55 protein-coding genes and 1 pseudogene (1 of these 56 cut by a window edge) are annotated in these 56,200 nt (G+C 64.5%); 33 read left to right on the top strand and 23 right to left on the bottom strand.

Annotated features, from left to right (window positions below):
* Positions 1-127 precede the first annotated feature (127 nt).
* Positions 128-1,477 carry an IS701 family transposase gene (locus XI09_RS06285; protein ID WP_271566098.1) on the top strand — a complete coding sequence of 450 codons (1,350 nt, stop codon included), beginning with the start codon at positions 128-130 and terminating at the stop codon, positions 1,475-1,477.
* A 36-nt stretch (positions 1,478-1,513) separates the two neighbouring features.
* On the opposite strand, the pseudogene XI09_RS06290 reads toward XI09_RS06285, so the two are convergent.
* A pseudogene (locus tag XI09_RS06290) lies at positions 1,514-2,136 on the bottom strand (IS5 family transposase); the annotation flags it as partial.
* Between the two features lie 242 nt (positions 2,137-2,378).
* Between XI09_RS06290 and XI09_RS06295 the strand changes: the two are divergent.
* From XI09_RS06295 to XI09_RS06315, 5 genes are all read left to right on the top strand, one after another.
* Positions 2,379-4,307 carry a DUF3604 domain-containing protein gene (locus XI09_RS06295; RefSeq protein ID WP_271566213.1) on the top strand — a complete coding sequence of 643 codons (1,929 nt, stop codon included), beginning with the start codon at positions 2,379-2,381 and terminating at the stop codon, positions 4,305-4,307.
* Between the two features lie 11 nt (positions 4,308-4,318).
* A complete protein-coding gene (locus XI09_RS06300; RefSeq protein WP_271566099.1) occupies positions 4,319-5,197 on the top strand; it encodes a peptidyl-prolyl cis-trans isomerase in 879 nt (292 codons plus the stop codon).
* A 20-nt stretch (positions 5,198-5,217) separates the two neighbouring features.
* The gene (locus tag XI09_RS06305; protein WP_442869541.1) at positions 5,218-6,213 is read left to right on the top strand and encodes a HupE/UreJ family protein; all 996 of its coding nucleotides are present in this window, start codon (positions 5,218-5,220) and stop codon (positions 6,211-6,213) included.
* A 152-nt stretch (positions 6,214-6,365) separates the two neighbouring features.
* Positions 6,366-7,172 (top strand): transglutaminase-like domain-containing protein, encoded by an 807-nt coding sequence (locus XI09_RS06310; RefSeq protein ID WP_271566101.1) that lies wholly within the window; start codon positions 6,366-6,368, stop codon positions 7,170-7,172.
* The gene (locus XI09_RS06315) at positions 7,169-7,360 is read left to right on the top strand and encodes a hypothetical protein (RefSeq protein WP_271566102.1); all 192 of its coding nucleotides are present in this window, start codon (positions 7,169-7,171) and stop codon (positions 7,358-7,360) included. Before XI09_RS06310 ends, XI09_RS06315 begins: the two co-directional genes overlap by 4 nt.
* Positions 7,361-7,396: 36 nt before the next feature.
* Here XI09_RS06315 and XI09_RS06320 read toward each other — a convergent pair whose 3' ends face one another.
* Positions 7,397-7,825 carry a cupin domain-containing protein gene (locus XI09_RS06320; RefSeq protein ID WP_271566103.1) on the bottom strand — a complete coding sequence of 143 codons (429 nt, stop codon included), beginning with the start codon at positions 7,823-7,825 and terminating at the stop codon, positions 7,397-7,399.
* A 509-nt stretch (positions 7,826-8,334) separates the two neighbouring features.
* Here XI09_RS06320 and XI09_RS06325 point away from each other — a divergent pair.
* Entirely contained in the window at positions 8,335-8,820 is a 486-nt protein-coding gene (locus XI09_RS06325) for a phasin (RefSeq protein WP_271566104.1), read from the top strand.
* Between the two features lie 274 nt (positions 8,821-9,094).
* On the opposite strand, the gene XI09_RS06335 is transcribed toward XI09_RS06325, so the two are convergent.
* Both XI09_RS06335 and XI09_RS06340 read right to left on the bottom strand, forming a co-directional pair.
* Positions 9,095-9,886 carry a Crp/Fnr family transcriptional regulator gene (locus tag XI09_RS06335; RefSeq protein ID WP_442869540.1) on the bottom strand — a complete coding sequence of 264 codons (792 nt, stop codon included), beginning with the start codon at positions 9,884-9,886 and terminating at the stop codon, positions 9,095-9,097.
* A gap of 233 nt (positions 9,887-10,119) precedes the next feature.
* Positions 10,120-10,674, bottom strand: coding sequence for a PAS domain-containing protein (locus XI09_RS06340; RefSeq protein WP_271566106.1), 555 nt, complete (start codon positions 10,672-10,674; stop codon positions 10,120-10,122).
* Positions 10,675-11,243: 569 nt separating this feature from the next.
* Here XI09_RS06340 and XI09_RS06345 point away from each other — a divergent pair.
* Both XI09_RS06345 and XI09_RS06350 read left to right on the top strand, forming a co-directional pair.
* Positions 11,244-12,065, top strand: coding sequence for a rhomboid family intramembrane serine protease (locus tag XI09_RS06345; protein WP_092191458.1), 822 nt, complete (start codon positions 11,244-11,246; stop codon positions 12,063-12,065).
* A gap of 191 nt (positions 12,066-12,256) precedes the next feature.
* On the top strand, positions 12,257-12,685 hold the full coding sequence (locus XI09_RS06350) for a CBS domain-containing protein (protein WP_271566107.1): 429 nt from the start codon (positions 12,257-12,259) through the stop codon (positions 12,683-12,685).
* Positions 12,686-12,691: 6 nt separating this feature from the next.
* Here XI09_RS06350 and XI09_RS06355 read toward each other — a convergent pair whose 3' ends face one another.
* Positions 12,692-13,720 carry a patatin-like phospholipase family protein gene (locus XI09_RS06355; RefSeq protein WP_271566108.1) on the bottom strand — a complete coding sequence of 343 codons (1,029 nt, stop codon included), beginning with the start codon at positions 13,718-13,720 and terminating at the stop codon, positions 12,692-12,694.
* Between the two features lie 246 nt (positions 13,721-13,966).
* Here XI09_RS06355 and XI09_RS06360 point away from each other — a divergent pair, with 246 nt between their 5' ends.
* Positions 13,967-15,040 (top strand): hypothetical protein, encoded by a 1,074-nt coding sequence (locus XI09_RS06360; protein WP_271566109.1) that lies wholly within the window; start codon positions 13,967-13,969, stop codon positions 15,038-15,040.
* A 170-nt stretch (positions 15,041-15,210) separates the two neighbouring features.
* On the opposite strand, the gene XI09_RS06365 is transcribed toward XI09_RS06360, so the two are convergent.
* The gene (locus XI09_RS06365; protein ID WP_271566110.1) at positions 15,211-16,104 is read right to left on the bottom strand and encodes a LysR family transcriptional regulator; all 894 of its coding nucleotides are present in this window, start codon (positions 16,102-16,104) and stop codon (positions 15,211-15,213) included.
* Positions 16,105-16,205: 101 nt separating this feature from the next.
* On the opposite strand from XI09_RS06365, the gene XI09_RS06370 reads away from it, so the two are divergent.
* The 3 genes from XI09_RS06370 to XI09_RS06380 all read left to right on the top strand — a co-directional run bounded on the left by XI09_RS06370 (position 16,206) and on the right by XI09_RS06380 (position 21,205).
* Positions 16,206-17,189, top strand: a complete 984-nt coding sequence (locus tag XI09_RS06370; RefSeq protein ID WP_271566111.1) for an aldo/keto reductase — start codon at positions 16,206-16,208, stop codon at positions 17,187-17,189.
* A 248-nt stretch (positions 17,190-17,437) separates the two neighbouring features.
* Positions 17,438-17,677, top strand: a complete 240-nt coding sequence (locus XI09_RS06375) for a hypothetical protein (RefSeq protein WP_271566112.1) — start codon at positions 17,438-17,440, stop codon at positions 17,675-17,677.
* 1,065 nt (positions 17,678-18,742) lie between these two features.
* Complete coding sequence (locus tag XI09_RS06380) at positions 18,743-21,205, top strand: putative bifunctional diguanylate cyclase/phosphodiesterase (protein WP_271566113.1); 2,463 nt, start codon at positions 18,743-18,745, stop codon at positions 21,203-21,205.
* On the opposite strand, the gene XI09_RS06385 is transcribed toward XI09_RS06380, so the two are convergent.
* From XI09_RS06385 to thrS, 3 genes are all read right to left on the bottom strand, one after another.
* Positions 21,191-22,459, bottom strand: a complete 1,269-nt coding sequence (locus XI09_RS06385; RefSeq protein WP_271566114.1) for a serine hydrolase domain-containing protein — start codon at positions 22,457-22,459, stop codon at positions 21,191-21,193. The genes XI09_RS06380 and XI09_RS06385 overlap by 15 nt on opposite strands.
* Positions 22,460-22,522: 63 nt before the next feature.
* On the bottom strand, positions 22,523-23,086 hold the full coding sequence (locus XI09_RS06390) for a nitroreductase family protein (protein WP_271566115.1): 564 nt from the start codon (positions 23,084-23,086) through the stop codon (positions 22,523-22,525).
* 93 nt (positions 23,087-23,179) lie between these two features.
* Complete coding sequence (gene thrS, locus XI09_RS06395) at positions 23,180-25,222, bottom strand: threonine--tRNA ligase (RefSeq protein WP_271566116.1); 2,043 nt, start codon at positions 25,220-25,222, stop codon at positions 23,180-23,182.
* Between the two features lie 185 nt (positions 25,223-25,407).
* Between thrS and XI09_RS06400 the strand changes: the two genes are divergently transcribed.
* On the top strand, positions 25,408-26,577 hold the full coding sequence (locus XI09_RS06400) for an MFS transporter (RefSeq protein ID WP_271566117.1): 1,170 nt from the start codon (positions 25,408-25,410) through the stop codon (positions 26,575-26,577).
* A 90-nt stretch (positions 26,578-26,667) separates the two neighbouring features.
* Entirely contained in the window at positions 26,668-27,057 is a 390-nt protein-coding gene (locus XI09_RS06405; RefSeq protein WP_027549053.1) for a hypothetical protein, read from the top strand.
* Positions 27,058-27,096: 39 nt separating this feature from the next.
* Here XI09_RS06405 and XI09_RS06410 read toward each other — a convergent pair whose 3' ends face one another.
* Together XI09_RS06410 and XI09_RS06415 are read right to left on the bottom strand one after the other, a co-directional pair.
* Entirely contained in the window at positions 27,097-27,525 is a 429-nt protein-coding gene (locus XI09_RS06410; protein ID WP_271566118.1) for a GrlR family regulatory protein, read from the bottom strand.
* A 69-nt stretch (positions 27,526-27,594) separates the two neighbouring features.
* Positions 27,595-28,923, bottom strand: a complete 1,329-nt coding sequence (locus tag XI09_RS06415) for an alpha/beta hydrolase (RefSeq protein ID WP_271566119.1) — start codon at positions 28,921-28,923, stop codon at positions 27,595-27,597.
* Positions 28,924-29,242: 319 nt separating this feature from the next.
* Here XI09_RS06415 and XI09_RS06420 point away from each other — a divergent pair, with 319 nt between their 5' ends.
* Entirely contained in the window at positions 29,243-30,610 is a 1,368-nt protein-coding gene (locus XI09_RS06420) for an APC family permease (RefSeq protein WP_271566120.1), read from the top strand.
* 2 nt (positions 30,611-30,612) lie between these two features.
* Positions 30,613-31,821, top strand: a complete 1,209-nt coding sequence (locus XI09_RS06425; protein ID WP_271566121.1) for a hypothetical protein — start codon at positions 30,613-30,615, stop codon at positions 31,819-31,821.
* A gap of 21 nt (positions 31,822-31,842) precedes the next feature.
* Here XI09_RS06425 and XI09_RS06430 read toward each other — a convergent pair whose 3' ends face one another.
* Positions 31,843-32,406, bottom strand: a complete 564-nt coding sequence (locus tag XI09_RS06430) for a helix-turn-helix domain-containing protein (RefSeq protein ID WP_027549058.1) — start codon at positions 32,404-32,406, stop codon at positions 31,843-31,845.
* A gap of 355 nt (positions 32,407-32,761) precedes the next feature.
* Between XI09_RS06430 and XI09_RS06435 the strand changes: the two genes are divergently transcribed.
* Genes XI09_RS06435 through XI09_RS06445 form a run of 3 tightly spaced genes read left to right on the top strand, consistent with a single transcriptional unit; the run spans position 32,762 to position 35,605 of the window.
* Positions 32,762-34,075, top strand: a complete 1,314-nt coding sequence (locus tag XI09_RS06435; protein ID WP_271566122.1) for an MFS transporter — start codon at positions 32,762-32,764, stop codon at positions 34,073-34,075.
* A gap of 55 nt (positions 34,076-34,130) precedes the next feature.
* Positions 34,131-34,652, top strand: coding sequence for an MOSC domain-containing protein (locus XI09_RS06440; protein WP_271566123.1), 522 nt, complete (start codon positions 34,131-34,133; stop codon positions 34,650-34,652).
* Positions 34,649-35,605: a PDR/VanB family oxidoreductase gene (locus XI09_RS06445; protein ID WP_271566124.1), complete on the top strand. Its 957-nt coding sequence runs from the start codon at positions 34,649-34,651 to the stop codon at positions 35,603-35,605. Before XI09_RS06440 ends, XI09_RS06445 begins: the two co-directional genes overlap by 4 nt.
* Position 35,606: 1 nt before the next feature.
* Here XI09_RS06445 and XI09_RS06450 read toward each other — a convergent pair whose 3' ends face one another.
* Complete coding sequence (locus tag XI09_RS06450) at positions 35,607-35,822, bottom strand: hypothetical protein (RefSeq protein ID WP_271566125.1); 216 nt, start codon at positions 35,820-35,822, stop codon at positions 35,607-35,609.
* Between the two features lie 91 nt (positions 35,823-35,913).
* Positions 35,914-36,252, bottom strand: a complete 339-nt coding sequence (yidD, locus tag XI09_RS06455; RefSeq protein ID WP_271566126.1) for a membrane protein insertion efficiency factor YidD — start codon at positions 36,250-36,252, stop codon at positions 35,914-35,916.
* A gap of 248 nt (positions 36,253-36,500) precedes the next feature.
* On the opposite strand from yidD, the gene XI09_RS06460 reads away from it, so the two are divergent.
* Complete coding sequence (locus XI09_RS06460; protein WP_271566127.1) at positions 36,501-37,394, top strand: hypothetical protein; 894 nt, start codon at positions 36,501-36,503, stop codon at positions 37,392-37,394.
* 105 nt (positions 37,395-37,499) lie between these two features.
* Here the strand turns inward: XI09_RS06460 and XI09_RS06465 are convergent, their stop codons facing one another.
* Entirely contained in the window at positions 37,500-37,955 is a 456-nt protein-coding gene (locus XI09_RS06465; RefSeq protein WP_027549065.1) for an iron-sulfur cluster assembly scaffold protein, read from the bottom strand.
* Positions 37,956-38,197: 242 nt separating this feature from the next.
* Here XI09_RS06465 and folE point away from each other — a divergent pair, with 242 nt between their 5' ends.
* The 4 genes from folE to XI09_RS06485 all read left to right on the top strand — a co-directional run bounded on the left by folE (position 38,198) and on the right by XI09_RS06485 (position 41,949).
* Entirely contained in the window at positions 38,198-38,890 is a 693-nt protein-coding gene (folE, locus tag XI09_RS06470) for a GTP cyclohydrolase I FolE (RefSeq protein WP_135174305.1), read from the top strand.
* A 29-nt stretch (positions 38,891-38,919) separates the two neighbouring features.
* Complete coding sequence (gene hisI / locus XI09_RS06475; RefSeq protein WP_092191410.1) at positions 38,920-39,342, top strand: phosphoribosyl-AMP cyclohydrolase; 423 nt, start codon at positions 38,920-38,922, stop codon at positions 39,340-39,342.
* A 217-nt stretch (positions 39,343-39,559) separates the two neighbouring features.
* Positions 39,560-40,570, top strand: a complete 1,011-nt coding sequence (locus XI09_RS06480) for a lytic transglycosylase domain-containing protein (RefSeq protein WP_271566128.1) — start codon at positions 39,560-39,562, stop codon at positions 40,568-40,570.
* A gap of 203 nt (positions 40,571-40,773) precedes the next feature.
* Positions 40,774-41,949, top strand: a complete 1,176-nt coding sequence (locus tag XI09_RS06485; protein ID WP_271566129.1) for a DUF2336 domain-containing protein — start codon at positions 40,774-40,776, stop codon at positions 41,947-41,949.
* Positions 41,950-42,065: 116 nt separating this feature from the next.
* Here XI09_RS06485 and XI09_RS06490 read toward each other — a convergent pair whose 3' ends face one another.
* The 3 genes from XI09_RS06490 to XI09_RS06500 all read right to left on the bottom strand — a co-directional run bounded on the left by XI09_RS06490 (position 42,066) and on the right by XI09_RS06500 (position 44,112).
* Positions 42,066-42,650: an Hpt domain-containing protein gene (locus tag XI09_RS06490; RefSeq protein ID WP_271566130.1), complete on the bottom strand. Its 585-nt coding sequence runs from the start codon at positions 42,648-42,650 to the stop codon at positions 42,066-42,068.
* Between the two features lie 27 nt (positions 42,651-42,677).
* A complete protein-coding gene (locus XI09_RS06495; RefSeq protein ID WP_008549760.1) occupies positions 42,678-43,223 on the bottom strand; it encodes a response regulator in 546 nt (181 codons plus the stop codon).
* Between the two features lie 109 nt (positions 43,224-43,332).
* The gene (locus XI09_RS06500; RefSeq protein WP_271566131.1) at positions 43,333-44,112 is read right to left on the bottom strand and encodes an NAD kinase; all 780 of its coding nucleotides are present in this window, start codon (positions 44,110-44,112) and stop codon (positions 43,333-43,335) included.
* A 248-nt stretch (positions 44,113-44,360) separates the two neighbouring features.
* Between XI09_RS06500 and XI09_RS06505 the strand changes: the two genes are divergently transcribed.
* A complete protein-coding gene (locus XI09_RS06505) occupies positions 44,361-45,929 on the top strand; it encodes a S10 family peptidase (RefSeq protein WP_271566132.1) in 1,569 nt (522 codons plus the stop codon).
* Here XI09_RS06505 and XI09_RS06510 read toward each other — a convergent pair.
* The gene (locus tag XI09_RS06510) at positions 45,919-47,304 is read right to left on the bottom strand and encodes a serine hydrolase domain-containing protein (RefSeq protein ID WP_271566133.1); all 1,386 of its coding nucleotides are present in this window, start codon (positions 47,302-47,304) and stop codon (positions 45,919-45,921) included. The two genes, XI09_RS06505 and XI09_RS06510, sit on opposite strands and share 11 nt — an antisense overlap.
* Before the next feature lie 107 nt (positions 47,305-47,411).
* Positions 47,412-47,954 carry a tetratricopeptide repeat protein gene (locus XI09_RS06515; RefSeq protein WP_135174312.1) on the bottom strand — a complete coding sequence of 181 codons (543 nt, stop codon included), beginning with the start codon at positions 47,952-47,954 and terminating at the stop codon, positions 47,412-47,414.
* Between the two features lie 252 nt (positions 47,955-48,206).
* On the opposite strand from XI09_RS06515, the gene XI09_RS06520 reads away from it, so the two are divergent.
* The 4 genes from XI09_RS06520 (at position 48,207) to XI09_RS45715 (ending at position 50,651) form a co-directional block, all read left to right on the top strand.
* The gene (locus tag XI09_RS06520; RefSeq protein ID WP_271566134.1) at positions 48,207-48,575 is read left to right on the top strand and encodes a His-rich protein BRANT; all 369 of its coding nucleotides are present in this window, start codon (positions 48,207-48,209) and stop codon (positions 48,573-48,575) included.
* Positions 48,576-48,772: 197 nt separating this feature from the next.
* Positions 48,773-49,207 (top strand): hypothetical protein, encoded by a 435-nt coding sequence (locus tag XI09_RS06525; RefSeq protein ID WP_271566135.1) that lies wholly within the window; start codon positions 48,773-48,775, stop codon positions 49,205-49,207.
* A gap of 270 nt (positions 49,208-49,477) precedes the next feature.
* Positions 49,478-50,185, top strand: coding sequence for an outer membrane protein (locus XI09_RS06530; RefSeq protein ID WP_271566136.1), 708 nt, complete (start codon positions 49,478-49,480; stop codon positions 50,183-50,185).
* 223 nt (positions 50,186-50,408) lie between these two features.
* Positions 50,409-50,651, top strand: coding sequence for a DUF6719 family protein (locus XI09_RS45715; protein WP_092191392.1), 243 nt, complete (start codon positions 50,409-50,411; stop codon positions 50,649-50,651).
* Positions 50,652-50,677: 26 nt separating this feature from the next.
* Here the strand turns inward: XI09_RS45715 and XI09_RS06540 are convergent, their stop codons facing one another.
* From XI09_RS06540 to XI09_RS06555, 3 genes are all read right to left on the bottom strand, one after another.
* Positions 50,678-50,932: a hypothetical protein gene (locus XI09_RS06540; protein ID WP_271566137.1), complete on the bottom strand. Its 255-nt coding sequence runs from the start codon at positions 50,930-50,932 to the stop codon at positions 50,678-50,680.
* A 305-nt stretch (positions 50,933-51,237) separates the two neighbouring features.
* Entirely contained in the window at positions 51,238-51,627 is a 390-nt protein-coding gene (locus XI09_RS06545; RefSeq protein ID WP_271566138.1) for a hypothetical protein, read from the bottom strand.
* 286 nt (positions 51,628-51,913) lie between these two features.
* Positions 51,914-52,099 carry a hypothetical protein gene (locus XI09_RS06555; protein ID WP_333939039.1) on the bottom strand — a complete coding sequence of 62 codons (186 nt, stop codon included), beginning with the start codon at positions 52,097-52,099 and terminating at the stop codon, positions 51,914-51,916.
* A gap of 255 nt (positions 52,100-52,354) precedes the next feature.
* Here XI09_RS06555 and XI09_RS06560 point away from each other — a divergent pair, with 255 nt between their 5' ends.
* The 3 genes from XI09_RS06560 to XI09_RS06570 form a co-directional block, all read left to right on the top strand.
* Entirely contained in the window at positions 52,355-54,052 is a 1,698-nt protein-coding gene (locus XI09_RS06560; RefSeq protein WP_271566140.1) for a methyl-accepting chemotaxis protein, read from the top strand.
* Positions 54,053-54,316: 264 nt separating this feature from the next.
* Complete coding sequence (locus XI09_RS06565) at positions 54,317-55,030, top strand: class I SAM-dependent methyltransferase (protein WP_271566141.1); 714 nt, start codon at positions 54,317-54,319, stop codon at positions 55,028-55,030.
* Positions 55,031-55,132: 102 nt separating this feature from the next.
* On the top strand, positions 55,133-56,200 hold the 5' portion of the coding sequence (locus XI09_RS06570; protein ID WP_271566142.1) for an outer membrane protein assembly factor BamB family protein. The gene runs 771 nt beyond the window's last position; 1,068 of the gene's 1,839 nt are visible here — the first part of the coding sequence; its start codon is at positions 55,133-55,135; its stop codon lies off the right edge, out of view.

The following is a 56,200-nucleotide window of genomic DNA, read 5'->3' on the forward strand; positions in this document are numbered from 1 at the left end:
GTAGGAGCCCGGTGCCTTAATTGGGCTCGCCGGGATCTGCGCGGGGGGCGCCCAGTGATGGGTGTCCCTACCGCGAACAGATTGTTGATTTTGCCGCGTTTTATAGGATTCCCGAATCAATTTTTCAATGATTCATGGGTGGTCGGCTCTTGGAGGGCTGACCATGCCGGGATGGGAAGACGAACTCGAACGCTGGCTGATGCCGTTCTTGGACCGGCTGGGTCATAAGACCCGGCAGCGGATGTGTCCTCTGTATGTTGCGGGATTGATCGGTCCTGGCGATCGCAAGAGCGTTCAGCCGATGGCGGAACGCCTTGCCACGAGCAACTACGACCAGTTGCACCATTTCATTGCGGACGGTGTCTGGAACGCGACGCCGCTGGAGACAGAGCTGCTCAACCAGGCGGACCGACTTGTTGGCGGCAGGGATGCGGTGCTGGTTATTGATGACACCTCACTGCCGAAGAAGGGTGAGCGATCGGTCGGTGTTGCGGCTCAATACGCGTCGGCTCTCGGTAAAACTGCAAATTGCCAAACGCTGGTGTCTTTAACGCTTGCGCGCGGCGAAGTGCCAGTGATGGTCGCGTTACGTCTCTTTCTGCCTGACAGCTGGACAAGCGACATGCCTCGTTTGAAGCGCGCTCGCGTGCCAGTCGAACACCGAACGCCACGGTCCAAGCCGGAGATCGCTTTGGCCGAGATTGACCGCGCGATGGCAGCCAACATGCGCTTTGGATGTGTGCTGGCGGATGCGGGATACGGCCTCAGCGCGCCGTTTCGACAAGGGCTAACAGAGCGCGGGCTGGCCTGGGCTGTCGGTATCCCTCGGCACCAGAAAGTGTATCCGGTCGATGTGAAGCTCATTTGGCCGATCACCAAAGTCCGTGGCAAACCACGAAAGCACCACGTGCCCGATGTCTTATCGATTGCGGCAGAACAAATGTTGGCTAGCGCCAAATGGAAAACCGTGAGTTGGCGTAGCGGGACGAAAGGTCGGCTCAAAGCCCGATTTGCTGCTCTCCGCATCCGCACCGCCGACGGCCCTCCGCAGCGGATATGGGATAAAGGTCAGCAGCATCTCCCAGGCGACGAAGCCTGGCTCATTGGCGAGCAACGTGCCTCCGGGGAGAAGAAATACTATCTCGCCAATCTTCCGGCGACGACGGATCTGCGCACGCTGGCCGCAACCATCAAGGCACGGTGGATTTGTGAGCAGGCGCATCAACAGTTGAAGGAGGAGCTTGGACTTGATCACTTCGAAGGGCGATCATGGCAAGGTCTTCATCGCCACGCCCTTATGACAATGATTGCCTACGCCTTCCTGCAACATCGTCGCCTCGCGTACGCGGGGCGGAAAAAAAAGAATCAACGGGCCTCCGCCTCAACCAACCATGCCCGCCGTACGCCACGCCATCGTCGATCTCATCCTTCGGCCGCCGCCTCAGCAATGCCCATATTGCCGAAAGCAAATCCTTGAAAAACAGCGGCCAAAACACATTCTGCCAAAGTAGTGTTAGGGCGCGGACTCATTAGCGCGTAGCCAAATTCGGATTGATGCGAGCTTGATGAACGCCAGATAGTTGACCGCGAGTTTGTCGTAGCGTGTCGCGACACGCCGACAATGCTTGATCTTGTTGAAAACCGTTCGATCAAGTTCCGCGCGCGGTACAGATACGGGCTGAAGCAGATGGGGTCTTTGCGATTGCGCTTCGGCGGGATATTGGCCCAGGCGCCTTGTTGGCGGGCAAGTTCCCTGATCCAGTTCGCGTCGTATCCGCGATCCGCGAGCAACATTGTTTGTGGGAGCAATGCGCGGAGGAGAACCGAGCACAGCCGATTGTCGTGCGCCTCACCTGGTGTGAGGGCGAGATGAACCGGCAGGCCATTGGTGTCCACCACAGCGTGAATCTTGCTTGTCAGCCCTCCTCGCGAACGACCTATATCCTGGTGGCCATTGTTCGCGATGCAGGCTCCGTGCTGGTGTACACGCACGACGGAGGTATCGATCATCTGCACCGCCGCGTCGTGACCGGCGGCCAGCGCATCCATGATCCGGTCCCAGACGCCCGCCCGCCGCCAACGAACGAAGCGATTGTAGCAGGTTGTGCGGGGACCGTAGGTCTCCGGCAGATCGCGAAGGAGCGCCTCGCGCACCCGTTGATGAGCCAATGAAGTCCGCGTCTGGGGGTACAAAGCGAACTTAGATCGACACAACTCGGAGGTGCTCGTTGCCACTGTCCAACCCAATCTTGCATTTGCGGTTCCAATCAATCGAGAGAAGGTCTACTGTTCTTTAAAACGCCTTGAGGCCAAGGGAGGGACTGATCATGATCCGTCTATTCCGCGCTGCGGCGTCTGCGTTCGCCGTCCCCGAGGCGATGTTGGTCAGTGTTTTTGCCGTGGCTCTGCTTGCCTCAGGAGCCGCCGCCCAAAATGCAACCACCGACATTGGCACGCTTAACAAGCAATCAGCCGAGAAGGTGTTTCCTTCCAAGCCGCTGTACTCGCCATACGCAGGGCGCAATTTCCCAACGCGCCCGTTGTTTGGCGACACTCACCTGCATACCGCTGCATCGTTTGACGCGGGCGCCTTCGGCGCGCGACTTGGGCCTCGCGATGCCCTTCGTTTCGCGCGTGGCGAGGAGGTAATGGCGTCGAGCGGACAGCCGGCCAAGCTGTCTCGGCCTCTGGATTTCCTTGTTGTAACGGACCACTCGGACAACATGGGCTTCTTTCCCGACCTTTTTGCCGGCAAGCCGGAGCTGTTGGCCGACTCCACGGGCAAGAAGTGGTACGATCAAATTAAGTCCGGGAAGGGAGCGGAAGCGGCGATCGAAATTATCACGGCATTTTCGGATGGGACTTTCCCCAAGGACCTCATATACGCTCCAGACACGCGATCTTACAAGGCAGCCTGGCAGGACAACATCGCGGCGGCGGAGCAATACAACGAGCCGCGCCGCTTCACCGCGTTTATCGGTTACGAGTGGACCTCGAACACTGGCGGAAACAATCTGCACCGCAACGTCATCTTCCGCGACAACGGCGACAGGGCGAGCCAGATCGTACCGTTTACGACAATGGCGCCGCTCGGCAGCGATAATCCGCGTGAGCTGTGGAAATGGATGGCTACCTACGAGCAGAAGACCGGCGGCAGCGTGCTGGCGATCGCGCACAATGGCAATCTCAGCAACGGCCGGATGTTTCCCATCATTGAATCGTTCACAGGCAGGCCGGTAGACAAGGAGTACGTGGAGCAGCGCGCGAAGTGGGAACGACTCGTCGAGGCTACCCAGACCAAAGGCGATGGGGAAACGCATCCTTTGCTTTCGCCGAACGACGAGTTTGCCAACTTCGAGCGTTGGGACTTTGGCAATCTCGATGGAAGCGTCAAGAAGACCAATGACATGCTGGAATTTGAGTATGCCCGGTCGGCGTTGAAGAATGGACTTAAACTGGAAAAGCAGCTCGGCACGAACCCGTACAAGTTCGGCATGGTGGGGAGCTCTGACGCTCACACAGGTCTATCTGCGATGGAGGAGGATAACTTCTTCGGCAAGACCACTCCCCAGGAACCCAGCCCGGAGCGGATGACCGCCACCTTCATCGACAATGCCAAGACCGGCGTGAAAGTCATGGACTGGCAAGTCAGCTCGTCGGGCTACGCCGCCGTCTGGGCAACCGAGAACACGCGCGAAGCCCTCTGGGATGCCATGCAGCGCAAGGAAACCTATGCCACCACTGGCCCGCGCATGGTGGTGCGGTTCTTCGGCGGCTGGAACTTCGACCAAGCTGATGCCCAGACCCGCAGCCCCGCCATGGTTGGTTACACCAAGGGTGTGCCGATGGGCGGCAACCTGAGCCGGGCGCCGGCGGGCAAGGCCCCGACCTTCCTGGTTGCCGCGTTGCGGGACCCCATCGGCGCCAATCTTGACCGGATACAGATCGTGAAGGGTTGGCTGGACGCCAAGGGTGATACTCAAGAGCGGGTCTATGACGTGGTCTGGGGTGGCGACCGCAAGCCAGGTCCGGACGGCAAGCTGCCGCCGGTAGGCAACACCGTGGACGTCCAAAACGCGATCTGGACGAACACCATTGGCGCGCCTGAACTCATCAGCGTGTGGACCGACCCGAACTTCGATGCGAGCCAGCCCGCGTTCTACTACGCCCGTGTTCTGGAGATTCCGACGCCGCGTTGGACCGCATACGATGCCAAGCGCTATGGCACGAAACCGTTGCCGGGCACACCGATGATCATTACCGAGCGCGCTTACACATCGCCGATCTGGTACACGCCGGGCACCTAGGGCTGCGTAGCTTGCTCCTGAAACCGCTTTTAAGAGAACCGTTGGTTCACTTTTTGCTGCTGGGCACTGTGCTATTCGCTGCCCATGGGGCCCTGGGCAAACGTGCCACCGCCGAGCCTGGAAAAATTGTCGTTTCTCAACTTCGGATCGACCATCTCACGCAGGGCTTCGCCCGAACGTGGCTACGCGTGCCGACCGCCGAGGAACTCGAAGGACTGATCCGCGACTACATTCGGGAGGAAGTATATTATCGCGAGGCGATGGCGATGGGGCTGGATCGCGATGACACCATCATCCGGCGACGGCTTAAGCAAAAGCTGGAATTTCTATCTGAGAACATAACCGACCTCTCCCCGCCGACGGATGAGGAGTTGCGTGCCTTTTTGCAGAGCCATCAAGATCAATTTCGCTCCGAGCGACGCTTCACCTTTCACCAAGTCTACCTGAGTCCAGAACGCCACCGCGATGGTCTCGCAGGCGATGCGGCAGAGTTGCTTCGGCAGTTAAAGCGCTCGGGCAACAGCTCCGACACCTCGTCGCCAGGCGATCCGTCCCTGCTGGAACATCAATTTGCCAACGTCGAAGCCACCGAAGTGGCGAAACAATTCGGTGAGAAATTCGCGAGTGCACTAAGCGACCTGCCTCTCCGAGAGTGGCAAGGGCCAGTCGAATCCAGCTACGGCATACATCTGGTATTCGTTGACGAACGAACAGAACGCCGAAGCCCCGCGTTGGAAGAGGTGCGCGACGCGGTGCGTCGTGAGTTGCTAAATGTGCGACGGTTAGAATCAAACAAGAAGTTCTACGATGGTTTGCGCAAGCGATACACCATCAGCATCGAGCCAGCACCGGCAACCACCAGCGATGCGAAAATGTCGGTGGCGAAGTGAGGACAAGGCTTCTGATTTTTATGTGGCTCGTCGCGTTTGGGCACAACGCATTCGCCCACGAAGTTCGCCCTGCATACCTCGAAATTCGCCAGACCGGTCCTGAATTTTATGATGTGTTATGGAAGGTGCCCGCGCTCGGCGAGGACGCGCGGCTCGCAATCTACATCGCGTTGCCGGAAGGCACGCACGACGTGGCGGCGCCTCGTTCCACGTTCAACGGCGGAGCTTTATTTGAACGCCGCTCGATTCGGCGGGACGGCGGGCTCAATGGACATTCCATTGCAATCGAGGGACTGTCGGCAACGGCCACAGACGTGCTGGTGCGGATCGAGAGCTTGGATGGGGCTACGCAAACCGAACGGCTTTCGCCGACGAAGGCATCGTTCGTCGTTCAAGCTGCGCCAAGCAGATGGGAGGTCGCCGCCACATATCTGCGCCTTGGAATCGAGCATATCCTGCTCGGATACGATCATCTTTTGTTCGTGCTGGCTTTGGTGATTTTGGTTCGGACGTGGCGGCGGGTTGCCCTTACCGTGACGGCCTTCATCGTTGCGCACAGCATCACCCTCGCAGCAGCGACGCTCGGCTTCGTCAACGTGCCAGGCCCGCCGGTGGAGGCTGCCATCGCGCTCAGCATCGTGCTGGTCGCCGTCGAGATTGTTAATGCACGGCGAGGAATACCCTCGCTTACCGCGCGTTGGCCATGGCTCGTTGCCTTTTGCTTTGGTCTCCTGCACGGACTCGGTTTTGCCGGCGCGTTGGCTGAAGTGGGATTGCCTCATCACGCCATTCCCGTCGCGCTCCTCTTCTTCAATCTTGGAGTAGAAATAGGGCAATTGTCCTTCGTGGCTGCGGTCTTAACTTTAGCCTGGATGCTAAAGGCAGCGGCGTCGCTTCGCTACAAACCCGATGTGGTCCAGCGATCAATCAACCGGTTCGACGTGACCGCGGCCTACGCGATCGGCTCAGTAGCGGCCTATTGGCTGATCGGACGAGCCGCCAGCCTGTTCGCATGAAGACCGCCACGGCTCTTCGAGGGAAATGCGCACCAAAGCAGACGTCCGCCAGCGCCCATGGATTTATGAGTTAACGCCTAGTCCGCCTGCAGGCCTTGTAATCGGCGGTTTCGTCGCCATTTCGAGCTGACACCCAGCGAAAAGGCATTTCGATGAAGTTCCGTGTCGGATTCGAAATGCTCTACGATTTCCCGCAACCGACCCCGATGATCATGGTGCTGGGCACGCATTTCACGCGTGCCTCCGATGTCATCGTGCCGGACTTCCTGACCACCGCGCCCGCGGTCGAGATCACACCCTATCGGGACATGTTCGGCAATTGGTGCAGCCGCATGGTCGCGCCGGCCGGCCGCATGCGCCTTGCCGCCGATGGCGTGGTTCGCGACAGTGGCCTGCCGGACCCGGTGGTTACGTCGGCGATTCAGCACAGGATCGAAGAGCTGCCTTCCGATACGCTGGTTTACCTGCTCGGCAGCCGCTACTGCGAGACCGACCGGCTTTCGGAGATCGCCTGGAAGCTGTTCGAGAAGACGCCTCCGGGATGGGCGCGGGTGCAGGCGATCTGCGATTTCGTTCACGGCCACATCGCTTTCGGCTACGAGCATGCGCGTGCCACCAAGACGGCGTGGGAGGCATACCAGGAAGGCAAGGGCGTCTGCCGCGACTATGCCCACCTCGCCATTGCGTTCTGCCGCTGCATGAACATTCCCGCACGGTATTGCACCGGCTATCTGAGCGACGTCGGCACGCCGCAGCCTTGGGCGGTGGGCGATTTCGCCGGCTGGTTCGAGGCCTTCATCGGCGGACGCTGGCACACCTTCGATCCGCGCAACAACGTGCCGCGGCAGGGTCGCATCCTGATCGCTCAGGGGCGCGATGCCTGCGACGTTCCGATCACGCAGACCTTCGGCCCGAACGAGCTGGTCAGCTTCAAGGTCTGGACCGACGAGATCGCATGATGGCCGGTCATCCTCCGCTCAGCAGCGACGAACTCGACTCCTTGCGCAAGGTCGGCGTAGCCGGGCGCCAGGGCGAGATCCCTCAATTGCACTGGGAGCGTCTCGTGCATCTGGGCTACGCGATCCGGCGTCTCGGCGAGCTCGAACTCACCGCCGCCGGCACGCGGCGCCTGGCAGCGGGACAATAAAGGCCGCCGGCTACTCCATTGGGCGGCGAGCTCGGCTCACGCAGCCGGTGCTGGCACCAATCCGTAGCGCAGCATGGTCTCTTTCATCTTCGCGGGATCGGGTGGCGCGCCGGCCGACAGGAGCGCCGCCATCTCGGTGAAATATTGCGGTCCCAGCACCCCGGGGCTCAGGATGCACAGGCATGCTGCCGGTTCCGTCGAACGGTTGGTAAAGCCGTGCACGATGCCGCGCTTGATGAAGACGGATTGTCCGGGCCCGAGATCGATCTGCTGGCCGTCGATCGTCCAGGTCGACACGCCGGACAGCCCGTAGATCGTTTCGTCCCAGCGGTCGTGATAGTGCGGGATCGGCATCCGCGCATTCGGCTGCAGCGTCATTTCGAAGATGTCTACGCTGCCGCCGGTGTCATCCTTGCTGTGCAGGAAGCGGAGCTGAAGCGCGCCGAAACTGATGTTGTCGGACATGGCTTGGTCATCCCGTGAGAGGCTGCATCGAGGTCGCGGCGCTCGCCCAAATCGAAACGAAAGCTGCCGCGGTCCCTCATACACCATCAGCCTGCGTGCGACCGGCCAATTTGTCGCACAGGACCGTTGCAGGCCGACTTGCCGGTTGCGCAAGCGGCAGAACATTCGGGCAGGCTCAAACGGCTCCGGGGATCGACGCCTCTGAATAGCTCGCTGGCGTTGATCTTAAGTTGGCGCATGCAATGGCAACAACTTCAAAGACGCAAAATGCCGCCTGCGCGACTGCGTCGCATCCATTGAATTATTTCAAATTGAGAGTCCGAAAGCGAACCGAAGCGTCGGCTGTCGTCGGCCATAGTTGGCTCCGGCAGGGGGCGAGAGCGGAATATCCGCAGCAGCATCCCACCATCGTGAACGTAGGGGCAGTGGCGTCCCGGTGCAGCACGCATCTGGACGCGTCGGGGAGTCTTCAATCCATTATCTAGTTTCGCTTGAAAGGATGAAAGCCCGTGAGTGATGCCGATATGAAAGCCGAGACGAATGCCGCGCCGCTGAATGGGACGGCGAATGGAAATGCAAAGCTCAAGTTCGACATGCCGTTTTTCAACATCCAGGCGATCTTCGGCGATCTCGCCGCGCCGGCCGCGACAAGGGCCAAGGCAAATTTCGAGCAGATGAAGGTGACTTCCGAGGAGGTCACCGCGGCTCTCTGCGACGCCTGTGCGACCAATGCCCGGCGTTCCGCCGAGTACGGCACCAAGCTCATCGAAATATCCAACGCCAATACCAGCTCCGCGCTGGAATTCTTCTCCCAGCTTGCGGATACGAGGTCGTTTGCGGACCTCGTGAACCTCTCCACCGCCCACGGTCGCAAGACCTTTGAAGCGGCCTCCGCGCAGAATCGGGAGCTTTGGGATCTGGCCCAGAAGGTCGCGACCGAGACGGCCGAGCCGATCAAGAACAGCTTCAACCGGGTTCTGCATAGGGCTGCTTGAATCGAAGCTACCGGCTGGATCGGCTGGACGAGCGTCTTCGCGAGAAGAGACGCCGTCCAGCCGATGGCGGCCAGCCTCGCCGTGAGGTGATGCCAAGCTGGAGGGAAATCAGGATGGGTATGGTGATGATCAAGTGCCCGGAAACGGGGAGCGCTATTCCGACGGGGATCGAGATGGATGGCGACAGGTTTCGCTGCAGTGCGGTCTTTTTTTCGCGCACCTATTGCCGGATATGCGCGGCGACGCACGAGTGGTTCGCCAGGGAGGCCTGGGTCTACGAGTCGGCCTTGGCGAACGGGAAGTCCGGGGGCGGGCAGCCATTCCGCGCCGGCGCGGCGTGAAGGAGCCTTGACGCATCCTGCGACACGATCCGATCGATCCTGCGGCTCATCACCTTGTAGCACTCGCAAGCGACGGCCTCGAGCCGTTGCCTGTCGATTTCGAGCTGGCCGCGCCGATTGGATTTGATGGCCCTTGATGCTCGGAGTGCGCTCACGACGTGCGTGACCGTGGTGCGCCGGACGCCGAGCAATTCCGACAGCGTCTCCTGGGTCAGGGGCAGGATGTCACCGCCGTCCGTCCGGTCGTGGATGTGAAGCAGCCAGCGGGCGAGGCGCGCTTCGACCGAGTGCAGCGCGTTGCAGGCCGCGACGTGCAGGAATTGCGTCATCATCGCCCTGGTCACAATCTGAACCGAGTTTGCGATGGCGGGACTGCGTTCGAGCGTCGCTTGAAATCGCGCCGGTGAGATCTGCAGTGCGGTCCCGGCCACGCGGACAACCGCCGTCAGGGGAGATCGGACGGGGCCGAGCGCCGTCATGAGTCCGACGGCGCCGTCGTTGCCGATCACAGCGGTTGCGGCCGTCTGTCCGTTCGGCAACTCCAAGATGAGGGCGATCGCGCCGCTGCAGGGGAAGTAAAGGTGTTCGATCCGGTCGCCCGATCGAACGAGGACTGCGTCGTGCAGGAGCGGTACTTTTCGTAAATGCGGTGCAAGCAAAGCGAAGTCGGCCGGCGGTAACGCAGCTAACAGGCGATTACCAACTCTTCTCGCGCGCTCCATCACGGGAGTAGCCCCTCGACGGAGGCTCGGCGGCGAGCAAACGCATCGTCACCGACCGAGCCGCGTTGCCGCGCCGACGCTTGTCACGGCAAGTGGACAAACGCACTTCAACAGGCAAGGTTCCAATGATGGATCGGACGCCCGCGCGCCGACGCGGTCTGACTTCCATCCGACGCGCGCGAGGAAGTCCGGGGCGGCCGTTTGCAAGAACTGCGCGCCCGACACGAGGGTTGCTCCTACCGCAACCCCTCATACACCATCAGCCCGCGGGCGATCTGCAATTTGCGGATCGCACGCGGCAGCAGCTTCTCCGGCTGGTGCAGATAGCGCCAGGAGGTGAGGGTGAATGGGCCAAGCGCGCCGCATTCGTCGTCGAACGGCGCCAGCACGCCGGTGACGCTGACAGGCGTGTGCGGCCGGGCGTTGAAGGGCAGCAGCAACAGCTCCAGATGCGCCTTGCTGCCGTCCTCGCGCGCGGCGGTGACGCCGGCGATCGCACCCAGCGTCTCGTCGGCGACGACAGTTGTGATCTCCCCGATCTCGCTGCGGCTCGCCTCGGTGAACAGCGCCGCAAAGCTCTGGTCCTTGAGGTCGAGCCCGGCAAGCGCGCAGACACGGGTGCCGGCGACGCGGAACGGAAAGCCGAGGTTCTGTTCGCAGGACAGCACGAAGATGTCGCCGAGCAGGCCGCGGACGGCGGCCGGGTCGATGTCGGCCCGGTCGGGGGCCCGCGCAGTGCCGCGCTTCTTGTCCCAATATGCGAAGAACGAGCGGCTCGACGGATGTTTCATGACTGAACGCTTACCCCGGGGCGCAACCTCGTGGGACAAACCTGTCCCGCTTCAGTGCACCCGCGATCCCTTTGTTGTTGTGCAGGAGGGGATTTGCAGCGTCCATGCCGCGAGGGCGTTTTCGCCGCTCCGGGCGGTGTCTTTGCGTCGTTAACGTTAAATTAACTATGCGCTTTGCGTGTCCCGCAGCGCTGCTATGGTGACCGCGGTCGCAAGCCTCGCCGCTTTTCTCCAGGTTCTCGGCGGGGCCTGTACACAGGCGTCAAACAGTTTGGTCACGGGCCGCGGGGAGGGGTGGGGATACACCTTATTCCTCTGGCAACCGGAAGGCCGACACGGACAGGCAGGGCTTTCCCAGGGCCCTGCCTTTTCCTTTTCTCAGGCACACTCGCTCGCGCCCCGGACGCAGCGCAGCGCCTTGGCGATGCGCTGCTGAGCCGGACCCAGCGCCTCGCTCGGTTCAGGGCGAGCCCCCTCATCCACGATTTCCTTTTGTGCACTTGCGCAAGGCCGGCAAAGGCGACTATCTCCAAGCGTATCGCTCCGATCGCGCCTGAAAGCGAGCTGCCTTGGATTCCCCGCAAGATTCTCCGCCGCACGATCCTCAGCCGGACGTGCCGGCCGTCGTCGAGGCGGCTCCGCGCGAGCCGATCCTGACGCTGCCGTTTGCGTTGACCGCCTATATCGTCCTGCTGGCGCTGATCCATCTGCGGGTGCTGCTGCCGCCGGAACTGGAGAACTGGACCATCGACGTCTTCGGCTTCATCCCGAAGCGCTACGATTCCTCGTTGCTCAATCTGCAGATCCCGGGCGGCGCCGGCGCCAAGGTCTGGAGCTTCGTCACCTATTCGCTGCTGCACGCCAATCTGACCCATCTCGGCTTCAACGTGCTGTGGCTGCTGCCGTTCGGCAGCGCGCTGGCGCGGCGTTTTGGCACGATCAGGTTCTTCCTCTTTCTCGCGGTGACGGCGGCGGCCGGCGCGCTCGCCCATCTCGTCACCCATGAGCATGCGGTGGCGCCGATGATCGGCGCTTCGGCCTCGGTGTCGGGCGCGATGGCGGCGGCGATCCGCTTTGCCTTCGTCCGCGGCAGCTTCCTGTCGTTCAGCCGTTCGGACGCCGATACCGCCGCCAAGGTTCCGGCCCTGCCGCTGTCGCGCGCGCTGCGCGACGGGCGGGTGGTCGGCTTCCTCGCGGTGTGGTTCGGCGTCAACATCATCTTCGGCGTCGGTGCGATCGGCATCGATGCCGAAACCACGAGCGTCGCCTGGCAGGCGCATATCGGCGGCTTCTTCGCCGGCCTGTTGCTGTTCGCGCTGTTCGATCCGGTGCCGCGCGTGCGAAACGATGCTGCGGATGCGTCATCACGGGACGTTTCAGACCGAATTTGAAGCGGCGCTTGCGGCGCGGCCAGAATTCATCCATCATTCGCGCGAAGAATGTTCCGAAGCGACAAGCCGCTAGCGGCGATGCTTCGCAACGCGCCTGAAGCGTGAAACCGGCGCCTAAACTGTTAGTTGAAGACTCGAAGAACAAGTCCGGACTGCCGAAAGGCGGACGGCTCCTATTCAGGGAGGCGACAATGACGGTACGTTCCATTCTCAATACCAAGGGCCACCAGATCATGAGCGTCGAGCCCGACGCCAAGCTGGCTGCCGCGATAAAACTGCTCGGCGAGAAGAAGATCGGCGCGGTGCTGGTGATGGACCAGAGCCGGCTGGAAGGCATCCTGTCCGAGCGCGACATCGTGCGCGTGATCGGCGAGCGCGGCGCCGGCGCGCTGGACGAGCCGGTCTCCCAGGTCATGACCCGCAAGGTCGTCACCTGCAAGGAGACCGATACGGTCGCCGAGCTCATGGAGACGATGACGACGGGCAAGTTCCGCCATCTGCCTGTGATCGAGAACGGCAAGGTGGTCGGCCTGATCTCGATCGGCGACATCGTCAAGCGCCGCGTCCAGGAATACGAGTCCGAGCAGGAAGCCCTGCGCGACTACATCAAGACGGCCTGACCGGCGTCACTCGCTGGCTTTGGGCGCCGCGCCCTCGGGCGGCGGCGCCAGCGCGTGGATCGCCTCCTGGATCGAGTCCAGCGCACGCTCGGCGGCGCGGGTGCCCAATGCGATGAGGTCGTCGGTGCGGTGGAAGTCGAACCAGCCGAACTGGCCGACCCGCGGCGTGATCAGCAGGTCCGGAGGATCGCCGGCAAGGCGGGCGCGGGTGATGCGGTCCTGCATGATGTTGAAGGCATCGACCATCACCGAGGAGAGGCCGGGCCGGTCCCCGCCGCCGAAGAACTCGCGCTTCACCGTCTTCTCAGGCGAGAAGAATCTCGGGAAGCGCCGTTTTGACGTCGTCTCTCCGGCCGCAGGGGCGACCGGCTCAGGCGCCGCGCCGTGCGAATAGACCGTCGTCGAATAGGTGAAGATGTCGCTGGAAAGATTTGCCGCGATGACGATTTCAGCGCCGAGCGCCCGCGCTGCCGAGACCGGCACCGGATTCACCAGCGCGCCGTCGACCAGCCAGCGATCGCCGACCAGCACGGGAGAGAAGATGCCGGGCAGGGCGTAGGAGGCGCGCATCGCGTTGACCACGCGGCCGCGTGTCAGCCAGATTTCGTGGCCGGTGCGGACCTCGGTCGCGACCGCGGCGAACTTGATCGGAAGGTCCTCGATCAAGGTCTGGCCGCACGCTGCCTCGAGCCGGGTCGCCAGCTTCTCGCCGCCGATCAGACCGGAGCCGTTGAGGCGGATGTCGAGATAACCAAGGATATTGCGCATGCCTTGCAGGCCGCGGCCCCACTCCTCCAGCGTATCGAGCTTGCCGGACGCGTAGAGGCCGCCGACCACGGCGCCAATCGAGGTGCCGACCACGACATCGGGCACGATACCGTTGGCGAGCAGGGTCCTGATGATGCCGATATGGGCGAAGCCGCGCGCTGCGCCGCCGCCAAGGGCAAGGCCAATGACCGGCCGGCGGATGCTGCCGAGGCCGATCTTCTCGCTGTTCGAGCCATTCGCGCCGCGGCCCTTCAATCTGTCCAGCACCAAAACTCTCCTACGCGTGGCCAGCCGCACCACCAGACTAGGCATAGCACCTGCTGCGCGCCAGAACCGGGGCGAAGCATGGTTTATGCCGCTTTGGAAAGGGCGCTGGGCAGGAATATGGCGATGAGCGGTTGCCTCCTGTCTAATCACGCAGGCGTCAACCGGGTTCCATCAAGCTGGCGGGGCCGTATTTCCTGGGGTATCAGAGGCTTGAATTTGCCGCGTTTTCGGTGAAAAGCAGGTGGTATGACTCTCGGGGGTGACGGCATCATCGGATGGCGGCGCAGCGTATCGCTGCTGCCGGCACTGATCCTTGCCGTGTGCCTTTTTGCCCTGGGTCAGGGTGTTGCCCAGGCGCAGCTTTTCTCCGATCGCCCGCCGCCGGTGCCCCCCGCATCGGTGCCCGACCCCGGCGGCGCCGTCAGCCTGGCGCCACCCTCCGGGCCGGGGGCGGCTCCCCCCAGCCTGCCGCCGACCCTGACGCAGCCGCTGTCCCCCAGCATGCCGCCGCCCGCGGTCACGACCGTGCCGCCGGCCGCGCCGCTCAATGCGGCGGTGCCGGGACAGGGTGTGCTGTCGCTCACCGCGAAATACGGCAAGGACTCGGCCCCGATCACCAGCGGCCTGGTCTGGCGTGTCTTCGCCGACCGTCCCGACGAGAACGGCACGTTCAAGCTGATCCGGGAGGACCGCAACGCCACGCCCAACGTCGTGCTGCCGCCCGGCAATTACGTCGTGCACGTCGCCTTCGGGCTCGTCAGCGCGGTGCGCACCGTCAGCCTGAAGGCCGAGACCGACCGCGAATCCTTCGTGCTGCCGGCGGGCGGCCTGCGCATCGAGGGCCGCGTCGGCACCAGCCGCATTCCGCTGAACCAGATTTCGTTCGCGATCTACAAGGGCAGCCAGTTCGAGTCCGGCGAGCGCGCCTCGCTGGTGCCGAACGTCGCGGCCGGCGACGTCGTGCTGCTGCCGGAGGGCACCTACTACATCATCTCCAACTATGGCGATGCCAACTCGGTGGTGCGCTCGGACATCCGCGTCCAGGCCGGCAAGCTCACCGACGTCACCATCACCCATCGCGCCGCGGTCATCACGCTCAAGCTCGTCAGCGACAGGGGCGGCGAGGCGCTCGCCAACACCGCCTGGTCGGTGCTGACCCCCGGCGGCGACGTCATCAAGGAGTCGATCGGCGCCTTCCCGCGCGTCGTGCTTTCCGAAGGCGAATACCGCGCCATCGCCAAGAACGAGGGCAAGGTCTACGAACGCGGCTTCAACGTCGTCAACGGCGTTGACGGCGAAGTGGAAGTCGTCGCGCGCTAGCTAATTTCTCCGCGATCCCAACTCTCACCGAATTCGCTAAAGCTTCCGCATCGTCATGGCCGGGCTTGTCCCGGCCATCCACGCCTGGCCACACGGCACGAAGGACGTGGATGCCCGGGACAAGCCCGGGCATGACGAGCTTGTGGGGCCGCGCGACTACGCGCCAACATTCACTTCCGATACCTCAGCGCCTCCACCAGCACGGCAAACGCCGGGGTCGGCTGCCGCCGGCTCGGGTAATAGAGGTGATAGCCCGCGAACGGCGCGCACCAGTCGGCGAGCACGCGGACCAGTTGCCCGTCGGCGATCTCCCGCTTCACCAGATTGTCCGGGATATAGGCAAGGCCAAGCCCCGCCAGCACGGCATTCATCCTGAGCAGGCCGGTGTTGAACACGAGCTGGCCGTCGACCCGCACCTTCATGGCGCGGCCGCGCTTCTCGAACTCCCAGGCATAGAGTCCGCCATAGGTCGGCAGGCGGAGGTTGATGCAATTGTGCTCAGTGAGATCCTGCGGCCGCTTCGGCTTGCCATGGGCGGCGAAATAGGCAGGGGAGCCCACGACTGCCATGCGCATCTCCGGCCCGATCCGCACCGCGATCATGTCCTTGGCGACCTGCTCGCCGAGCCGGACGCCGGCATCGTAGCGCTCGGCGACGATGTCGGTGAGGCCGTAGTCGACGACGAGCTCGACCTTGATATCAGGATAGCGCGGCAGCAGCTTGGCGAGCGCCGGCCACAGGATGGTCTGCGCCGCATGTTCGCCGGTGGTGATGCGGACGGTGCCGGCCGGCGTCTCGCGCAGCGCGGTCAGCGCCGACAGCTCCGCGTCGATCTCCGCAAAGCGCGGCCCGATATTGCGCAGCAGGCGCTCGCCGGCTTCCGTCGATGCGACGCTGCGGGTGGTGCGGGTGAGTAGTCGCAGGCCGAGTCGCTCCTCCAGCGCGCGCACGGTGTGGCTGAGTGCGGATTGCGACACGCCGAGCTGGGCGGCCGCGCGGGTGAAGCTGCGCTCGCGGGCGACCGCGAGGAAGGCGAGGAGGTCGTTGACGTTGCTGCGCGCCATTCATGAACCTGCATCATGAGTACATGCCGGTTTTATCACCTAATCGCAGGCTCGCGCGCGACCTAAATTCGCAGCCGAACGTGCTTTCAAGGAGAACTGCGATGCAGATGCGCAAACTGGGCAAGAGTGGTCTGGAAGTCTCGGCGCTTGGCCTCGGCTGCATGGGACTGAGCTATGGCTACGGTCCGGCGACGGAGACCTCGCAGGCGATCACGCTGATCAGGACCGCCTTCGCGCGCGGCGTGACCTTCTTCGACACCGCCGAGGCCTACGGCCCCTTCGTCAATGAGGAGCTTCTGGGCGAAGCGCTGGCGCCATTCCGCGACAAGGTCGTGATCGCCACCAAGTTCGGCTTCAAGGGCGGCAAGGTCGAAGACGGGCTCGACAGCCGGCCCGCCAACGTCAAGGCGGTGGCGGAGGCCGCCTTGAAGCGGCTGAAGACCGACCGCATCGACCTGTTCTATCAGCACCGCGTCGATCCCGACGTGCCGGTCGAGGACACCGCGGGCGCGGTAAAGGACCTGATCCGCGACGGCAAGGTCCTGCATTTCGGTCTGTCGGAGGCGGGCGCGCAGACCATCCGCCGCGCCCATGCGGTGCAGCCCGTGACCGCATTGCAAAGCGAATATTCGCTGTGGTGGCGCGAGCCGGAGCAGGAAATCCTGCCGACGCTGGAAGAGCTCGGCATCGGCTTCGTTCCCTTCAGCCCGCTCGGCAAAGGCTTCCTGACCGGTGCGATCACCGAAAGCACGACGTTTGACAAGAGCGACTTCCGCAACATCGTACCGCGCTTCTCATCCAGCGCACGAAAATCGAACCAGACCCTGGTCGATCTGCTCGGCGAGATCGCAGCAGTGAAGAAAGTGACGCCGGCGCAGATCGCGCTGGCCTGGTTGCTGGCGCAGAAGCCGTGGATCGTGCCGATCCCCGGCACCACCAAGCTGCACCGGCTCGAGGAGAATGTCGGAGCGGCCGCGGTGACGCTGTCGGAGGCGGATCTCGCTGCCATTGCGGCAGTGCTGGCCAAGGTCGCGGTGCAGGGCGATCGCTATCCTGCGCATCTCCAGGCGCGAGTCGGCCGCTGACATCTCGCATCAACGCCCGGTGAGTGTTCGCTTACCGGGCGTTCTCGTCCTGCGTTCGGATTTGAATACCTCTGTCAGCGCTATCAAGCGCCCGCAGAACACCGAAAACATCGGCTTATTCCACAGGCGTCGCGACTTCGTCACAGCCGGTGCAAGATACGTGTTTCCGACAATCAATTTTATTCTCTTTCCATCCCGCTGCGTTATATGTCGGGCATCCGTCTAACGGGGGAGGCCGGAGCAGGCGTGTGCGCTTGCGAGACCGGCAGGAGCAGGGGACCAAGCCCGTCGGCATGTTCGAAGTGATCCTCACCAGGCGTAAGCGGTTTGGCTGGCGATGGCAGGTGTGCGACCAGTCCGGCAAGATATTTGCCGACGGGTTCGAGCGCACCCGGCCGTCCGCCAAGTATCATGGCGAGCGCGCATTGTTCTTCCTGTTGTCGCAGGCCTACCTGCGCAACCGCTCGGCGGCGTCCAGCGAGGACTAGCGGGGCGCCCGCGCGTGCACAGCTTCGTAGCCCGGGTGAGCGAAGCGATACCCGGGATCACTCGTGCCGCGGTCCCGGATGTCGCTTCGCTCATCCGGGCTACAAGATATCGCGTTGCCCGACGGGCAAGACACGCAAGATGCCGGTCAACGCACACCGTCGAAAATATTCCACTTTACCGAAATTCGGAATTGACGGATAGTGCGCGCACTCCGGCCCAAGGAAGAGGGGCGTATCGCGATCGTCACGAACGCAAGCCGGGCGGCGGTGGACGTGGGTCACATCGGCGCGAAAGGCATCGCAGGGCGGGCAACCGTGAGCGAAAGCATCGCGCGCACGACCGGTGTGATCGGCGTACGGCGAAATCGTGTCGTCCTGGCGCCCGGGGTCTGTGCGCCAAGTCTTGCGGTGATGGGTGTGGTCCGACCGGACCGTGCGCATCAGCCATCCGCACGGCGACGGGGGCAATAGTGCATCGCTCCCCGGGGAGAGCACGACATAAGCCGTTCCAACCATCCGCGCAGGGAAGGCCGGGATGCTCCGGTTGCCCTGTTTCCCCGCTGTGCATCGTAGCGCAATCCGCGTCTCGCATGGCGGTCAATGGGAGCCAACCGGCTCCCGGCCTTCCCTGCGCCCTCTTTCATGAAGAGGGTGAGGCGACGAAGCAAAGCTCGGGCAGAAGAAGCCGCGAGGATGCGAGGGTGTGTCTGCGATGAGAATGCGAGTTGAAAGAGCGTCGCTGTCACCCCGTCATTGCGAGCGCAGCGAAGCAATCCAGAGTCTTTCCGCGTCGGCAGTCTGGATTGCTTCGCTGCGCTCGCAATGACGATGTTGATGCAGTTTGCGCCAAATATCTCCCCTTCGCCGGGACGCCGAGAGTAGGCAACGGCGCGATGGCTTCGCACAGCCCGCAAAACAAAACCGTCACAGTCTCTAACACGCACTAACCAACGCCTGACTTAAAACTGTCATAATCGGCGAATGGACCCTGCCCCCGCGCGCTCTTTACACGCCATTAAGTGCACCTGCATTGGATGCCCCTGGGAAAGTGCGTTGGGGACTGCGATGAGTGCCGCGAAGAAGATGCCGGGAAAACCGGCCGCCGAAATGTTTGACGACATCCCGGTGCTTCAGCGCAAATGGCGCGCCGCGTTGAAGCCGGGCGAGCGGCTGCCGCGCTACGAGGACGTGATGCTCGGCAGCCTCGGCCGGCTCGCCGACCATATCGCGCTGCTCAAGAACGACGGTGCGCTCGAACTGTCGCGCAGCGGGCGCTACGTGCAGAAATGGCTCGGCGAGGAGCGCTGGGACATCCCCGTCTCCGAGCTCTCGCCCGATTGCGCCACGGCGCTGTCGGAAGCGGCGGCGAGCGCGCTTGCCAACGGACGGCCGCACCAGGCGAGCGCGCATTGCGTGCGCGACGGCATGGTCAGGACCTACGATGTGCTGGCGCTGCCGACCGCCTCGCGCTGGGGCGCGACGCTGGTCGGCGCCTATGTCAACGAGCGCGGCGCGCAATACAATCTGCTGGATGCGATTTTCGCCTCGACCGACGACGCGGTGATCTCGCTGGCGACGCTGCGCGATGCCGGCGGCAAGCCGTTCGATCTCCAGATCGTGCATCACAACCAGAGTGCCGCCACGCTGCTGAAGGTCGCAAGTGCCGGCCTGCTGTGGCGCCGGATCGGCGAGGGCAACACGCTGCTGGCTACACCCGACATCATGGAATTCCTGCTCAAGGCCGTCTGCGGCGGCCGCGGCGAACAGCGCGAGATCGAGCACGATGGCCGGCATCTCCGGCTCAGCGCCACCGCGTTCGCCGACGTGCTCTCGCTGACAATCTCCGACGTCACCGCGTTGAAACGGCGCGACGCCTCGTTCCGCCTGCTGTTCGACAACAACCCGATGCCGATGTGGGTGTTCGACGCCGAGACCAAGCAGTTCCTCGGCGTCAACGATGCCGCGGTCCAGCATTACGGCTACAGCCGCGCCGTCTTCCTGCGCATGAAGCTGCACGAGATCTGGCCGGAGGACGAGTGGGACAGCCACGACGAAGCGCTCGATCGCGTCGGCGACACCTATCACTCCTCGCGCAACTGGCGGCACCTGCGTGCCGACGGCAGCGAGATCGAGGTGCTCACCTTCGGCCGCCGCGTCACCTTCGACGACCGCGACGGCTATCTGGTCGCGGTGGTCGACATCACCGAACGGCGCAAGGCCGAGGCGCGCATCGCCCACATGGCGCACCATGACGGGCTCACCGACCTGCCGAACCGCGAATATTTCCAGGAGCGCCTGAAGCAGGCGCTCGACCAGGCCGGCGGAAAGCGGGTCGGCGTGCTCTACATCGATCTCGACCTGTTCAAGAACATCAACGATTCCTTCGGGCATCCGGCGGGCGACCGCCTGTTGAAGGAGGTCGCCGAACGCCTGACCACCGCGGTCCGCGGCGCCAATCTCGCGGCCCGGCTCGGCGGCGACGAGTTCGCCGTGATCCTGGCGGCCGACGTCTCGCCGAACGAGGTCAGCGCCTGCGCGACCCTGCTGATCGACATGCTGAAGGCGCCCTACGAGATCGACGGCCAGGAGATGGTGATCGGCGCCAGCATCGGCATCGCGTTGTCGCCCGGCGACGGCGTGACGTCGGAGGAGTTGATGCGCAACGCCGACATGGCCCTGTACCGCGCCAAATCCGACGGCGGCGGCGTGCACCATTTCTTCGAGCGCGAGATGGATCTCCAGGCGCAGAAGCGCCGCGACATGGAGCTCGATCTGCGCCGCGCCTTTGCCAATGGCGAGTTCGAGCTGCACTATCAGCCGCTGGTGTCGATCGCCTCCGATCGCATCTCCGGCTTCGAGTCGCTGCTGCGCTGGCGTCATCCCGACAAGGGCATGATCTCGCCGGCGGAGTTCATTCCGGTCGCCGAGGACATCGGCCTGATCACCCAGCTCGGCGAATGGGTGCTGCGCGAGGCTTGTGCCGAGGCGGTGAAATGGCCCGTCGACGTCAAGGTCGCGGTCAATCTGTCGCCGGCGCAATTCCGCAGCCGCAACCTGGTCCAGGTCGTGATCTCGGCGCTGGCCCAGTCCGGCCTGTCGCCGAAGCGGCTCGAACTGGAGATCACCGAGTCGATCTTCCTGGCCGAGACCGATGCCAATCTCGCGATCCTGCATCAGCTGCGCGAGCTCGGCGTCGGCATCTCCATGGACGATTTCGGCACCGGCTATTCCAGCCTCAGCTATCTCCGCAGCTTTCCCTTCGACAAGATCAAGATCGACCGCTCCTTCGTCAAGGACCTGGCGCAGCGGCCCGATTGCGTCGCGATCGTGCGCGCGATCTCCGGCCTCGGCCGCAGCCTCAACATCACCACGACCGCGGAAGGCGTCGAGACCGAGGACCAGCTCGACTGGCTCCGCGCCGAGGGCTGCAACGAGGTGCAGGGCTTTCTGTTCAGCGCGGCGCGGCCCGCCGCCGAGATCGCAAAGCTGCTGGCCGATTTCGGCCAGCGCGCCTCACGGGCGGCGTAGCTCAGGCGGAAAGGTGTCGTAGACCAGTTCCCTGAAGGCAGGCGTGATGCGGCTGCGCTCGTTCTGGGTCTGCTGCATCATCAGGTAGACCAGGTCGAGCTTGGGATCGACGCCGAAATAGGTGCCGCTGCCACTGTCCCATTTCAACTCGCCGATCGAGCCCGGCGGCGGCGGCTTCGCATTGCCGGGATCGGTACGCACCGCAAGGCCGTAGCCATAGCCGAAGCCGTCGCCCGGGAAATAGAAATAATCGCGACCGACGCCCGAGCCGGGCCCGATGTGATCGGTCGTCATGGCCTTGAACGCGGCGGGGCTGAGGTAACGCTTGCCCTCGAACTCGCCGCCGTTGAGCAGCATCTGCGAGAAGCGCTGATAGTCGGTGATGGTCGAGAGCAGGCCGCCGCCGCCGGACTGCCATTCTGGATGATCCAGGCGGTCGCGCTCGGCGGCGAGCAGGATGAAATCGTTCGGCAGCGGCCGCGCCATCCGCGCGAGCTCGTCCTCCGTCGCCAGTGTGAATTTGGTGCTGCTCATGCCGAGCGGGTCGAGGATGCGCTGCTTCAGGAAGTCGTACAGGGTCTGGCCCGAGATGATCTCGATGATGGCGCCGAGCACGTCGGTGGAATGGCCGTAGCGCCACAGTGTTCCCGGCTGCCGCGCCAGCGGCAGCTTCGCGATCCGGTCGGCAAATTCCCTGTTGTTGAACTGGCCTTCGAAGATGTTGGCGGCCTTGTAGGCCTGCTCGACCCATTTGCCGCCGATATAATCGTAGCTGATGCCCGAGGTGTGCCGCAGCAGATCCTCGATGTTGACAGGGCGGACCGGCGGCACGAGGTCGAGCTCCAGCTTGCCGTCCGGCTTGGTGATCTCGAGGCCCACCTTGGTGTCGGCAAAGAGCGGGATGTATTTCGACACGGGGTCGGCGAGCGCAAGCTTGCCCTCGTCGATCAGCATCATCGCGCCAAGGCACGTGATCGGCTTGGTCATCGAGTGGATGGCGAAGATCGTGTCCGGCGTCATGGCGAGGCTGGTCCGGACATCGCGCACGCCGAACGTCTTGAGGTAGACCGGCTTGCCGCGCTGCTGGACCAGGATGACGGCGCCCGGCAACCGGCCGCTTCCCACCTCGTTGTCAAAATACGCCGTGATGCGGTCGAGTCCGTCCGCCGACGGGGCGGGGATGTCGGCGGCGCGGCCCCGCGCCATGGTGCCGGCGAGCAGCGAGGCCCCGACCAGAAATTCGCGACGCTTCATCCGGGCTTCCTCCCTGGCCGGGAACAAAGCCGCAAGACGTCGAAGGCGTCAACAAGACATCGATTAAAAACGCGTCACGATTTCCGAAAGGAACGGTCGCGGACGGTCCTCGCTCGGCTTGGTCGGCTTGCCGATATGGATGAAGCCGGCGAGCTTTTCGTCCGGCTTGAGGCCGAGGCCGTCGAGCACGTCGCGGTCGAAGGCGAACCAGCCGGTCAGCCAGCAGGCGCCGTAGCCGAGTGCGGTCGCGGCCGTGAGGATGTTCATGGCGCTGGCGCCCGCCGACAGTTCCTGCTCGAAGGCCGGCACCTTCGGATGCGGCCTGGTGAAGCTGACGATGCCGATCACGAGCGGGGCATCAGTGAGCCGCTTCCGCTCGATCTCGACATCGGCGGCCGGTGCACCGGGATTCTTCCGCGCAAAGACCTTTGCGATCACCTCGCCGGCGCGCTGGCGCGCATCGCCTTCGAAAATGATGAAGCGCCAGGGGGCGAGCTTGCCGTGGTCGGGCACGCGCGCGCCGATGGTGAGGATCGTCTCGAGCTCGGCCGCCGAAGGGCCGGGCCCGGTCATCTCGCGCGGCTTGACCGAGCGGCGGGTCTTCAGGAGTTCGATGGCGTCGGGCACTGGGATATCCTCTTCAACTGGTCGTCGGGCGTGCCATGCGGAGATAGGCATGCACGCCCGCAACCGGAAGCGAATTTAGATCGATTTCAGGGATCAGGCCGCGCCCCGTGCCCGGACGACGTCCGGCGGGGTCGCTTCCTCGACCAGCGCAGCGATCGCCTCCGCCGTCGTCATCACCTTCTGACCGTCGCTGCCGAGGCGGCGGACAGAGACCGAATGCGTTTCGGCCTCCTTCTTGCCGACCACGAGCAGTGCCGGGATCTTGGCCAGCGAGTGCTCGCGGACCTTGTAGTTGATCTTTTCGTTGCGCAGGTCGATCTCGACCCGAAGGCCCGCGCGCCGGGCCTGCTCCAGGACCTGCTTGGCGTACTCGTCGCCTTCGGAGGTGATGGTGGTGACCACGGCCTGCACCGGCGACAGCCAGAGCGGGAAGTTGCCGGCATAGTGCTCGATCAGGATGCCGATGTAGCGTTCCATCGAGCCGCAGATCGCGCGATGCACCATCACCGGCGGCTTCTTGCCGCCGTCATGGTCGATGTAGAACGCACCGAACCGCTCCGGCAGGTTGAAGTCGACCTGCGTGGTGCCGCACTGCCAGTCGCGGCCGATGGCATCGCGCAGCACGTATTCGAACTTCGGCCCGTAGAAGGCGCCTTCGCCCGGATTGATCTCGGTCTTGATGTGGTTGTTCTGCGACTGAATCTCGCGCAGCACCGTCGCCATCACGCGCTCGGCGTGATCCCACATCGCGTCCGTGCCGACGCGCTTGTCGGGCCGGGTCGACAGTTTCACGGTGAGATCGCCGGTGAAGCCGAAGTCCGCGTAGGTCGACAGGATGAGATCGTTGATCTTCAGGCATTCCTCGGCGAGCTGGTCCTCGGTGCAGAAGATGTGCGCATCGTCCTGAGTGAAGCCGCGCACGCGCATCAAGCCGTGCATGGCGCCCGAGGGCTCATAGCGATGCACCACGCCGAACTCGGCGAGCCGCAACGGCAGGTCGCGGTAGCTCTTCAGGCCGTGCTTGAAGATCTGGACATGGCCCGGGCAGTTCATCGGCTTCAGCGCGAACCAGCGCTTGTCCTCGGCCTCGTCGCCAGCCGACTGTGCCGCGAACATGTTTTCGCGGTACCAGCCCCAATGGCCCGAGGTCTCCCACAAGACCTTGTCGAGGATCTGCGGCGCGTTGACCTCGCTGTAGTCGCCGGTCAGGCGGCGGCGCATATAGGCGATCAGCTGCTGGAAGATGGTCCAGCCCTTCGGATGCCAGAACACGACGCCCGGACCTTCCTCCTGGAAGTGGAAGAGGTCCAGCTCGCGCCCGAGCTTGCGATGGTCGCGCTTTTCGGCCTCCTCGATCTGCTTGAGGTAGGCGTCGAGATCCTCCTGCTTGGCGAAGGCCGTGCCGTAGATGCGGGTCAGCATCGGGTTGTTGGAATCGCCGCGCCAATAGGCGCCGGCCACCTTCATCAGCTTGAAGGCGCTGCCGACCTTGCCGGTCGAGGTCATGTGCGGACCGCGGCACAGGTCGAACCAGTCGCCCTGGTAATAGATCTTGATCGGCTCGTTGCCGGGAATGGCGTCGACCAGCTCGACCTTGAAGGCCTCGCCCTTGTCGCGGAACACCTGCTTGGTCTTTTCGCGATCCCAAACCTCTTTCGTAAAGGGTTTGTCGCGCGCGATGATCTCGCGCATCTTCTTCTCGATCGCGGCAAAGTCTTCCGGCGTGAACGGCTCGTTGCGGAAGAAGTCGTAATAGAAGCCGTTCTCGATCACCGGGCCGATGGTGACCTGGGTGCCCGGCCACAGCGTCTGCACGGCTTCGGCGAGCACGTGCGCGCAGTCGTGGCGGATCAGCTCGAGCGCGCGCGGATCGTCGCGATTGATCAGCTCGATCTTGGCATCGGCTTCGATGGGATCGTCGAGGTCGGCGACGACGCCGTCGAGCGCCATCGCGACCGTGCGCTTGGCCAGCGACGGCGAGATGCCCTTGGCGATCTCGAGGCCGGTGATGCTCTTGTCGTATTCGCGCCGGGCGCCGTCGGGGAAGGTAAGGGTGACTTTGGGCGCGGGGTTCACGGGCTTCAGATTGCTCAGGCTGTATTGGAAGCCGGATTCGGATTTGGGCTGGTCGGTCATTGCTTTCTCCTGAGGCTCACTCCTGCGAACGAGCGCAGGTAAGCGGGAACGAGCGATATATCAGGCGATTCGGCCTGCGCAATCCGGCATTTCCAAGAAAGTGGCACGCAAAAGTTGCGACCTTGCACCAACTATTTCGAGCAACGGCCTTTAACGGGCGGCAATCCCGCTCTACATGCACTTGCATGCAAAAATCCGCCGCCGCCGGCCGTTTCGCGCCAACCGCCCTGATGCTTGGCAATCTCGTCACCGGCTGTTCGGTGCTGGCGCCGGCGGGAATGCTGCCGGAATTGTCGGCCGGGCTCGGCATCAGCATCCACGCGGCCGGGCTCCTGATCACGTTCGGCGCGATCACGCTGTGCATCGGCTCGCCGCTGACGGCCTGGCTCACGAGCCGCATCGAACGGCGGAGGCTGCTTGCGACGACGCTGGCGGTGCTCGCCTTCGGCAATCTCGCCTCGGCGTTTGCGCCCGACTATGCGAGCCTCCTCGTCATCCGCCTCGTGATGCTCGCGGTCGGCGCGCTGTACACGCCGCAGGCGGCCGGCACAGCCGCGCTGATCGTGCCGGTGGAGCGGCGCGGCAGCACCATTGCCTACATCTTTCTCGGCTGGTCGCTGGCGGCCGCCGTTGGCCTGCCGCTGATCACCTTCATTGCCAGCCGCTACGGCTGGCGCGCGGCCTATGGCGAGATCGGCGCGCTCGGCTGCATCAGCCTCCTGTTGTTGCTGCTGCGCCTGCCTGCCGGACTGAAGGGCACGCCGGTGGACCTGAAGACCTGGAGCGCGGTCGGCCGCAGCAGGACGGTTCTGCTGCTGCTTGCGATCACCATGCTGCAAATGTCCGGGCAGTTCGTGGTGTTCACCTTCATGGGCCCGCTGCTCAAGAAGCTGACCGGGGCGGGGCCGGACGCAATCGGCATGGTGTTCGGCATCTACGGCCTCTGCGGTTTCCTCGGCGTCGTGATCGCCACCCGCATCGTCGATACCTGGGGGCCCTATCGCACCTCGCTGCTGTTCACCTGCCTGCTGCTTGCGGGCATCACGGGCTGGGCGCTCGGCGCCGGCACGCTCGTCCTGATGGCGGGGGCCGTCGCGATCTGGGGCCTCGGCTTTGCCTCGACCAATTCGATGCAGCAGGTGCGGCTGGTCGCGGCCGCGCCGCCACTTGCGTCCGCCACCGTCGCGCTCAACACCTCCGTCCTCTATATCGGCCAGGCGGTCGGCTCCGCCATCGGCGGATTGCTGTTCGCCCGCGAGCTCCTGCATCCGCTCGGCTTCGTTGCGGTCGGCTTCGTCGTGCTGGCGCTGGTCCTGGTGATCCTGACCCGGCCCCGGCCGGCTGCCGCCGCCTGATCCCGCGTCTTCGTGCGTGCAAGGTCCTTGGCAAACCGCGCGCGGGAGCGCTAGAACGCCGGTCATGGGGACCAAAGAGAGTTGACTGAGATGAGGATGATTCTGGCGGTTGCCGCGGTGCTCTATTCAGCCTCCGCGTTTGCGCAAGCCGACAAGCCACCGATGGTCGGGGACAAGCCGCTGGTGCAGGTCAAGCCGAAGGGGACCAAAGCGGGGACCAAGGAGGCCGCAGCCAAGCCGGCCGCGGCGCCGAAGGGCAAGCCGCAATCGATCGCCGCGCGGCTGCAGGCCTGCCTCGACCTCGACGACGGCACCAAGGACCGCCTCAACTGCTACGACGCCGTGATCCCGCCGGCGCCGAAGCCGAAGCCGGCGAAGGCCAAGGGCTACGCCGATTGCCGTTTCTTCAAGGAAGAGGACGAGCGGCTGGCCTGCTTCAACGGTTTTGCCGAGAGCATTCCGAAGCTGCCCAAAAGCTGAACGTCAAGACCTGAAGCTCGCGACCCTGGAGCCGGACGGCTAGTCGCTGATCCGGTTCAGCACGGCCCTGAAGGCAACGCCCGGCGCTTGCAGCGCGCTGCCTTCGAATTCCGCCGCGTCGCCGTCTTCGCGGCCGGTGAGCGTCAGCGTGACCCGGTCGATGCCGAACAGCCCCTTGAAGGACGGGTCGTCGTTGTAGCGCTGGGTCGAGATCTTGACCTTGATCGTGTCGCCTTCGCCCGTATAGGTGCCCATGAAGGCGAAGGCGGAATTGCCGCCGCGCATTTTGCCATCCATCACATAGACGACACCGCACCCGGTCCCGTGAACCGTGTGGAAGTCGACCTTGTACAGTCCCTGACGCACGACCTGTCCCCGCAGAAATTCCAAATCCAACTTGGCCGGCAAACTATGATCGTTGCCAGCGGAAACAATCCGGTGGCGCCCGGGGATGCCGGCCATCAACATCAGATTTTGATCACGGCTTGAGAGAATTGCGCGCAGCGCACCGAAATACCGGCTGGCGCAATGTCGGGACTATCGGTTCGATGCCGATGGAGTGGTAGCCGCCACGCGCGTCAGCGTCAGCGCCAGCGCCGGCGTCGCCGACATCTTCACCAGCACGTCCTTGAGCGGATATTGCGTCCACGCGCGGTTCACGTAGTCGCGATGGGTGATGCCGTCGCCGGTCTCCACGAACACCACGCTGCCGGGACGCAAGGGGCCGTCCATGTCCTCGGAGACGCTGATGCCCTTCTGCCTGAGCATGCTCATCAGCTCGCGGTCACGCCGTGCGGTGTAGCGGGTGTAGGAGCTGACGAAGAAGCCGGAGCGGTGACTCTCGATCCAGGAGACGAACTTGTCCATTTCGCCATAGACGGCGTCGAGCAGCACGACGCCGCGGACGCGGTCGCTGATGCCGCCGACCTCGAGGCTCCAGGCCGTCGGCAGGAAGCCGCCGCTATAGCCGACGATGACGATCGGCATGTTGGCGAAGGCGCGCGCGCTGTTGGGATCGCCGGTGAGGCGGGCGAGGTGGCTCGCCGATTCATCCATGAAGCGCTTGAGGCCGCCTGCCTGCCAGAATTTTCCGGCGCTGGAATCGGCGGCATCGACGGCCATCTGCGGCGCAAGCAGGATGGCATTGGCGCCGGAATCGGTGATCTGCTGCGGCACCAGTTGCCGGTCGCGCACATCGCGCTCCAGCGTCGCGCCATTGCCGTGGAAGAACACCACGATCACGCCCGGCTTGCGGACGTCGAAATGCTCGGGCACGTGCACCAGCACGCGGCTGTCGCTGTAGGTCTCGTCCTGCCAGTAGACGCGCCCCGAATAGCTGCGGTGGCCGCGGCGGTCGCCCTTGGAGATGTTGAGGAACGGCGCGTCGGAGGCAGGGTTGTTGCCGAAATAGGGGAAGGCCGACGACTTCATGCTGACGAGCGTCGTCAGGTCTTCGCGGGGCGGGCGCTGGTAGGGCACCTGCGGCGCGAGCGAAGCGACCTTATAGGGTGCCTGCTCCGGCTGCTGCTGCACGGCGCGCTTGGGCGAGAAGTCCGACATCTGCCGTTGCAGGAAGCTCTCGCCCGCCGAGGGGAAGCGCTCCTTGAACTGCGGGGCGGGGAAGCGATCCTCGAACGTGTCGCCGCTCGCAACCTGCGGATTGGTCTTGGCGACGACCTGGACATTGGCCTGCGAGTTCGCCGCGAGCGCCGCCGGATTCGGCGCCTTGCCGCATTGAACCAGTGTGAGCGAGAGCGGCACCAAGGCTGAGATCAGGCCGATCCGGAGCGCACGACCGCGCCCATCGGACGGCGTCCGATCGGCACGAATGTCAGCTCTCATCTTCTTCGGAACGGCCCCGACCATCCACCCATGACCCCAAGTCATGACCACAAGCCCAGCGGCAATCTTGAGACAATTGAGCCGACTGGCGTTTAGGTGACGTTAAGCGTCCGGAGAAACTTCCCCACATCCGGAACGCTCAAGGGGACCATGCAATCGTGTCCTGATTGTGGGGATCGGAAACGGGATTCTCCGGTGCTTATCGTCCGGGACCATGCTAAAAAGGTGCCTTGATACCTATTTCCCTTGGCCTCATTTAACCCTTGTTAACCCTGCTTGAATTGACTGGACCAAACTGCACGATGCTTCCCATGAGGCGTGAGGCCTGAGGTTAAGGACCCCGATGACGGCATCAGATGCGGGAACTGGGCCCTGGACTGGCCGGCTGACCGGAAGAGGGGCAGGCGTCTCCGTTCTGGTCGCGACCGCCATCGTCGTTGCCGACATGATCGGGGTCGGCGTCTTCACCAGCCTCGGCTTCCAGGTCAAGGACATCCCGTCCGGCTTCTCGATCCTGCTGCTGTGGAGCGTCGGCGGCATCGTCGCGTTGTGCGGGGTGTTCTCCTATAGCGAGTTAGGGGCGATGTTCCCGCGCTCGAGCGGCGAATACAATTTCCTCGGCCGTGCCTATCATCCCGCCTTCGGCTTTCTCGCCGGCTGGGTCTCGGCGACGGTGGGCTTTGCCGCGCCGGTCGCGCTCGCCGCGATGGCCTTCGGCGAATACGCCAAATCGGTCGTCCCCAATCTGCCGCCGATTCCGCTCGCCATCGGCGTGGTGTGGCTGGTCTCGCTCGTGCAACTGACCGGCGTCAGGCACTCCTCGACCTTCCAGTTGATCTCGACCATCCTGAAGGTCGTGCTGATCGTCGCCTTCCTGGTCGCCGGCTTCATCATCGGCGTACCGCAGCCGATCGCCTTCACGCCGCAGCCGGGCGATCTCGCGCACATCGTCAGCGCGCCCTTCGCGATCGGCCTCGTCTTCGTGATGTACTCGTTCTCGGGTTGGAATGCGGCGACCTATATCATCGGCGAGATGAACATGCCGCAGCAGAACCTGCCGCGCGCGCTGCTCGCGGGCACACTGATCGTGCTCGTGCTGTATGTCGCACTGAACGCGGTGTTTCTCTACTCCACGCCGGTCGGCGCGCTCGCCGGCCAGCTCGATGTCGCCAGCGTCGCCGGCACCGCCATTTTCGGCAGCCTCGGCGGCCGGATCGTCGGCGCCATGATCTGCGTCGGCCTGATCTCCTCGATCAGCGCGATGATGTGGATCGGCCCGCGCGTGATGATGACGATGGGGGAGGACATTCCGGCGCTGCGCGTGTTCTCGAAACGATCGGTGAGCGGCGCGCCGGCCTATGCCATCCTGTTTCAGCTCGCGGTCGCGACCCTGCTGCTGTTCACGCGCAGCTTCGAGGCGGTGCTCGACTTCATCCAGTTCGCGCTTCTGTTCTGCTCGTTCTTCACGGTCGCCGGCGTCATCAAGCTGCGCATCACCGATCCTGACCTGCCACGGCCCTATCGCGCCTGGGGATACCCGTTCACCCCGCTCGTTTTCCTGCTCGTGACCGCGTTCATGATGTACTACCTCTTGACCGAGCGGCCGGTGCAGTCGCTGTCGGGGATGCTCCTCATGCTCTCGGGCCTGTTGATTTACGCTGTTTTCCGCAGGCGGCCGGTCGCCGCTGGCACGTCACACAATCGCGAATAGACATGTTTCGACCCCTGAGAATTGCGGCCGTCGCTCTTGCCCTCCTGGCTGCGGCCGTCTCGTCCGCGCGTGCCGCTGACGTCACCTTCGACGACACCGCGCGCTTCCTTGCGGGCATGCAGCCATCGGCGGACTCGCCGCTGGTGGCGCTCACCAAAGACCCGTCCTGGCAGCATCACGCAAAATTCTTCGACGGCGCCTTTGCCCAGCTCGAGCAGCGGCAGCTCTCGAAGATCCGCACCTGGTCCGACGTCAACCTCGCCGCGCCAAGGCCGACCATGTTCTACATGTTCAGCGGCCCGGACTTCCTCTACGCCAACGCCTTCTATTCCAAGGCCAGCACCTACGTGCTCGGTGCGCTGGAGCCGGTCGGCGCCGTGCCCGACCTGACGCGGCTGCCGCGCGGTTCGGTCGGCGCTGCGCTCTACAATGTCGAGCGCTCGCTCGCCTCGATCCTGAGCTTCTCCTTCTTCATCACTAAGCAGATGAAGGTCGACCTGCACGCCAACCAGGTCAACGGCACCTTGCCGATCCTCTATGTCTTCCTCGCGCGCTCCGGCAAGACCATCCGCAACGTCGAGATGGTCGCGCTCGACGACAAGGGCGGGATGCATACGGGCAACGACAATCCGGGGCCGAATGCGACGCGCGGCGTCCGCATCACCTTCGCAGGCCCCGACGGGGAAGCGCGCACGCTGTATTATTTCTCGACCGATCTCTCCAATCCCGGCGCACGTGCGACCGGCTTCCTGAAGTTCTGCGAGACGCTGGGGCCCGGCAACAGCCTGATCAAGAGCGCGTCCTATCTCTTGCACTCCGGCAACTTCACGACGGTGCGCGACTGGCTGCTCGCCAACAGCGCCACCATCATCCAGGACGATTCCGGCATTCCGCTCGCGAACTACAATGCGCGGCAGTGGCGGTTCTTCCCGTTCGGCCGCTACCTCGGACCGATCGCAGAATTCCCCGGCCGTTACCAGGAGCGCTATGCCGAACTGTTCACGCGCGCCCAGCCGGTCGATTTCGGCGTCGGCTATCGCTGGCGCACGCATGAATCGAACCTGCTGCTGTCGGTGAAAGTGCCGGGGACCGAGGTTGCGCCTGCTGCGGAGACCACCTCATCCGCCGAGCCGCCAAAACCGCCGCGTCCGAAACGGCCGCGTCCGCCCGAATCCGTCCCGCCGTCCGGGCGTTCCTTCTGGTTCCGCTAGGCCATTTGCCGAAGTCCGGTGTTACGTCGTCGCGTTCTGGGCGACGACGACCAGCACTTCAGCCTTCTGCCGGCCGAGGCTCCGGACCTCGTGCGGCGTCTCGCCTGAGAAATACAGGCAGTCGCCCTTGCCGAGGACGAGCTCTTCGCCGTCGAGCTTGATCGCAATCTTCCCGTTGACGACGAAGAGCAACTCCTCGCCGGCATGCGAGGCCCGCGTCGCCGATTTGTGCGGCGGGCTGAGGAGGAACGGCTCCATCATCTTGCGGGTGCGGCCGGTTGCCAGCGGGACCACGCCAAAGGTGTCCTGAAACAGCGGGACATTGCCGCCTTCGCGGCGGAACAGCGTGTAGCGCGGCGCGGGCTCCGCGTTCGGATCGAAGAAGTTCGCGACATTGACCTCGAGGGCGGCGGCCATGCGCAACAGCGCGGCGAGAGAGGGGATCTTGAGGTTGCGCTCGACCAGCGAAATGTAGCCACGCGTGAGGTCGCTCTGCCGGGCAAGCTGGTCCAGCGTCAGGCCCTTGGCAATCCGCGCCTGGCGGATATTGGCCCCGACCGCTGTCGCTTTGCTGACGTCAAGCACGCATGAGTCTCCCGAACTGCTGATGCCTCTTTTGCATCAGATGCCGCCGAACTGCCAGCCCGGTGGCGCGCCCGGCCTGTTCCGGGGCACGTGCAAGTGTATTCCAAAGGAAAACTATCGAGCAGAAATTTCGAGCAGCGCCGTGGATATTGTGGGCAGACGAGCTGATATTTCACGAAAACTAGCTGAAAATAGTGCAAAAGGTGCACTCTGCCGCGATCGGCGGCATTTGCCGCGTTCCGTGGCGTTGATTTCCAATAGTAAACATGATCGATTTTACCGCCGCGGCTGCCGATGGGCTCCGCGCACAGAACCAACTGCTTTTCCCAGGCGCCGGTACCTTTTGGAGAGATCGATGACCGTAGCAGACGACGTAACCGTGAACGTAGCGCCGGACGAGGCGGCGAGCTTGCGACGGATCGTGTGGTCGAGCGTTATCGGCACCGCGGTCGAATGGTACGACTTCCTCATCTACGGCACGGCCACCGCGCTGGTGTTCAACAAGGTCTTCTTCGCGGCCGGCAATCCCACGCTCGCAACTATCGCCGCCTTCGGCACCTATGCGGTCGGTTTCTTGGCGCGGCCGCTGGGCGCTGCGATCTTCGGTCATTACGGCGATCGGGTCGGCCGCAAGGCGATGCTCGCGATCACGATCATGGTGATGGGCATCGGCACCTTCCTGATCGGCCTGCTTCCGACCTACCAGCAGATCGGCATCGCCGCACCGCTGCTCCTGATCGGCCTGCGTTTCCTCCAGGGCATCGGCCTCGGCGGCGAATGGGGCGGGGCGGTGCTGATGGTGGTGGAGAACTGTCCGACGCACCGCCGCGGCCTGCTCGGCAGCATGGTGCAGGTCGGCAATCCCATCGGCAATCTCGCCGCGATCGGCATGTTTGCGCTGGTGGCGAGCCTGCCGGAAAGCGACTTCATGGCTTACGGCTGGCGCATTCCCTTCCTGATCTCGATCCTCCTGGTCGGCGTCGGTCTCTACATCCGCCTCAACATGGAAGAGACCGCGGCCTTCCGTCAGGTCCAGGCCAAGAAGGACGTCGCGAAGCTGCCGCTGGTCGAGATCTTCAGGCATCACCGCAGGCCGTTCTTCACCGCGGTTGGTCTGAAGATCTCCGAGATCGCCTATGCCAGCATCGGCGGCGTGTTCGTGATGTCCTACGCCACGGCCAATCTCGGCCTGTCGCGCACGGTGGTGCTGAATGGCGCGTTCGCCGCATCGCTGGTCGCGCTGCTCGCCATTCCCTTGTTCGGCTGGCTGTCCGACCTCGTCGGCCGCAAGACGATGTTCTATGCGAGCTGCCTGTTCTCGGCGCTGTTTGCCTTCCCGCTGTTCTGGCTGCTCAATACCCGCGATCCCGCCATCGTCATCTGCGCCATCGTGGTCGCGATCACCTTCGGCCAGATGGTGATGTTCGGCATCGGCGCGCCCTGGTACTCCGAGCTGTTCACCGCGCGGCTGCGCTATAGCGGCGCATCGCTCGGATTTCAGGTCGGTGCGGCCCTGAGCGGCGGGTTGACGCCGCTGATCGCGGCGTCTCTGATGGCCTGGAGCGGCGGCGCAACCTGGCCGGTCTCGCTGCTGTTGATCGCCTGCGCGGCCATCACGGCAACTGCGACCACGTTCGCGCCGGAAATGGCGAACAAGGAACTGACCTGATCCCGCGGCGCGCCGCGTCTTGCGGCGCGCCATCGCCTCTCACAAGGATTTTGTCATGCTCGACACCATCGGCGCCGGCTCGGCGCAGAAGACTGCGCAGCTCGGCTGGACCGGCGCGGTGCGCTTCCTCCATCTCGCCCCGCGTGCGTTCCTGCCGATGCGCGCAGCTGAAACGATCACCCTCGTCGCCGGCAAGGGGATCGAGGGCGACCGCTATATGATCGGCAACGAAGAGGGTTTTTATTCGCACAAGCCGGAAGAGGGCCGGCAGGTCACCCTGTTCGAGCTCGAGACGCTGGTAGCGCTCAAGCGTGATGCCGGCATCGAGCTCGGCCCGCAGGAGCACCGGCGCAACGTCACGGTCGAAGGCGTGCCGCTGAATCATCTGGTCGGCCGCCGCTTCTGGCTCGGGGAAGCCCTGCTGGAGGCGACCCGGCTGTCGGTGCCGTGCCGGCATATCGAAGAGATCACCGGCAAGGCGATCTTCGATCCCCTGATCAATCGCTCCGGCCTGAACTGCAAGATCCTGCAAGGCGGCATCGTCAAGGTCGGCGATACCGTGCGGAACGCGGCATGAAGGTGCGTCCGATCACGACGATCAAGACGATCGTCACCGGCATCGAGGAGGCGAGGGCAGGCATAAAACTGTTCACGCTGGCCGATCCCGACCGTTGGGAGCTGCCGCCCTTCAAGCCCGGCGCGCATATCGACCTGCATCTGCCGAACGGACTCGTCCGCACCTATTCGCTGTGCAACGAGCCCGCCGACAATGCGCGCTATGTTGTAGCGGTCAAGCGTGAGGCTGATGGGCGTGGCGGTTCGCGCGCGCTTCACGACGAGGTTGCAATCGGCGACGTGATCGGCGTTTCGCTGCCGCGCGGCGGGCTAGATCCCGGTGCAGGCATTGCGCGCCATGTGCTCATCGCCGGTGGCATCGGCGTGACGCCGTTCCTGTCGATGGCGCGACATCTTTCGCGAACTGGCGATGCCGACTTCGTGCTGCATCTGATCGTGCGCGAGGAGATGCCGCTCGCCGCGCATCTCGCGCCACTGATCGACGCGGGCCGTGTCGTCGTGCATTGCACGTCCCGGACCGGGCGTCCTGATCTCGCGGCGCTCATCGGGGAGGGCGGGGCGGACACGCTGGTCGCCTGTTGCGGGCCGGAAGGCATGACTGAGGATTTCGAGCAGGCGACCGCAGCCTGGCCCGCCGCCAATGTCCATATCGAGCGTTTCATCGCGCCGCCGCCGGTCATCGATCCCGACGCAAAGCCCTTCACGCTGTCACTGGCGCGCTCGGGCGCCGAGATCCAGGTCCGCGCTGGCCAGACCATGCTGGCCGCGTTGCAGGAAGGAGGCATCGACATCGCGACCTCCTGCTGCGGGGGCATCTGCGGCGCCTGCAAGGTCGGATGGATCGAGGGCAAGCCGGTGCACCGCGACCGCATCCTGTCGCCGTATGAGCGCGAGCGCTATCTCATGGTTTGCGTCGCCGGATCAGACGCGGAGCGGCTGGTGCTCGATCTCTGAGCTACCAGTGCACGCTCTGGCTCGGCACGATGAACGCCGTGCTGCTGGGCGGTGTGGCCAAGCTCGTCGCCAGATACCAGCCGGAGCCGAGCACGAGCGCCAGCAGGGCGACCATGGCGAGCACATCGATTGTTCTTGGATCGTGCCCCCTTGGACTGAACTTGGGATGCGGACCAAGCCTGAAGTGAAGAAAATGAGGGCTGATTTTCCAGCGCATTGTTGTTTCCTCCCGCGGGAGCAGCAAAACAACGCGAGGAGAAAGTTCCGGTTCCACTCAGGCCAGCGATGCGCAAAGCACCGCAACAAACTTAGGGCGCGTTGACGCCGCGCCAGCGCGCGTAACGCCAGGGCAGATACCAGCGTGCCCCGGGCGGCGCGGCGAGGGGCACGTTGTCGATGCCCGACGTGCCGAACGGGTTGCAGCGAAGCACGCGCGCGAGCGTCATCCAGCCACCGGCCCAGAGCCCGAAACGTTCGATCGCCTCGTCGCCGTAGACGGAGCAGGTCGGAAGGTGCCGGCAGTTGTAGCCGACCAGCGGCGAGAGTGTATGGCGGTAGAGCCAGATCAGCGCGCTACCGAATCTGCGCGGGAGGCGAAGCGCGCCCTCGATGGGAGTGGAACAATGCTCGCAGGCTGAATGCTTCATGTGCGCTTTGCCGCGATCGTTGGCGAGGTGTTGCCCGGTTCCGGCGCAGGGAACAGCAAGCTGTTGTTTGCGCGCCATACTTTGCGTGCTTTTTGGGAGCAGTGCAGCAAGTACCTATGGACGATCTGTATTCCCCCGGATACCATTTTTATGACGTCCGTGTGTAGAAGCATACTCGTGTATGATGGACTCAGAGGGCGCTACCGGGGATTGTCGGGGGACCTTTGGGGCTTGGGGAAGGAACCAGATTGAGACTTCTGAACTCCCTTGATCGTCGCGGCTGGTTGGTGCTCGGGGCTGCCGCACTCGGTATCGCGCTGTCCGGAGCTGTCGCTACGACCGGCACCAAGGCTCATGCCGCTGCTGCCCTCGAAGAGCGCAAGCTGCCGATGAAGTTCAGCTGGGTCGCCTGCGAGCCGAATTGCCGTGGCTGGGTCAGCGCGGTTGGCATCATCACCGCCGATACACCCAGGGATTTCGAGGAGTTTTCGCGCGGGCGCCAGCTCGGCGGCGCCACCGTCGTGCTCGATTCCAGCGGCGGTTCCGTCAACGACGCGATCACGCTCGGCAGGCGCTTCCGCAATCTCGGGCTTTTGACCACGGTCGGCATCAGCGTTCAGAACCGCGGCGGGCAGTCGGCCCGTCCGGCGGTCGCGCCCGAGGCCTATTGCGAATCCATGTGCGTGTTCCTGCTGCTGGCCGGCAAGAAGCGCTACGTGCCGGACGCCGCCCATGTCCGGGTCCACCAGATCTGGATGGGCGACCGTGCCGACGACGCCAAGGCGGCGAGCTACAGCGCGCAGGATCTGATGATCGTGGAACGCGACATTGGCCGGCTTGCCAAATACACCTTCGACATGGGCGGCGCCGGCGATCTTTTGTCGCTCGCGCTCAGCGTCCCGCCCTGGGAAGATCTGCATGAGCTGGACACCGGCGAGCTCAAGCTCACCAATCTCGTGACGACCGATCTGGTGGCCGACGTGCTGCCGCATGTGGACGTCACAGCGCCGGCCATGGCGGAGCTGGCACCGAAGACGCAGGCCAGATTCGGTGTGGAACCGGAGCAGCCGGCCAAGTCGACCAAGACGGCGGAAGCCGTGGTGCCGACCGGGACGGCGCCGAGCGCGGGCTCGCAGAAGTAGTCGCAAATCTTGGCAGTCATTCCGGGGCGCGCGTAGCGCGAACCCGGAATCTCGCGCCGTAATCTCGGGATTCCGGGTTCGTCGCTTCGCGACGCCCCGGAATGTTCAGCCCTGCGCCGCAGCCGGCTGCTTCGCCTTCGCCTCGATCTGACCGATGGCATCGACGACTGCATCGAAGGTCAGGAGCGTCGAGGCATGCCGCGCCTTGTAGTCGCGGACCGGCTCGAGGAACTTGATCTCTTCCCATTTGCCTTCAGGAGGCGCGCCGTTCTCCTTGAGCATCTTGCGAACGGTTTCGCGTAACTCACGGAGTTCGCTCGCAGTCGAGCCGACGACGTGACTTGCCATAATGGATGAAGAGGCCTGTCCCAGCGCACAGGCCTTCACGTCATGGGCGAAGTCGGTGACGGTGTCTCCACTCATCTTGAGATCGACCTTCACGGTCGAACCGCACAGCTTGGAGTGGGCAGTCGCGGTGGCATCGGGGGCCGACAACCGCCCGAGGCGCGGAATATTCCCGGCCAACTCGATGATCCGCTTGTTATAAATGTCGTTCAGCATGTGATGGAGTCCAACACTTCCGCGCCGGATCGGCCTTGGCGGGCGCCGTCCAGGGTCCTATATAGGGTCGGAACGGGTGGAAAAACAGTCCAGCGGCCCGGCGGCGGTGATCCAGGACCACGCGGCCGACGTTAGAGATTGCGGACCTTTTTCGCCAAAACTGTAGTCTTTCAGGCGTCCGGCGGCTTGCCGCCCCGTCTGCCGGTGACACTCCGGCCGCAAGGCCGTCGAACGGAGTCGATATGGACGCTACGATCAAATCCCTTCGCCCCAACAAGCCCTCCGACCGGCAGCCCGAGAGCCGCCCGGCCGAGCTTGACCCTGCCGAATTCCTCGCGGCCGCCGTCCGCGCCGACCAGCCGCGCCCCGCGCGCGCAGAGGCGGAAGCGGCGGTGAAGACGCTGCTGGCCTATATCGGTGAGAACACCGCGCGCGAGGGTTTGCTCGACACGCCGCGCCGCGTGGTCGAGGCCTTCGACGAACTCTATCAGGGCTATCACCAGTGCCCGGCCGAGGTGCTCGACCGCACCTTTGGCGAGACCGCAGGCTATGACGACTTCGTGCTGGTGCGCGACATTGAGTTCACTTCGCAGTGCGAGCACCACATGATGCCGTTCTACGGCAAGGCGCACATCGCCTATACGCCGGTGGAGCGCGTCGTCGGCCTGTCGAAGCTTGCCCGCCTGACCGACATCTTCGCCCGCCGGCTCCAGACCCAGGAGCATCTGACGGCGCAGATCGCCGCAGCCATCGACGAGGTCTTGAAGCCCCGCGGTGTTGCCGTGCTGATCGAGGCCGAGCATACCTGCATGTCGGTGCGCGGCGTCGCCAAGCATGGCGCCTCCACGTTCACCAGCCGCTTTACCGGCATGTTCCGCGACAATCCGGCGGAGCAGGCCCGTTTCCTGTCCCTGGTGCGAGGCCTGCAACGCTGACCTCGCGAATAGGCCCGGCGAGGTTCGTTGTGTCCGCTCACTCCCATGAGATCGAGGAAGGTCTGTCCTTCCAGCCCCGGTTCGATGCGGCCGGGCTCGTGACTTGCGTGGCGACCGATGTCGCCACCGGCGACGTGCTCATGGTCGCCCACATGAACGACGAGGCGCTGCGCAAGACGATCGCGACCGGCGAGGCCTGGTACTTCAGCCGCTCACGCAATGCCTTGTGGCGAAAAGGTGAGACTTCAGGTCAGACCCAGCGCGTGGTCGAGATGCGCACCGATTGCGACCAGGACGCGGTCTGGATCCGCGTCGAGCAGATCGGCGCCGCCTGTCACACCGGCCGCCGGTCCTGCTTCTACCGCAAGGTCGAGGCCGAGGGCGGGGGAGCGAAACTGGTCTTTGTCGATGCGGACAGGCTGTTCGATCCGGACGCGGTCTACAAGAAGTAGCCTGTTGTCATTCCGGGGCGCGCGGAAGCGCGAGCCCGGAATCCATCGTACGGCGTCACGCGCGGCCCAATGGATTCCGGGCTCATCGCTACGCGATGCCCCGGAATGACAGCGCCCTCCGAATTAACCCCGCATTAACCATACCTGTCCCACGGTGAGACGACAGGGCGCCGAATTGCCGGCGTCGCACAACGCCGCGCGGGGCGGGCACTCCATCATGTCGGTCGACAATTCCAGTGCCTCTCAGACGGCGGTTCTCGATCCGTCGCGGGCGCGTGTCGCCGGTGCGATCAAGCAGGCGTCGAACATCACGGGCGTCAGCTTCCAATACATGCTGACCACCGCAAAGATGGAATCGGATTTCGATCCGACAGCGGGAGCCACGACGTCGTCCGCGCATGGGCTCTACCAGTTCATCGACCAGACCTGGCTCGGTACGGTGAAGGAGGCGGGGACCCAACTCGGCTATGGCAACTACGCCGACGCCATCACCAGGACGTCGTCGGGCAGCTACACCGTCGACGATCCCGTGATGAAACGGTCGATCATGAAGCTGCGCGACGACCCGGAGGCTGCCTCGAGCATGGCGGCGGCGCTGACGCAGTCGAACAGCTTCAAGCTCACCGGTCTGCTCGGCCGCAGGCCGTCCGACAGCGAGCTCTACATGGCGCATTTCATGGGCGTCGGCGGAGCCGCAAAACTGATCGCCAATGCCGAGGACAATCCGCAAGCGGTCGGCGCGCGGCTGTTCCCCAATGCGGCATCCGCCAACCGTTCGATCTTCTACGCCAGGGATGGCCGCGCCCGCAGCGTCTCCGAGGTCTATTCGGTGCTGGACGCGCGCTATGCGAGCGCGGCAAATTCGAAGACCACGCGCAGCGCGATGGCGATGTATGGCGGCACGCCGTCGACGACGCAGGTCGCAAGCGCGAATGCCGTGCTGCCCACCACGCCGGTGATCGACAACGCCGCCTATCTCCAGACCTTTCCGGATGCGCGCGGCGTGACGCCGGTCAGCGCGACATCGTCAGCGACAGTCGCGGACAATGCACCGAGCACGCCGATGTTTCGCTCGATCTATCAGCCCGGCGACGCCACGCAGCCGGTCTCGACGACGGTGCAGAAATTGTGGGGCAACAACGCCTCGCTCGCGTCAGCGACGCCGGATGTGCGGCTGCCGCAGCCGCTCGATCTCTTCAGCGATCGCAGCGGCACGTTCTCGAGCTAATACTCACTCTCTCGCGTCCCGGACGCGCAGCGTTGCTGCGCCGTGTCCAGGGGCACGGATGCAGAGGCGGCTTGGTTCCCTTAACAAAACGTCAATAAAACCAGCCAGTTATGGTGAACGCTTTGTTAAGCGTCGTGGTTTATTTTGTGTTGCAGGTGACAAGCCGTCACCGCTTCGTCTTCGTTGCGTAAGCCGGAAGCACCATGATTGTTCGGCAGTTCATCAATTGGATCAGGACGGCGTCCGCCGGCGAGCGGGCCGAGGCAACACGGGCATTGGCCCGGGCCTGGCTGATCTCAGACCTTTCTGCAGACGACCGCGTCGCCGCCGAAGGCGCGCTTCTGATGCTGCTCGACGATCCCTCGCCGCTGGTGCGGCAGGCGATGGCAGAGGCCTTTGCGCGCAGCACGGATGCCCCGGCGGCGATCGTGCGGGCGCTGTCGGCGGACCAGCCGACCGTCGCGCTGCCCGTGCTCGAACATTCTCCGCTGCTGATCGATGCCGATCTCGTCGACATCGTCGCAACCGGCAATGACGAGGTGCAGTGCGCGGTCGCGCGCCGCATCGCGCTGCCTGTGTCGGTCTGTGCCGCCATTGCCGAAGTCGGCTGCGCAGCGGCAGCGCTCGAGCTGATCGAAAATCCCCATGCCGAGCTCGCGCCGTTCTCCTGGAACCGCATCGTCGAGCGTCACGGCCATCTCGCCGCGATCCGCGAAGCGATGCTGGTGCTGGAGGATCTGCCGGCCGCAACGCGCGCGGCGCTGGTGGCAAAGCTCTCGGAGACGCTGGCGCAATTCGTCGTGGCACGGAACTGGCTGAGTGCCGATCGCGCCGACCGGATCACCATCGAGGCGCGCGACCGCTCCACCATGAACATCGCGGCGCGCTCGCGTGGCGAGGACATGCAGGGGCTCGTTCATCACCTGCGCGTCACCGGCCAGCTGACCGCGGGCCTGATCCTGCGCGCATTGTTGTCCAGCAATCTCGATCTGTTCGACGCAGCGCTGGCTGAACTCGCCGATCTGCCGCTGGCGCGCGTCACCGCGCTGCTGCACGACCGCGGCGGCAACAGCCTGCACGCGCTGCTGCGCCGCGCCGGCCTTCCCGAGGCGACGTTTGCGGCGTTCCAGGTGGCGCTTGATGCCTGCCATGAGCAGGGCTTCGTCGATAGCGACGACGGGGCGGTGCGGCTGCGCCGGCGCATGGTCGAGCGCGTGCTCACCCATTGCGAGACCGACCGTGGTGCCACCGAGCCGCTGATGGTCCTGCTTCGCCGCTTCGCCACCGAGTCCGCGCGCGAAGAGGCAAGGCTGTTCTGCGACGAGCTGGTCGCGGACGACAGGGTCGATCCGGTTTATGACGATCTGATCGCGGCGTAGTGAGATGCCGTAGGGTGGGTTAGCCGAAGGCGTAACCCACCGTGCTGCCGCGAGCGCGGAACGAAGTTGGTGGGTTACGCTTCGCTAACCCACCCTACGACAACCATTGAGAATAGTCAGCACGACTCCGCCGGCACGATGCTCGGCGCCAGGATCACCTCGAGATGCTCGGGGCGGTCGCGGTTGACGTCGGCGAGGTAGTCGTCGGCGACCTTGCGCAGGCGCCGGCTGAGCTCGGCGGAGACGCTGATGCTGTCGAGCTTGGTGTTCTCGTGCACGATGGCCAGGATGGCGTTGATGTGGTGCGTGAACAGCTCGGCCGGCACCCGTTCGAGATCGGGCGCGTGCTCGATGACGCGGCACAGGCTCTCGGCGATTCCCGCCGCGGCCGGATAGCCGAATGTCGCAGCGTCGCCCTTGATGTCGTGCGCGGCGCGGAACAGCTCGTCGCGCCTGTCCTTGGTGAATCCGTCATTGCGGATGGCGACGTAGGCGGCGGACAGGCGGTTGACCTCGGTCGTCATCCAGTCCTTGAACTCGCCGGCGAGACCGGCGAGCGCCTGCTCGGCGCGGCTGACCGGATCGTCCATGTCCTTGTCTTCGACACGGCGTAGAACCTTGCGCAGCGGATTGGGCTGCGTGATGATTTGATGCGTGGCGAAGGCCGTGACCTCGATGTCCTTTGCGCTGTTCTTCGCCATGATACCTGCCTCGCGTGAGACGTTGCGCTAGATGGAGGAGCGGGCCTTGTCGAGCAGCGAGGGCTGCTGGAGCACTTCGTGCTTTTCGCCGACGCGGCGCTCGGGGCCCATATAGGCGGAGTTGGTGTTGCGGCGCCGGTCCGGGCCGAAATAGGTCTTGGTCTTGATGAAGGGCCGGGGATTGGCGACCACGTTGAGGATGCGCTGATAGAGGCCCTTGGCCGAGATCGGCTTGGCCAGGAATTCGGTGACGCCGGCATCGCGCGCGACCGTGACGCGGCGCTTCTCGGAATGGCCGGTCAGCATGATGATCGGCGCGTAAGGATTGCCCTTGGATTCCGGCTGCCGGATCATCTGGGCGAGCTCGAGCCCGTCGAAGATCGGCATCGCCCAGTCGGTGATGACGATGTCGGGCACGTAATGGCTGTACATTTCCAGCGCCGTGGCGCCGTCCTCGGCCTCGTACACTTCGCGCGCGCCGAAGGAATGCAGCAGCGTCCGCAGGATACGGCGCATGTGCGGATTGTCGTCGCAGACGAGGAAGCGCAGCTTGTTGAAATCGATGCGGAACATGACGCCTGGGCCAGAGCGGTCAACCTTCGTTAACCATATCGTGGCGGGGGTTAACGAAGGGTTGCGACCGGGCGTCCCAAAGCGCCAGTCGAGGCGCCGGGCAGGGGGCTCAGTACCCGAACTGCTCGCGCAAAATGCGTTCTTCCAGGCTGTGGCCGGGGTCGAACAGCATGCGCATCGAGATGGTCTTGTCCGACAGCACCTCGACGCGACGGACGTCGCGCACCTCGTCGTGGTCGGCGACCGCAGCGACGGGGCGCTTGTCGCCCTCCAGCACCTCGATGACGACATAGGCCGTGTTGGGCAGCAGCGCGCCGCGCCAGCGGCGGGGGCGGAAGGCGCTGATCGGGGTCAGCGCCAGCAACGCGGCGTTGATCGGCAGGATCGGCCCCTGGGCGGACAGGTTGTAGGCGGTCGAGCCGGCCGGCGTCGCCACCATGATGCCGTCGGCGATCAGCTCGGGCATGCGCTCGCGCTCGTCGATCAGGATCCGCAGGCGCGCCGCCTGGTAGGTCTGACGGAACAGAGCGACCTCGTTGATGGCGTGGTGCAGGTGGGCGCGGTCGTTGACGTCGGTCGCGCGCATCAGCAGCGGATTGATCTCGGACTCATGTGCCGCCTCGAGCCGCGCGCGCAGATCGTGCGTCGAGTATTCGTTCATCAGGAAGCCGACCGTGCCGCGGTGCATGCCGTAGATCGGCTTTCCCGTGTGCATGTTCCGGTGCAGCGTCTGGAGCATCAACCCGTCGCCGCCGAGCGCGACCACGATGTCGGCCTCGTTCGGGTCGCAATTGCCATAGTCGCTGGTGAGCTGGCCGAAGGCGGCCTGCGCCTCGCTGCTCGGGCTGGCGACGAAGGCGATCCGGTCGTAGCGCGCTGGCTTGGTCATGGCTTCCGGGCAGGGCCGCTGGCTCGAGAAAGTTCCGCCGGGCTCGTCTATACACCCGGGCCCGCATTGTCGAGGATGACCGCCCTTTAAAGCAAACGGGCGGCTGGCGGATCCGGGACGAATCCGGGGCGTTTCCAGCCTGATCGGCCGCCTTGGGCGCTGTCGGACCCATGATCCCCCAAACCGTCGCAATTCCGCGCTAACCTATCGGCCTCACCGGCTGTCACAGCCGGGTAGGGAGAACGATCATGGTCACGAGTTTGCAGGAGGTCCGCCGTGCGACCCTGGTGCTGGCGGTCTCCGCGGTCGCGCTCGCGGGATTTGCCCGCGCAGACGATCCGCCCCAGCCGCGGGCCGAGACGGCGGCCCCAGCCGGACAGAAGGGCGGGCGTGGCAGTGGCGCGCAAAGCGCGCCGCAGAATCCATTCCCAACCGCCGAGCCGCACCGTCTCCCGTCGGATTCGACCACGAAGCAGACGCTCGATCTGCCCGGCCGCACGCTCAACTTCGCCGCAACCGCCGGCTCGATCCGCGTGTTCGATGGCAAGGGCGAGCCGCTGGCCGACATCGCCTACTCGTCCTACGAACTCGAAGGTGCCGACCGCGCCACGCGCCCCGTGACGTTCCTGTTCAACGGCGGACCCGGCGCGTCCTCGGCATGGCTCCAGTTCGGCGCTGCGGGCCCGTGGCGGCTGCCGCTCGATGGCGAAGCCCTCTCGCCGTCGGCCTCGCCCGAGGTGAAGCCGAACGCGGAGACCTGGCTGGATTTCACCGATCTCGTCTTCATCGATCCCGTCAGCACCGGCTACAGCCGGTTTGTCGCCAGCAGCGAGGACGCGCGAAAATCCTTCTACTCCGTCGACGGTGACGTCAACGCGATCGCGCTGGTGATCCGCCGCTGGCTCGAGAAGCACGACCGGCTGGTCTCGCCGAAATACGTTGCAGGCGAGAGTTATGGCGGCATCCGCGGGCCGAAGGTCGTGCGCCAGTTGCAGATCCAGCACGGCGTCGGCGTCAGGGGATTGATCCTGGTGTCGCCGCTGCTCGACTTCCGCGAGTTCACCGGCACCAGCCTCCTGCAATATGTCGCGACGCTGCCGAGCTATGTGGCGGTGGCGCGCGAGGCCAAAGGACCGGTCAAGCGCGCCGATCTCGCCGACGTGGAGGCTTACGCGCGCGGCGAATTCCTGGCCGACCTCGTCAAGGGCGTAGCCGACAAGGAGGCCACCAATCGCCTGGCCGACAAGGTCGCCGAGCTCACCGGCATCGACCAGGCGGTGAGCCGCAGGCTCGCCGGCCGCTTTGACGTCGGTGAATTCCGCCGCGAGCTCGACCGCAAGAACGGCAAGGTGACGGGACGCTACGATGCCTCCGTGCGCGGCTTCGATCCCTATCCGGATTCGGGCAATTCTCGTTTCGGCGATCCCTCCGGCGACGCGCTCCAGGCGCCGCTGACGAGCGCCGCGGTCGACGTGTTGACCCGCAAGCTCAACTGGCGGCCCGACGGCTCCTATGAAGTCCTCAACGGCGCCGTCGAGGGCCACTGGGATTTCGGCCGCGGCATCAACCCGCCGCAGTCAGTGTCCGAGCTGCGCCAGATCCTCGCGACAGATGCGAAGCTGAACGTCCTGGTCGCACACGGCCTGTTCGATCTCGCCACGCCCTATTTCGGAACGAAGCGGGTGCTCGACCAGTTGCCGGCGTTCGCGACCCAGCGCGTGAAATTCGCCGTCTATCCCGGCGGCCACATGTTCTATTCGCGCGATGGCTCGCGGCAGGCGTTTCGCAGCGAGGTCGAGCGGTTGATCAGGGAGTAGGCCGGCGTTTGCGCGGGGGATATCTCCGCGCGATCTCGCGCGCCACGACGCTCGCCGGCTTGACGTTGGCCCCCGCGATCCAGATGTCGCTGACCTTGCCGCGCTTGTCGCGGACGCGACGTACCGGCTCGCCGTGGCTGGAATAGCCGGCGGCCCAGGAGAGCTTGCCGGCATCGCGGCCGGTGACCTCGATCTCGGCGGCATCCATGAACGGATTGTTGAACTGCGGATTTGCGATCAGCACGCGGTTGCCCATCGGCACGAGATCAGTCGCGCCCCACACCGTCCACCAGCGGCCGCTCCAGTCGCGCACCCGCCTGTCGGGCGCGCCGCGGGTCTTGAAGACGCGCAGGATCTGCATCGCGCCGTCCATCCAGAACGGCGCCGCGCCGTCGATGGAGTTGCTGAGGATGCTGATCGCGAGCTCGCAAGCGGGGATGGAGCAGGTCCGGGAGATGTAGCCCTGGAAACCTCCGCCATGGCCGAACCAGTCCCAGCCGTCGGTTTTGCCGGCGTTGACGCCGAGGCCGTAATAGCCCTCGAAACTCTGCGGGATGCGCCAATGGTGCCGCGTCATCTCGCGCCGGCTCGCGACCGCCAGCACGCTCTTTCTTGCGTTGGGTGCAAGCTGCGCGAAGAAGCGGGCGGTGTCGCCGGCGGTGGCGACGAAGCCCGCGGCCGACGCCATCGCGTGGGCGGGATTGTCGCCGGGGATCACGCATCGTTCGCCGAACGGCTGCTTTCGGGTATGGCCGCGCGCGAACGGCGCGCCCTTGGGAAGCGGTGCGTTTGGCTCGGTCTCGCGCAGGCCCGCGGGTTCGATGATCTCGCGCCTGATCCAGACCGGGTAGGGCTCTTTCGTTATCGCTTCGATGACGAGACCAATGAGGCCAAAGCCATGATTGGAATATTTGAAGCGCGTGCAGGGCTCGATCGCGGTCGGCAACTTCAGCTCCGCGAGCAGCTCCCTGGCGTTGAGATAGGGGCGGCTGTCGATGAACTGGCCGGAATCGGCGCCGTCGCGCGTCAGCCCCGCGCTGTGCGAGAGCACCTGCGCAATCGTCGTCCCGGCGACGCGCGGATGCAGGCCGGCGACATATTGGCCGACCGTGTCGTCGAGCCGGATCTTGCGCTGCTCGCGCAGCTTCATGATGCCGGCGGAGGTAAAGCTCTTCGAGTGCGAGGCGATGCGGAAGCGGTGGCGCGGGGTGAGCTTCTCGCCGGTGTCGAGATTGGCAAGGCCAAATGCGTGCTCGGCGACGACCTCGCCGCGATGGGCGAATGCGATGATGACGCCCGGCTGTTGGACTGTCGTCTGTTGGAATTCGACCCAGGAGCCGATGTAGTCGATCGCGGATCGCAGCCAACTGTCCATTGCGCACCGATTTGCGAGGGGGGATTGGTGCGCGAGGCTAGCCGAGAAAGCAGAACCGGCACAACCCCGAGGTTGTGCCGGTTCGCGTCGTTCGCAAACGAGATGGCTTAGTAGACGAGCGTCGCGCCGGTCGGCTTGTCGAGCGCCGCGGCCAGCGAACGATACTCGGAGCTGTCGGTGCCGGCGAGCGAGGCGATCTTGTTGAGGTGATACTGCGCCTGCTCGCGGTTGCCCTGCTCGAGCTGCCAGAGGCCGTAATACTGCCAGGTGCGGACGTGGTTCGGATCGTCCTTCAGCGCCAGTTCGTAATAGACCTTCGACGACTGGTAGTCGCCGAGCTTGCGATAGGAATAGCCGATCAGATTGGCGACGTCGGCGACGTCGTCGCGCTTGAGCGACTTCAACTGATCGATCGCGCCCGTGTAGTTATGGTCGTCGTAGATCGTGGTGTAGGCGGTGCGATAGGCAGCAAGGAATTTCGGATCGCTGACGGAGGAGCTCTTCTTCTTGCCCTTTTTGGTCGACGTGTCCGACTTCGGCGGCGAGGAGGGGTCGTCGCCGCCCGCGGCATAGGCGCTGGTCAGAACCGGCCCGGCTGCGAGCGTCATCGAAACGAGTCCCGGCAGCAGAAGCATTGAGAGTTTGCGCATCTAAGTTCTCCCGTATGAAGCGCGGCGATCCTACACGATTGCCTGAAGACCGGAACACCCGCCGGGCAAAAACATTCCCCGCCGCCCCGGCCCATTCGCCCTGCCGCAGATGACAAACTTGTCATCCAGATGAACGGAAGCCTGCAACCGGCTTCAGATTGGGTTCAGCGCGCGAGGCCTAGGCTTCCACCTACGATCGAAGGGTTGGCGAGAGGGCGCCCGCCTGAAGATCCTTCCAAGAGGAGACCAACCATGTTGAAGACCATTTCCGCAGCCTTGCTCGCAGCTTCCGTGATCGCAGCCCCGGCCTTCGCGGCCGAGGCCGGCAAGACCACCACGACCGCGCCGGTGATCAAGGCGGACCAGAGCCAGACCAAGACGTCGAACACCGCCGCGAAACCGGACGCCGGCGTCAAGGCCGACACCAAGGCCGCCGACACCAAGGCGGACGCCAAGGTCGACGCCAAGTCGAAGGCGATGAATGCGAACGCCGCGGTCACGCCCGACGAGCACAAGACCGTGCGCACGCATCGCCATCACCACAAGCATCTGTCGGCGAAGAAGTCCCTGAAGGCGCAGCCTGACGTGACCAAGCCGGCGACGATCGACAAGCGCAGCTAACGACTGATCCCGCGCGGCGGCATCCCTGGCATTGCCCTGCTGCCGCGTGCGGAATCCAGGCCCGTCCCGTCGTCCCGGCGTCTTGCGCGAAAGTGCAAGGCACCGGCGGCGGGCCGGTGCGTCTGCAAGCGAATTCCCTTCGCGCAACCTTGGGGCTAGAACATCTCCCTGACCTGAGCGAGTGGAGAGCGTGACCTGTGGGGCGATTGGCGAAACGTGCGGTGAGCCTGCTATTGATCCTGGCATTGCCGCTGGCGCTCGCGGCGTGTTTCGGCAGCGACGGTGACCGTCCGACCCTGATGGCTGGGAGCCAGGCTGGAGGTCCTCAGCCTTTTCCCGACAATTTCCGCGGTGACACGCTCGCTTTGATGCGCGCCTATCTGAACAATCCGGTCGGCGTGCGCGAGGCCGGCATGGCCGAGCCGGTGCTGCGCGAGGTCGGCGGCCGACAGTTCTACGTGAGCTGCCTGCGCTTCACGCCCCGCGAGACCGATGGCAGCTACAAGGGCATACGCGAGCGCGCCGTCGTCTTCGTCAACGGACGGGCCGACCGGGTCCTCGATCGCGCCAGCGAGTTCTGTACTGACGCGGTTTACGCACCCTTTCCGGAACTGGAAAAGATGACGCGGTAGCGCAAAGCCCGCCTTCATCGGCTGGTGCTAGGACAGAAGCCGCCGGAGCTGCTGGATCACATTTTGGCGAGCTTTGAACGGGGCAGGTTCGCCTTGCGACAGATCGTTACGGCAAGCCTTGCGCAGGCGGCAGAAACGGGACGGAACAAAATCGCGATGTTGCCACCCCGTCACAGTGACGAACGATCAACGTTCCGGCATCGCCGCGAAGCAACCAAATTCACGCCACGTTGTTTGCTAAGGGTCGATTTTGAAAGAACGGGGATGGACATGAAAACGATTTTGCTGGGCGCAGTCGCTCTGCTTGCGCTGGCCGCGCCGGCCGCAGCGGCCGACATGCAGCCGCGCACCTATAGCAAGGCACCGGCCTATACGCCGCCGCAGGTGATTTACAACTGGACCGGTTTCTACATCGGCGGCCATGTCGGCGGCGCGTTCGCCGGCGACAGCAGCTTCCAGTCGAGCGACGCCCGCTTCTTGGGCGGCGTGCAGGGCGGCTTCGACTACCAGTTCGCGCCCAATTGGGTCGTGGGTGTCGAGGCCCAGTATTCCTGGCTGCCGACCAACAACAACGGTGTCACGTTCCCGCTGGGAACGCAGGTGACGTCCAATACCGACCAACTCGGGTCGGTGACTGGCCGGATCGGCTACACTTGGGGTCCGACGCTGCTCTACGCCAAGGGTGGCTACGCCTGGCGCAATGGCGGCCTTGGCGTCAACGTCGCCGGCGTGCCGCAGACCTTCGCCGCCACCGGTAACAACAAGGACGGCTACACCGTCGGCGCCGGCCTCGAATACATGTTCGCACCGAGCTGGTCGGCCAAGGCCGAGTACCAGTACTACAATTTCGGCAGCACCACGTTCACCTCCGGGCCGGCCGACATCGTCGGCGTCCGTGGCCGGGAGGACGAGCATACCGTCAAGGTCGGTGTGAACTATCGTTTCGGCTGGGGCGGTCCGTCAGCCTCGCGCTACTGACCCGCCAGCAGCAGTCCCAGATCTGACAAAGGCCGGCTCGCGCCGGCCTTTCGTTTGCTTTGCGTGAACCATCTGGCGCGTCATTTGCAAGCAAACATTCCGGCGCGCGCCTTCTCACGCGTGTCATGGGGCTGGCGTAAAGCAAAAATAATTTTTGCCGCTTACGGAACTCGCGCTCCGGAATGCGTTATATGAGAATTACCGGGCTGGTGGGACGACGGTCATGCGTATCTTGGTGTCGGCAGCAGTGCTCTCGTGCTTGGTCGCCGTGCCATGCTCTGCTCAAACAATCCTCAAATCCGAGCCTCTGATGCTGGCACCCTATGAGGTGGCCTTCGTCAAGGACGCCTCCTGTCCCTCCGGCAAGGTGTTGAAGGTCACTGGCGCAATCCGCGGGCTGCACCGCCGCAAGGCCTGCGTGGCGCTGGCGGGCGAGCAGGCATCGCTGGCGACCGCGACGCCCTGAACCCTCCGGCTGCTTCCGGCCCGACCTCACGAATTCAGCTGAAGTTCTATCCTGGACTGGCGCTCGGCCTCGGCCTTGTTCGTGGCGGGGTCCTCGCCCTGCGCTGCCCGGCAGGGCTTGATCTCGTAGTCGTTGTCGAGCACCCGGCGCGGCCCGGCACGCTCGTCGTCGGCGCTGACATCCACGACGAGGCCGCTCCGCTGCGCCAATTTCCAGACGTCGGACTCATCAGGATAGGCCTTGCTGATCTGGGCGTCGTTGCAGAACAAGGCGTAGGGCATTCTTCCCGCTCCCGGAAAGCGCGTTAACGACTTCACCGGCGCGGGGTTCCGGCCGACGGGCAATCACGGGGGCGTGATCGGGGCGCCAGGGGTCCTTGAGTCGTAAACGAGTCCTGAATCCCAAAAAAAGAATCCCTGGGACTCTCCGGCCGGAATCAGCGGATGTTTTCGGGCCATGACGAGCGACCTGAAAACCTCTTGCGGGCACATGCTCCTGCCGCTGACGCTGGCGCTGTTCGGCGCCTGCGCGGCCAATCTCTGGCTGGTTTGGTCCTGGCTGTAGGCTCCCTGACGGCCTGCCTGCCTTACTTGGCGGCCGGCGGAGGAGGAGCGGCGTCGCGGATGGCGGCGCGGACTTTTGTCAGGGTCGCCGCGCAATATTCCTCGCGCTCGCGCTCGAGCCGCTCCTGATGCTTGCGGAAATTCGCAATCCTGGCCTGCATCTCGGTGCGGAAATCGCCACCCGTGCGGGGCGGCGGGACCTGGACGGGCCGAGCCTGGGGGGCGGGGGGAGATATGGCCGGCGGCAGGTCGGATTCGACCGCAACAGTCTGCACGGTCACGATCTCCGCGGTCGCCGCGAATGCAGCAGGCGGGCTTTCCGGCGGATGGAGGTCATCCTTCTTGCCGGTTACCGATTGGACGAAGGCCAGTGTCTGCGCGATCAGTGCGTCGCGCTCTCTGATCCACTTCATGGGACACCCCCGTTAGGGGTACTCCACCAAAGCTCGAGGGGCGAATCAAGAAGGTATCTTGCAAGGGATTGCATATTTTTCCCGGTAGCCCGACAGTGGGCGGATGGAAGCCGGGAAAGAACAGTCGGACGAAGCCGAGGGCTTGAGGCTCGTTCGCGCGTTCCTGTCGCTGCCGCCCGACAAGCGGGCGGAGGTGATTGCGTTCGTCGAGGAATTGGCGCGTGCCCATGGCCGGCCCGGGGAGGGCGAGGGTACATCTCCGAAGGGCACATCCCCGAGGTGAGCGCTATCGCTCGCGCGGGTTGACGTTGGGCACGAAGGGCGCACCGACCACCCGGACCGCCGCCGGGGCTGCGGCATCCACCGGCCTGTTGTCGGCGACCTGCCTCTCCGGAGCCTGTCCAAAGACCGGCCCGTACAGCGCAAGCGTGCCGGCCACGACGACGCAGCAGAGCGTCACCGCTCCCAGCAAGAATATGTTTCGATGTTCTTCCCTGATCCGCATGGGGCAAGAACGAGCGACGCATGCGCTTGGTTCCGCGCCGGCGATACGGGAGCAGGCGCCCTGAAAAAGCGGCCGAAGCTTACGCCAAGCTTACGGCGGGACTCCAAAGGGTTATTTTTCAGTAAGAGTGCCGGTATCATTTGGTATCAAATCTTAACGCCCGCCGGTTCCAATGCACGTTGCTGGGATTACGCCCTCGACTGGAAATCATTGGATCTTGCGATGAGCTTTTTGAACAATCTGAAAATCGTCTGGAAGGTTGGGCTGATCGTGGCCGTGATGGGCTGTGCGATGGTCGGTGTCGCCGCCTTCGGCACGCGCGAACTCGCTGCGACCGTCGACGGGTTTGCCGAGCTCTCCGCCGCGCAGTCGTCGGCGCTCAACCTCACCCGCGCCCAGCGCCGCGCCGAGACCTATCACGCGGCGCTCTATGCGGTCTTCACCGAGGCGACCGAGGCCGGCAACGCCAATCGTCTCAAGATCGCCACCCAGAACCGCGACGAAATCCGCCAATATCTGGACGCGGCGGAGCAGGACGACCCAACGCGCGCAAGCCAGATCAGGAGCATCGGCGACCAGTTGAAGGCCGTGTTCGCCGGCTGCGATCCGGTGCTGAAGGCTGGCTCGCAGGCCAGCACCCCGGAAGAGAATGCCAAGGCCGCAGACCGGGCGCACAAGGAGTGCGACCCGGTGATGGATGCGGCCCTGGCCCGCATTGCCCAGTTCGTGACCGAGACCGCGCAGGCGGTTGCCAAGCACAAGGAAGCGATCAACCGCGACGCACATTCCGCGACCTGGACCGTGATGGGCGTCAGCGCCGGCGGGCTGATCCTGGGCATCGCAATCGCGCTGTTCATCGGCCTCAATGCGATGTCCCGGCCGATCGCCCGGCTCAAGCTCGCCATGGAGGGCCTTGCCCGCAACGATCTCAAGACCGAGGTGCCCGAGAAGGATCGCCGCGACGAGATCGGCGACATGGCGAGGACCGTCGAGGTGTTCAAGACCAACGGGCTCGAAGTGGAGCGGCTCAAGGCGGCGCAGGCGGAAGCCGAGAAGCAGGCTGTCGAGCAGCGCCGCCGCGACATGGTCAACCTGGCCGACGGCTTCGAACGTGCGGTCGGCGAGATCATCGAAACGGTCGGATCCGCGTCCACCGAGCTCGAGGCGTCGTCCTCGACCTTGGCCACCACCGCGCAGCGCGCGCAGGAGCTGACCTCGGTCGTCGTGGCCGCTTCGGGCGAAGCCACCGGCAACGTGCAGTCGGTTGCGACCGCCACGGAAGAGCTGTCCTCCTCGGTCAACGAGATCAGCCGGCAGGTGCAGGAATCGGCGCGGATGGCGGGCGAAGCCGTCAACCAGGCGCGCACCACGACTGAGCGCGTCAGCGAGCTTTCGGTCGCGGCCACGCGGATCGGCGACGTCGTCGAGCTGATCAACACCATTGCCGGCCAGACCAATCTGCTGGCGCTGAACGCCACGATCGAAGCCGCGCGCGCCGGCGAGGCCGGGCGCGGCTTCGCGGTCGTTGCCTCCGAGGTGAAGACGCTGGCCGAGCAGACCGCGAAGGCGACCGGCGAGATCAGCCAGCAGATTTCCGGCATCCAGACCGCGACCCAGGAATCGGTGAACGCGATCCGCGACATCTCCGCGACGATCGAGCGGCTCTCGGAAGTGTCGTCGACCATTGCCGCGGCCGTCGAGGAGCAGGGCGCCGCGACCCAGGAGATTTCGCGCAACGTGCAGCAGGCCGCCCACGGCACCCAGCAGGTCTCCTCGAACATCACCGACGTGCAGCGCGGCGCGGCCGAGACCGGCTCGGCCTCCTCGCAGGTGCTCTCGACCGCAAAGATGCTGGCAACCGACAGCAACCGGCTGAAGGACGAAGTCGGAAAATTCCTCCGGACGGTGCGCGCCGCCTAAGTCCGCGCGGCGGCGTCCGTCCGCCGCGCCGATAGCGCCTATTGTGGCAGCAGAAATGCAAGCACGATGACGAACGGCATCGCCGTCATGATGACGGCCGTAGCTGCACCGGCGACCATTTTGGCCTTCTCTTTGGCCGTGGTGGAGCGCATCGGTCAGACACCAGATGGCTGACGCGAGCGGGCTCGCTTGCGGATAGTTTCGGCCAAGACCCTCTGCCTGTACAGTGTGCCCGTGACGGAATTCCAACTCGCGGCTCGCCATATGATCCCCAATCGTCCGCCCGTGCTCGCCCACGAACGCTTCGTTGCCGACCGCGACAATTTCGCGGGCCTCGATCTCGCCGCGCGGTTCGAGCGGATCGAGCGGACGAACCTGTGGGGCGCGGCCACTTCGGTCTCGGGCCTCGGCTCGGAGGATCCCGCTACGGCCGCGATCCGGGACGCGCTTCCTGCACTGCTGCAACGGCTCGGCGCGCGCTCGCTGCTCGATGCGCCCTGCGGCGATGCGGGCTGGATCGGCCGGATGAAGCTCGATCTCGACTACACCGGCATCGATATCGTACCGTCGCTGATCGAGGCCAATAGCGAGCGCGCGGCACGAGGTGAACTGGCCGGCCGCTTCCGCGTCGCGGACATCACGCGCGATACGCTGCCGGCTGCCGACTTGATCCTGTGCCGTGACTGCCTGGTTCATTTGAGCTTCGACAACATCGTTCGCACCGTCACGAACTTTCGTGCGAGCGGCGCGCGCTTCCTGATGGTCACCACGTTTCCCGAATGGGATGCAAATCGCGATTGCGAGGACGGCGACTGGCGCGCGCTGAACATGGAGACGGCGCCGTTCAACTGGCCGCCGCCGCGCGAACTGATCAACGAGCGCTGCGAGGAGGGCGGCGGTGGCTGGCGCGACAAGAGCCTCGGGCTCTGGCGGCTGGATGAATTGCCCGATCGCGTCCGCATTGCCACGGGGATGTGACGGACGCAGCCGGAACGTCCGTTGCCTCGGTGATTGCCGTCGCGTTACATTTTGGGTTGCATGAAGCCGTCTCGCGTCGCGGTGACGGTGCCGGAGCACGCCATGAGACCGAGTGTTGTGGTCGTCGCCATGCTGATCTGGTGCTGCGCGCCGGCGCTGGCGCAGCAGGAGGGCGCTGCGCTCTACGCAAGCCACTGCGCGCAATGTCACGATGGCGGCGATGCCCAAAGCCGTGTGCCGGGCCGCAGCGCCATGCAGGGAATGTCGTTCGATCATGTGCTGGGGACACTGACCTCCGGCAGCATGGCGGCGATGGCGAAGGAGCGCAGCGACGAGGAACGCCGCGCGATTGCTGCCTTCGTCACCGGCAAGACTGCGGCCGGCGACGCTGCGATCGACGCGCAGGGGCGCTGCACGCAGCAGGTCAGTGCCTTTCCGCAACCGCTCGACGGTCCACGCTGGAACGGGTGGGGCGTCGACGCTGGCAACAGCCGCTTCCAGCCGGCCGACATGGCGGGGCTGACCGCGGACGAGGTGCCGCGCCTGCGGCTGAAATGGGCTTACGCCTTTCCCGGCGCCTCGGTGTCGTTTGCGCCGCCGACGATCGTCGGCGGCATGCTGTTCATCGGCGGCACCGACCGCAAGGTGCACGCGCTCGATGCGCGAAGCGGCTGCACGCTGTGGACGTTGCCGACCGATGCCGCGGTGCGCGCCGCGATCAGCTTCGCGCCGCTTCCCGGCACTGATCAGTTCGCGATCTTCTTCGGTGACTTGCGCGCAAATGCCTATGCCGTGAACGCGCTGACCGGCGCGCTGATCTGGAAAACGAAGGTCGAGGAGCATCCGGCCGCGCGTATCACCGGTGCGCCGACGCTGCATTCGGGCGTGCTCTACGTGCCGGTGTCCTCGCTCGAGGAGGCCGCCGGCTCGCAAGCCAGCTACGAATGCTGCACTTTCCGCGGCAGCGTGGTGGCGTTGGAGGCTGTGACCGGCAAGCCGGTGTGGCAGGCCTACACGATCCCGGAAGTGCCGCATCCGACCGGCAAGAATACGCGAGGCACGCAGCTGTTCGGCCCGTCCGGCGCCGCGGTGTGGTCGGCACCGACGATCGATCCGAAGCGCAACGCCGTCTACGTCGCGACCAGCAACTCCTACTCGAATCCGCCGGCC

Source organism: Bradyrhizobium sp. CCBAU 11386, from assembly GCF_028128955.1.
Taxonomy (GTDB): Bacteria; Pseudomonadota; Alphaproteobacteria; order Rhizobiales; family Xanthobacteraceae; genus Bradyrhizobium.

Coding starts and splice junctions, on each gene's coding strand:
- XI09_RS06315 (WP_271566102.1), top strand. CDS start 7,169: ATGATGGCCGGTCATCCTCCGCTCAGCAGCGACGAACTCGACTCCTTG.
- XI09_RS06495 (WP_008549760.1), bottom strand. CDS start 43,223: ATGTTCCGCATCGATTTCAACAAGCTGCGCTTCCTCGTCTGCGACGAC.
- XI09_RS06445 (WP_271566124.1), top strand. CDS start 34,649: ATGAAGGTGCGTCCGATCACGACGATCAAGACGATCGTCACCGGCATC.
- XI09_RS06410 (WP_271566118.1), bottom strand. CDS start 27,525: ATGTTGATGGCCGGCATCCCCGGGCGCCACCGGATTGTTTCCGCTGGC.
- XI09_RS06350 (WP_271566107.1), top strand. CDS start 12,257: ATGACGGTACGTTCCATTCTCAATACCAAGGGCCACCAGATCATGAGC.
- thrS (WP_271566116.1), bottom strand. CDS start 25,222: ATGACCGACCAGCCCAAATCCGAATCCGGCTTCCAATACAGCCTGAGC.
- XI09_RS06370 (WP_271566111.1), top strand. CDS start 16,206: ATGCAGATGCGCAAACTGGGCAAGAGTGGTCTGGAAGTCTCGGCGCTT.
- XI09_RS06515 (WP_135174312.1), bottom strand. CDS start 47,954: ATGCGCAAACTCTCAATGCTTCTGCTGCCGGGACTCGTTTCGATGACG.
- XI09_RS06295 (WP_271566213.1), top strand. CDS start 2,379: ATGTTGGTCAGTGTTTTTGCCGTGGCTCTGCTTGCCTCAGGAGCCGCC.
- XI09_RS06545 (WP_271566138.1), bottom strand. CDS start 51,627: ATGAAGTGGATCAGAGAGCGCGACGCACTGATCGCGCAGACACTGGCC.
- XI09_RS06440 (WP_271566123.1), top strand. CDS start 34,131: ATGCTCGACACCATCGGCGCCGGCTCGGCGCAGAAGACTGCGCAGCTC.
- XI09_RS45715 (WP_092191392.1), top strand. CDS start 50,409: ATGCGTATCTTGGTGTCGGCAGCAGTGCTCTCGTGCTTGGTCGCCGTG.
- XI09_RS06285 (WP_271566098.1), top strand. CDS start 128: ATGATTCATGGGTGGTCGGCTCTTGGAGGGCTGACCATGCCGGGATGG.
- XI09_RS06400 (WP_271566117.1), top strand. CDS start 25,408: ATGCAAAAATCCGCCGCCGCCGGCCGTTTCGCGCCAACCGCCCTGATG.
- XI09_RS06435 (WP_271566122.1), top strand. CDS start 32,762: ATGACCGTAGCAGACGACGTAACCGTGAACGTAGCGCCGGACGAGGCG.
- XI09_RS06310 (WP_271566101.1), top strand. CDS start 6,366: ATGAAGTTCCGTGTCGGATTCGAAATGCTCTACGATTTCCCGCAACCG.
- XI09_RS06365 (WP_271566110.1), bottom strand. CDS start 16,104: ATGGCGCGCAGCAACGTCAACGACCTCCTCGCCTTCCTCGCGGTCGCC.
- folE (WP_135174305.1), top strand. CDS start 38,198: ATGGACGCTACGATCAAATCCCTTCGCCCCAACAAGCCCTCCGACCGG.
- XI09_RS06560 (WP_271566140.1), top strand. CDS start 52,355: ATGAGCTTTTTGAACAATCTGAAAATCGTCTGGAAGGTTGGGCTGATC.
- XI09_RS06380 (WP_271566113.1), top strand. CDS start 18,743: ATGAGTGCCGCGAAGAAGATGCCGGGAAAACCGGCCGCCGAAATGTTT.
- XI09_RS06505 (WP_271566132.1), top strand. CDS start 44,361: ATGGTCACGAGTTTGCAGGAGGTCCGCCGTGCGACCCTGGTGCTGGCG.
- XI09_RS06425 (WP_271566121.1), top strand. CDS start 30,613: ATGTTTCGACCCCTGAGAATTGCGGCCGTCGCTCTTGCCCTCCTGGCT.
- XI09_RS06305 (WP_442869541.1), top strand. CDS start 5,218: ATGTGGCTCGTCGCGTTTGGGCACAACGCATTCGCCCACGAAGTTCGC.
- XI09_RS06415 (WP_271566119.1), bottom strand. CDS start 28,923: ATGGTCGGGGCCGTTCCGAAGAAGATGAGAGCTGACATTCGTGCCGAT.
- XI09_RS06340 (WP_271566106.1), bottom strand. CDS start 10,674: ATGAAACATCCGTCGAGCCGCTCGTTCTTCGCATATTGGGACAAGAAG.
- XI09_RS06565 (WP_271566141.1), top strand. CDS start 54,317: ATGATCCCCAATCGTCCGCCCGTGCTCGCCCACGAACGCTTCGTTGCC.
- XI09_RS06530 (WP_271566136.1), top strand. CDS start 49,478: ATGAAAACGATTTTGCTGGGCGCAGTCGCTCTGCTTGCGCTGGCCGCG.
- XI09_RS06465 (WP_027549065.1), bottom strand. CDS start 37,955: ATGCTGAACGACATTTATAACAAGCGGATCATCGAGTTGGCCGGGAAT.
- yidD (WP_271566126.1), bottom strand. CDS start 36,252: ATGAAGCATTCAGCCTGCGAGCATTGTTCCACTCCCATCGAGGGCGCG.
- XI09_RS06420 (WP_271566120.1), top strand. CDS start 29,243: ATGACGGCATCAGATGCGGGAACTGGGCCCTGGACTGGCCGGCTGACC.
- XI09_RS06405 (WP_027549053.1), top strand. CDS start 26,668: ATGAGGATGATTCTGGCGGTTGCCGCGGTGCTCTATTCAGCCTCCGCG.
- XI09_RS06480 (WP_271566128.1), top strand. CDS start 39,560: ATGTCGGTCGACAATTCCAGTGCCTCTCAGACGGCGGTTCTCGATCCG.
- XI09_RS06360 (WP_271566109.1), top strand. CDS start 13,967: ATGACTCTCGGGGGTGACGGCATCATCGGATGGCGGCGCAGCGTATCG.
- XI09_RS06500 (WP_271566131.1), bottom strand. CDS start 44,112: ATGACCAAGCCAGCGCGCTACGACCGGATCGCCTTCGTCGCCAGCCCG.
- XI09_RS06485 (WP_271566129.1), top strand. CDS start 40,774: ATGATTGTTCGGCAGTTCATCAATTGGATCAGGACGGCGTCCGCCGGC.
- XI09_RS06540 (WP_271566137.1), bottom strand. CDS start 50,932: ATGCCCTACGCCTTGTTCTGCAACGACGCCCAGATCAGCAAGGCCTAT.
- XI09_RS06320 (WP_271566103.1), bottom strand. CDS start 7,825: ATGTCCGACAACATCAGTTTCGGCGCGCTTCAGCTCCGCTTCCTGCAC.
- XI09_RS06520 (WP_271566134.1), top strand. CDS start 48,207: ATGTTGAAGACCATTTCCGCAGCCTTGCTCGCAGCTTCCGTGATCGCA.
- XI09_RS06510 (WP_271566133.1), bottom strand. CDS start 47,304: ATGGACAGTTGGCTGCGATCCGCGATCGACTACATCGGCTCCTGGGTC.
- XI09_RS06385 (WP_271566114.1), bottom strand. CDS start 22,459: ATGAAGCGTCGCGAATTTCTGGTCGGGGCCTCGCTGCTCGCCGGCACC.
- XI09_RS06450 (WP_271566125.1), bottom strand. CDS start 35,822: ATGCGCTGGAAAATCAGCCCTCATTTTCTTCACTTCAGGCTTGGTCCG.
- XI09_RS06490 (WP_271566130.1), bottom strand. CDS start 42,650: ATGGCGAAGAACAGCGCAAAGGACATCGAGGTCACGGCCTTCGCCACG.